53 protein-coding genes, 1 pseudogene, 2 riboswitches and 1 other annotated feature (2 of these 57 cut by a window edge) are annotated in these 57,671 nt (G+C 49.8%); of the genes and pseudogenes, 28 read left to right on the top strand and 26 right to left on the bottom strand.

Annotated features, from left to right (window positions below):
- Both CK797_RS06410 and CK797_RS06405 read left to right on the top strand, forming a co-directional pair.
- Positions 1 to 339, top strand: partial view of an alpha/beta hydrolase gene (locus CK797_RS06410; protein WP_318531295.1) — the 3' end only. 630 nt of this gene lie to the left of the window's left edge; only the last 339 of its 969 coding nucleotides appear in the window; its start codon lies beyond the left edge, outside the window; its stop codon occupies positions 337 to 339.
- Positions 340 to 352: 13 nt separating this feature from the next.
- The gene (locus CK797_RS06405) at positions 353 to 709 is read left to right on the top strand and encodes a DUF1304 domain-containing protein (RefSeq protein ID WP_104688933.1); all 357 of its coding nucleotides are present in this window, start codon (positions 353 to 355) and stop codon (positions 707 to 709) included.
- A 70-nt stretch (positions 710 to 779) separates the two neighbouring features.
- Here the strand turns inward: CK797_RS06405 and CK797_RS06400 are convergent, their stop codons facing one another.
- The 5 genes from CK797_RS06400 to CK797_RS06380 form a co-directional block, all read right to left on the bottom strand.
- Positions 780 to 2,765 carry a cation:proton antiporter gene (locus tag CK797_RS06400; RefSeq protein WP_104688932.1) on the bottom strand — a complete coding sequence of 662 codons (1,986 nt, stop codon included), beginning with the start codon at positions 2,763 to 2,765 and terminating at the stop codon, positions 780 to 782.
- Between the two features lie 127 nt (positions 2,766 to 2,892).
- The gene (locus CK797_RS06395; RefSeq protein WP_104688931.1) at positions 2,893 to 3,231 is read right to left on the bottom strand and encodes a DUF4870 domain-containing protein; all 339 of its coding nucleotides are present in this window, start codon (positions 3,229 to 3,231) and stop codon (positions 2,893 to 2,895) included.
- Between the two features lie 38 nt (positions 3,232 to 3,269).
- Positions 3,270 to 3,923 (bottom strand): energy-coupling factor transporter transmembrane component T family protein, encoded by a 654-nt coding sequence (locus tag CK797_RS06390; protein ID WP_104688930.1) that lies wholly within the window; start codon positions 3,921 to 3,923, stop codon positions 3,270 to 3,272.
- Positions 3,920 to 5,323 carry an ATP-binding cassette domain-containing protein gene (locus CK797_RS06385; protein ID WP_104688929.1) on the bottom strand — a complete coding sequence of 468 codons (1,404 nt, stop codon included), beginning with the start codon at positions 5,321 to 5,323 and terminating at the stop codon, positions 3,920 to 3,922. Before CK797_RS06385 ends, CK797_RS06390 begins: the two co-directional genes overlap by 4 nt.
- 3 nt (positions 5,324 to 5,326) lie before the next feature.
- Positions 5,327 to 5,884: an ECF transporter S component gene (locus CK797_RS06380; protein ID WP_104688928.1), complete on the bottom strand. Its 558-nt coding sequence runs from the start codon at positions 5,882 to 5,884 to the stop codon at positions 5,327 to 5,329.
- Between the two features lie 98 nt (positions 5,885 to 5,982).
- Positions 5,983 to 6,072, bottom strand: a riboswitch (TPP riboswitch).
- A gap of 117 nt (positions 6,073 to 6,189) precedes the next feature.
- On the opposite strand from CK797_RS06380, the gene CK797_RS06375 reads away from it, so the two are divergent.
- Both CK797_RS06375 and CK797_RS06370 read left to right on the top strand, forming a co-directional pair.
- Positions 6,190 to 6,975, top strand: a complete 786-nt coding sequence (locus tag CK797_RS06375; protein WP_104688927.1) for a sulfite exporter TauE/SafE family protein — start codon at positions 6,190 to 6,192, stop codon at positions 6,973 to 6,975.
- A gap of 10 nt (positions 6,976 to 6,985) precedes the next feature.
- Positions 6,986 to 7,486, top strand: coding sequence for a TetR/AcrR family transcriptional regulator (locus CK797_RS06370; protein ID WP_104688926.1), 501 nt, complete (start codon positions 6,986 to 6,988; stop codon positions 7,484 to 7,486).
- Between the two features lie 48 nt (positions 7,487 to 7,534).
- Here CK797_RS06370 and CK797_RS06365 read toward each other — a convergent pair whose 3' ends face one another.
- The gene (locus tag CK797_RS06365; RefSeq protein WP_104688925.1) at positions 7,535 to 8,497 is read right to left on the bottom strand and encodes a nucleoside hydrolase; all 963 of its coding nucleotides are present in this window, start codon (positions 8,495 to 8,497) and stop codon (positions 7,535 to 7,537) included.
- Between the two features lie 177 nt (positions 8,498 to 8,674).
- Here CK797_RS06365 and CK797_RS06360 point away from each other — a divergent pair, with 177 nt between their 5' ends.
- From CK797_RS06360 to CK797_RS06340, 5 genes and pseudogenes are all read left to right on the top strand, one after another.
- Entirely contained in the window at positions 8,675 to 9,673 is a 999-nt protein-coding gene (locus tag CK797_RS06360) for an NAD(P)/FAD-dependent oxidoreductase (protein ID WP_104688924.1), read from the top strand.
- 346 nt (positions 9,674 to 10,019) lie between these two features.
- Positions 10,020 to 11,774, top strand: a complete 1,755-nt coding sequence (ilvD, locus tag CK797_RS06355; RefSeq protein WP_104688923.1) for a dihydroxy-acid dehydratase — start codon at positions 10,020 to 10,022, stop codon at positions 11,772 to 11,774.
- A gap of 19 nt (positions 11,775 to 11,793) precedes the next feature.
- Complete coding sequence (locus CK797_RS06350) at positions 11,794 to 12,126, top strand: metal-sulfur cluster assembly factor (protein ID WP_104688922.1); 333 nt, start codon at positions 11,794 to 11,796, stop codon at positions 12,124 to 12,126.
- 13 nt (positions 12,127 to 12,139) lie between these two features.
- The gene (locus CK797_RS06345) at positions 12,140 to 13,126 is read left to right on the top strand and encodes a bile acid:sodium symporter family protein (RefSeq protein WP_104688921.1); all 987 of its coding nucleotides are present in this window, start codon (positions 12,140 to 12,142) and stop codon (positions 13,124 to 13,126) included.
- A gap of 239 nt (positions 13,127 to 13,365) precedes the next feature.
- Positions 13,366 to 13,542 (top strand): annotated as a pseudogene (locus CK797_RS06340) (L,D-transpeptidase family protein); the annotation flags it as partial.
- Here the strand turns inward: CK797_RS06340 and CK797_RS06335 are convergent.
- Together CK797_RS06335 and CK797_RS06330 are read right to left on the bottom strand one after the other, a co-directional pair.
- Positions 13,529 to 13,738, bottom strand: a complete 210-nt coding sequence (locus CK797_RS06335; protein WP_104688920.1) for a hypothetical protein — start codon at positions 13,736 to 13,738, stop codon at positions 13,529 to 13,531. The pseudogene CK797_RS06340 and the gene CK797_RS06335 sit on opposite strands and share 14 nt — an antisense overlap.
- Before the next feature lie 12 nt (positions 13,739 to 13,750).
- Complete coding sequence (locus CK797_RS06330; protein WP_104688919.1) at positions 13,751 to 14,317, bottom strand: hypothetical protein; 567 nt, start codon at positions 14,315 to 14,317, stop codon at positions 13,751 to 13,753.
- A 69-nt stretch (positions 14,318 to 14,386) separates the two neighbouring features.
- Between CK797_RS06330 and CK797_RS06325 the strand changes: the two genes are divergently transcribed.
- On the top strand, positions 14,387 to 15,616 hold the full coding sequence (locus CK797_RS06325) for a D-alanyl-D-alanine carboxypeptidase family protein (RefSeq protein WP_104688918.1): 1,230 nt from the start codon (positions 14,387 to 14,389) through the stop codon (positions 15,614 to 15,616).
- A 135-nt stretch (positions 15,617 to 15,751) separates the two neighbouring features.
- Here the strand turns inward: CK797_RS06325 and CK797_RS06320 are convergent, their stop codons facing one another.
- The 3 genes from CK797_RS06320 to CK797_RS06310 all read right to left on the bottom strand — a co-directional run bounded on the left by CK797_RS06320 (position 15,752) and on the right by CK797_RS06310 (position 18,963).
- A complete protein-coding gene (locus CK797_RS06320) occupies positions 15,752 to 16,273 on the bottom strand; it encodes a GNAT family N-acetyltransferase (RefSeq protein WP_104688917.1) in 522 nt (173 codons plus the stop codon).
- A gap of 167 nt (positions 16,274 to 16,440) precedes the next feature.
- A complete protein-coding gene (locus CK797_RS06315; RefSeq protein WP_104688916.1) occupies positions 16,441 to 18,573 on the bottom strand; it encodes an LTA synthase family protein in 2,133 nt (710 codons plus the stop codon).
- Positions 18,574 to 18,693: 120 nt separating this feature from the next.
- Positions 18,694 to 18,963: a hypothetical protein gene (locus CK797_RS06310; protein WP_104688915.1), complete on the bottom strand. Its 270-nt coding sequence runs from the start codon at positions 18,961 to 18,963 to the stop codon at positions 18,694 to 18,696.
- Positions 18,964 to 19,135: 172 nt separating this feature from the next.
- On the opposite strand from CK797_RS06310, the gene CK797_RS06305 reads away from it, so the two are divergent.
- The 3 genes from CK797_RS06305 to CK797_RS06295 all read left to right on the top strand — a co-directional run bounded on the left by CK797_RS06305 (position 19,136) and on the right by CK797_RS06295 (position 22,476).
- The gene (locus tag CK797_RS06305) at positions 19,136 to 19,789 is read left to right on the top strand and encodes a histidine phosphatase family protein (protein ID WP_104688914.1); all 654 of its coding nucleotides are present in this window, start codon (positions 19,136 to 19,138) and stop codon (positions 19,787 to 19,789) included.
- 132 nt (positions 19,790 to 19,921) lie between these two features.
- Positions 19,922 to 21,340 carry a basic amino acid/polyamine antiporter gene (locus CK797_RS06300; protein ID WP_104688913.1) on the top strand — a complete coding sequence of 473 codons (1,419 nt, stop codon included), beginning with the start codon at positions 19,922 to 19,924 and terminating at the stop codon, positions 21,338 to 21,340.
- A gap of 14 nt (positions 21,341 to 21,354) precedes the next feature.
- Positions 21,355 to 22,476, top strand: a complete 1,122-nt coding sequence (locus tag CK797_RS06295; protein WP_104688912.1) for an aminotransferase — start codon at positions 21,355 to 21,357, stop codon at positions 22,474 to 22,476.
- 42 nt (positions 22,477 to 22,518) lie between these two features.
- Here CK797_RS06295 and nhaC read toward each other — a convergent pair whose 3' ends face one another.
- A complete protein-coding gene (gene nhaC, locus CK797_RS06290) occupies positions 22,519 to 23,901 on the bottom strand; it encodes a Na+/H+ antiporter NhaC (RefSeq protein ID WP_104688911.1) in 1,383 nt (460 codons plus the stop codon).
- A gap of 385 nt (positions 23,902 to 24,286) precedes the next feature.
- Positions 24,287 to 25,597 carry a nucleobase:cation symporter-2 family protein gene (locus CK797_RS06285; RefSeq protein WP_104688941.1) on the bottom strand — a complete coding sequence of 437 codons (1,311 nt, stop codon included), beginning with the start codon at positions 25,595 to 25,597 and terminating at the stop codon, positions 24,287 to 24,289.
- Positions 25,598 to 25,695: 98 nt separating this feature from the next.
- Positions 25,696 to 25,793, bottom strand: a riboswitch (purine riboswitch).
- Positions 25,794 to 25,984: 191 nt separating this feature from the next.
- On the opposite strand from CK797_RS06285, the gene CK797_RS06280 reads away from it, so the two are divergent.
- Both CK797_RS06280 and CK797_RS06275 read left to right on the top strand, forming a co-directional pair.
- Positions 25,985 to 27,418, top strand: coding sequence for a C69 family dipeptidase (locus CK797_RS06280; protein WP_104688910.1), 1,434 nt, complete (start codon positions 25,985 to 25,987; stop codon positions 27,416 to 27,418).
- Positions 27,419 to 27,548: 130 nt separating this feature from the next.
- Complete coding sequence (locus CK797_RS06275; RefSeq protein ID WP_104688909.1) at positions 27,549 to 28,574, top strand: cation diffusion facilitator family transporter; 1,026 nt, start codon at positions 27,549 to 27,551, stop codon at positions 28,572 to 28,574.
- 62 nt (positions 28,575 to 28,636) lie between these two features.
- Here the strand turns inward: CK797_RS06275 and CK797_RS06270 are convergent, their stop codons facing one another.
- A complete protein-coding gene (locus tag CK797_RS06270) occupies positions 28,637 to 29,554 on the bottom strand; it encodes a magnesium transporter CorA family protein (protein ID WP_104688908.1) in 918 nt (305 codons plus the stop codon).
- A gap of 158 nt (positions 29,555 to 29,712) precedes the next feature.
- On the opposite strand from CK797_RS06270, the gene CK797_RS06265 reads away from it, so the two are divergent.
- From CK797_RS06265 to ppsA, 5 genes are all read left to right on the top strand, one after another.
- Positions 29,713 to 30,690, top strand: coding sequence for a linear amide C-N hydrolase (locus tag CK797_RS06265; protein WP_104688907.1), 978 nt, complete (start codon positions 29,713 to 29,715; stop codon positions 30,688 to 30,690).
- A complete protein-coding gene (locus CK797_RS06260) occupies positions 30,691 to 31,605 on the top strand; it encodes an RluA family pseudouridine synthase (protein ID WP_104688906.1) in 915 nt (304 codons plus the stop codon).
- Between the two features lie 33 nt (positions 31,606 to 31,638).
- Complete coding sequence (locus CK797_RS06255) at positions 31,639 to 32,394, top strand: TerC family protein (RefSeq protein WP_104688905.1); 756 nt, start codon at positions 31,639 to 31,641, stop codon at positions 32,392 to 32,394.
- A gap of 3 nt (positions 32,395 to 32,397) precedes the next feature.
- On the top strand, positions 32,398 to 32,715 hold the full coding sequence (gene trxA, locus CK797_RS06250) for a thioredoxin (RefSeq protein WP_104688904.1): 318 nt from the start codon (positions 32,398 to 32,400) through the stop codon (positions 32,713 to 32,715).
- A gap of 180 nt (positions 32,716 to 32,895) precedes the next feature.
- Positions 32,896 to 35,298, top strand: a complete 2,403-nt coding sequence (gene ppsA, locus CK797_RS06245) for a phosphoenolpyruvate synthase (RefSeq protein WP_104688903.1) — start codon at positions 32,896 to 32,898, stop codon at positions 35,296 to 35,298.
- 232 nt (positions 35,299 to 35,530) lie between these two features.
- On the opposite strand, the gene CK797_RS06240 is transcribed toward ppsA, so the two are convergent.
- Positions 35,531 to 35,767: a hypothetical protein gene (locus CK797_RS06240; protein ID WP_104688902.1), complete on the bottom strand. Its 237-nt coding sequence runs from the start codon at positions 35,765 to 35,767 to the stop codon at positions 35,531 to 35,533.
- A 90-nt stretch (positions 35,768 to 35,857) separates the two neighbouring features.
- Here CK797_RS06240 and CK797_RS06235 point away from each other — a divergent pair, with 90 nt between their 5' ends.
- Positions 35,858 to 36,127 carry a hypothetical protein gene (locus CK797_RS06235; RefSeq protein WP_104688901.1) on the top strand — a complete coding sequence of 90 codons (270 nt, stop codon included), beginning with the start codon at positions 35,858 to 35,860 and terminating at the stop codon, positions 36,125 to 36,127.
- Positions 36,128 to 36,188: 61 nt separating this feature from the next.
- On the opposite strand, the gene CK797_RS06230 is transcribed toward CK797_RS06235, so the two are convergent.
- The 4 genes from CK797_RS06230 to CK797_RS06215 form a co-directional block, all read right to left on the bottom strand.
- Positions 36,189 to 36,953 carry an ABC transporter ATP-binding protein gene (locus CK797_RS06230; RefSeq protein ID WP_104688900.1) on the bottom strand — a complete coding sequence of 255 codons (765 nt, stop codon included), beginning with the start codon at positions 36,951 to 36,953 and terminating at the stop codon, positions 36,189 to 36,191.
- Positions 36,946 to 37,842, bottom strand: a complete 897-nt coding sequence (locus tag CK797_RS06225; protein ID WP_104688899.1) for an ABC transporter permease — start codon at positions 37,840 to 37,842, stop codon at positions 36,946 to 36,948. The genes CK797_RS06230 and CK797_RS06225 overlap by 8 nt, the downstream gene beginning before the upstream one ends.
- Positions 37,839 to 38,828 (bottom strand): tryptophan ABC transporter substrate-binding protein, encoded by a 990-nt coding sequence (trpX, locus tag CK797_RS06220; protein WP_104688898.1) that lies wholly within the window; start codon positions 38,826 to 38,828, stop codon positions 37,839 to 37,841. The genes CK797_RS06225 and trpX overlap by 4 nt, the downstream gene beginning before the upstream one ends.
- 311 nt (positions 38,829 to 39,139) lie before the next feature.
- Positions 39,140 to 39,943 carry a C40 family peptidase gene (locus CK797_RS06215; RefSeq protein WP_412458025.1) on the bottom strand — a complete coding sequence of 268 codons (804 nt, stop codon included), beginning with the start codon at positions 39,941 to 39,943 and terminating at the stop codon, positions 39,140 to 39,142.
- Here CK797_RS06215 and CK797_RS09255 point away from each other — a divergent pair, their 5' ends adjacent.
- The 4 genes from CK797_RS09255 (at position 39,944) to CK797_RS06200 (ending at position 43,406) form a co-directional block, all read left to right on the top strand.
- Positions 39,944 to 40,129, top strand: a complete 186-nt coding sequence (locus CK797_RS09255) for a hypothetical protein (RefSeq protein ID WP_412458024.1) — start codon at positions 39,944 to 39,946, stop codon at positions 40,127 to 40,129. It begins immediately after the preceding gene.
- Between the two features lie 239 nt (positions 40,130 to 40,368).
- Positions 40,369 to 41,913 carry an ABC-F family ATP-binding cassette domain-containing protein gene (locus CK797_RS06210; RefSeq protein WP_104688896.1) on the top strand — a complete coding sequence of 515 codons (1,545 nt, stop codon included), beginning with the start codon at positions 40,369 to 40,371 and terminating at the stop codon, positions 41,911 to 41,913.
- A 12-nt stretch (positions 41,914 to 41,925) separates the two neighbouring features.
- Entirely contained in the window at positions 41,926 to 42,705 is a 780-nt protein-coding gene (locus tag CK797_RS06205; RefSeq protein WP_104688895.1) for a putative ABC transporter permease, read from the top strand.
- A gap of 104 nt (positions 42,706 to 42,809) precedes the next feature.
- The gene (locus tag CK797_RS06200; protein WP_412458023.1) at positions 42,810 to 43,406 is read left to right on the top strand and encodes a glucosaminidase domain-containing protein; all 597 of its coding nucleotides are present in this window, start codon (positions 42,810 to 42,812) and stop codon (positions 43,404 to 43,406) included.
- A 60-nt stretch (positions 43,407 to 43,466) separates the two neighbouring features.
- Here CK797_RS06200 and CK797_RS06195 read toward each other — a convergent pair whose 3' ends face one another.
- Complete coding sequence (locus CK797_RS06195) at positions 43,467 to 45,017, bottom strand: YfcC family protein (protein WP_104688893.1); 1,551 nt, start codon at positions 45,015 to 45,017, stop codon at positions 43,467 to 43,469.
- A 181-nt stretch (positions 45,018 to 45,198) separates the two neighbouring features.
- On the opposite strand from CK797_RS06195, the gene CK797_RS06190 reads away from it, so the two are divergent.
- Both CK797_RS06190 and CK797_RS06185 read left to right on the top strand, forming a co-directional pair.
- Positions 45,199 to 46,494: a sensor histidine kinase gene (locus CK797_RS06190; RefSeq protein ID WP_104688892.1), complete on the top strand. Its 1,296-nt coding sequence runs from the start codon at positions 45,199 to 45,201 to the stop codon at positions 46,492 to 46,494.
- On the top strand, positions 46,491 to 47,336 hold the full coding sequence (locus CK797_RS06185; protein WP_104688891.1) for a response regulator: 846 nt from the start codon (positions 46,491 to 46,493) through the stop codon (positions 47,334 to 47,336). The genes CK797_RS06190 and CK797_RS06185 overlap by 4 nt, the downstream gene beginning before the upstream one ends.
- A gap of 70 nt (positions 47,337 to 47,406) precedes the next feature.
- On the opposite strand, the gene brnQ is transcribed toward CK797_RS06185, so the two are convergent.
- Positions 47,407 to 48,786, bottom strand: coding sequence for a branched-chain amino acid transport system II carrier protein (brnQ, locus tag CK797_RS06180; protein ID WP_104688890.1), 1,380 nt, complete (start codon positions 48,784 to 48,786; stop codon positions 47,407 to 47,409).
- 80 nt (positions 48,787 to 48,866) lie between these two features.
- Positions 48,867 to 49,108: a binding site (T-box leader), on the bottom strand.
- A gap of 72 nt (positions 49,109 to 49,180) precedes the next feature.
- Positions 49,181 to 50,437 carry a DUF2325 domain-containing protein gene (locus CK797_RS06175; RefSeq protein ID WP_104688889.1) on the bottom strand — a complete coding sequence of 419 codons (1,257 nt, stop codon included), beginning with the start codon at positions 50,435 to 50,437 and terminating at the stop codon, positions 49,181 to 49,183.
- A gap of 153 nt (positions 50,438 to 50,590) precedes the next feature.
- Here CK797_RS06175 and CK797_RS06170 point away from each other — a divergent pair, with 153 nt between their 5' ends.
- The gene (locus CK797_RS06170; RefSeq protein WP_104688888.1) at positions 50,591 to 51,673 is read left to right on the top strand and encodes a DHHA1 domain-containing protein; all 1,083 of its coding nucleotides are present in this window, start codon (positions 50,591 to 50,593) and stop codon (positions 51,671 to 51,673) included.
- Between the two features lie 209 nt (positions 51,674 to 51,882).
- Here the strand turns inward: CK797_RS06170 and CK797_RS06165 are convergent, their stop codons facing one another.
- From CK797_RS06165 to CK797_RS06150, 4 genes are all read right to left on the bottom strand, one after another.
- Complete coding sequence (locus tag CK797_RS06165; RefSeq protein WP_104688887.1) at positions 51,883 to 52,524, bottom strand: HAD family hydrolase; 642 nt, start codon at positions 52,522 to 52,524, stop codon at positions 51,883 to 51,885.
- A gap of 82 nt (positions 52,525 to 52,606) precedes the next feature.
- Positions 52,607 to 55,276: an HAD-IC family P-type ATPase gene (locus CK797_RS06160; protein ID WP_104688886.1), complete on the bottom strand. Its 2,670-nt coding sequence runs from the start codon at positions 55,274 to 55,276 to the stop codon at positions 52,607 to 52,609.
- Positions 55,277 to 55,528: 252 nt separating this feature from the next.
- Positions 55,529 to 56,440: a proline-specific peptidase family protein gene (locus tag CK797_RS06155; RefSeq protein ID WP_104688885.1), complete on the bottom strand. Its 912-nt coding sequence runs from the start codon at positions 56,438 to 56,440 to the stop codon at positions 55,529 to 55,531.
- A gap of 64 nt (positions 56,441 to 56,504) precedes the next feature.
- A protein-coding gene (locus CK797_RS06150; protein WP_104688884.1) for a Xaa-Pro dipeptidyl-peptidase crosses the window boundary here: on the bottom strand, positions 56,505 to 57,671 show its 3' portion. Its footprint extends 1,242 nt past the window's final position; only the last 1,167 of its 2,409 coding nucleotides appear in the window; its start codon lies off the right edge, out of view; its stop codon occupies positions 56,505 to 56,507.

Genomic DNA, 57,671 nt, shown 5'->3' with positions numbered 1-57,671 from the left:
TTGAACCATGAGGCAGGCAAGCTATACCATATTCCTACTGTCCTGCGTTATCCGCTGATTGCCATTCTGAGCGGGGTTAATCGTATTCAAAACGGCTTCTTCACTGGCGAAGCCGATTCACTAAAGATGCTGCACAACAATACCCGACCGATGTTATTTATCCACGGTAGCGAGGACACCTTCGTCCCAACGAAGATGGTCTACAAGAACTACGCCGCTACCCGAGGGCCCAAGCAGTTGTGGGTTGTACCAGGTGCCAAGCATGCGGATTCCTATGCTCATTGTCCACAGACCTACACGCACCATATTCAGGAATTTCTAGCGAAGTACGTGAAATAGGGGGGATTAAAGGATGATAACAATGATTTTAGTCCTGATAGTGGCGATCGAGCACCTGGGAATAATGTTCCTAGAGATGTTTGGTACACCAACCCAGCAGGCTCAGGCTTTCGACATGCCGCTGGAGTATGTTAAACAACGCCCGGCCCGTGTTGCCCTGGCAAACCAGGGAATCTATAACGGGATGCTGGGCGTCCTGCTGATCATCAGCTTCTGGCTTTTCCACGGGCCAGTCCTAGTTACTATTATCCGTCTATTACTAGGCTTTATCATCGTTGTGGCCCTGTACGGCGGACTGACGGCGACTCGGAAGATCTGGCTGGTTCAGCTGTTACCGGCCGTCATTGCCTTGTTGGTAACTTTGATATAAGGAATGTGGATACTGAGAAAAAATATTCTTCTCAGTATCCACATTTTTTGTCCTTAGAGCCGTGACTTGCTTAATCCAAGGATTGGGCATAGACAAGCTCGTCGGTCGAGATCTGCTCGTTGAGGGCGTTTGCTAACTCTTGTGAAAGCTGTCCGCTGGCTAAGCGTTCTTGGACGAAGCTGTGTTCCCACTGAAAGGCCTCAATGAAGAGTCCAGTAATAAGATCGGCATCGAGATCTTGTCCTTGGCTAAAGAGCTGAACTTGCTGGAGGTAAACCCGGCGAACCAGGGCAACTTCATTGGCGTTTTCGGTATTTTCAACGGACTGCAGGTAAGCTTCAACCTTTTTGGTGACAACTTTTAGGACCTTTAGGATTGCCTGACGCTGCTGCTTAACCGCCAAGAGGGGTTGCTGAGGGTCTACAGGTAGTTGGGGATTAGCAGCGAGGTGATGGTGGAGGTGCTTTCGGCGTAAGTGATGCCACTTGATTCGGTGCCACAGAAACTGGAAGTATTCCAGAAAACCGTGCTGATTATTCCGCAGGATCGAGTGACTGACGAATTGTGCGTAGAAATTAGCCTCGCGATCAGTGATAGCGTCTTCTCCATTTAAGCGATCCAGGGTTTGCATCTCAACCTTGTGTGCCCGGTTCATCAATTGATTATAGTATTGCTGATTGAACTGGTGGTACTGATTCATCTGAGTACTGAGCTGGTCGATTACGACTGCTTGTTCTCGGGAAGGCTTAGTCTGGGTGCGCAACTGATTGAGGGCATATTGAACGGTAGCAATAAGTTGTTGGCGGAATTCAGCCGGGGTGTAATTTTGCGTCTTAGCTGGCAGGAGCATTGGAAAACCGATTGCCCCGACTAAGAGACTAATCAGAATTACGATTGCTGCAATCAGGATCATCGAGTTCCGAAAGGCAAAGGCATGGTGATTAATCATCACTGGTAGTGAGAAGGCCAGCGACAGGGTGATCGTTCCGTGGATGCCGCCGATAGCCATTAAGACACTGTCACGGTTGAGACGGTCAGTCGTCGAGTCGATCTTGACCAGTCGAAAGCGGACCCAGCAGTAGCGTAGGAAGGTCATAATCAGGTAGAGAACTAGGGAGATAACGAACAACCGGCCCAGGTTAGCCAGGCTGGTACGTTTGAGGACCTGGGGCAGGAGGACACCGAGCAGAACGAAGACTAGCCCGTTTAAGGCGTCGCTGATAATCGTCCAGGTGGTGGTAGTGGCAATCTGAACCTTAGTGGAGGTCAGACGGAGCCGGTCGTAGAGAATACTATGAACGACTCCAGCCGCTACAACAGCCAGGATACCGGAAAAGTGGAGTTCTTCAGCTAACCAATAGATGACGATCGGCGTCATGACGTTAATTGGGATAACGATTGAGCTAATATCGACGTGGGACCGCATCAGATCAATCCGTAGTTTAATCAGGAGGCTACCAAGAATCCCCCCAAAGATGATTCCCCCAAAGAAGACGTAGATGAAGATCCATAGGCCGTGGCCAATCGAAAAGTCGCCAGATTGGTAGGCAGCCAGGGCGAGATCAAGGAGGACAATCCCGGAAGCATCATTGAAGAGCGACTCGTATTCCAGGGCGCCATTAACGTTTTCGGGGACCGACATACTCGCGGTGATCGACTTAACCGCTACTGCATCTGTTGGCGTGATGATTGCAGCAATCATGAAGGCCAGGGCAAAGGGAAAGGTCTGTGGCAGTGCTAGGTGCAAGACGGTACCAGCGATAATGACCGTTACCAGGGCCAGGACGACCGTGATTGATAGAATTGATCGAAAGTTGCGTGATAGGTAATGGAATGATTGGTTCTGCCCGTCGTTGAACATCAATGGTGCAATGATCACCATCATGAAGAGTTCGGGATGCATAGTGAAGTTGGTCGTCGGGGTGGGCAGGCTGGCCAGCAGGATCCCAGCAGTGATCTGATAAATCGAGAGCGGGACCTTCGGATAGATCAAATAAATGATGTTAGCCACGACGACTGTGGTCAGTAACAAAATAACCCCCAATAGTAAGTCCAATTGAAACACCACCTATAAAAAATGTTGGGGTATGGTTAATAGATCGGGCCGTTTTAGTATCGGTATTTTGACAACAAAAAATCGGGGTCAGAGTGCGTGTCTCCGGCCTCGATTTGATACGTACCTATTATTCCCGGCCCAGCAGCATTTTGACCGCCATTGCGATGTTGTAGATGAACAGTAGTAAGGCGATCAGCAGGGCGAAAGTCAAGAGAATCCCAAATAAAGCTCCGGCGTGGAGGGTTGCCTGGTAGAGAGAAGCGATGCTCAGCGTGAGAATTGCAAAAATAACGTAGATCAAGGGAAAAATCTGTGACCAGAAGGCCTTCCGGGCATTTTTACTGATAGTTGGGTCATCGCTGGCTCGGGCGACGATCCAAACGATTAATGGGAAGATCACCGGGAGAAATAGGATACTGAGGTAAGAAAGGGCGTTGACGATTCGCGTTGTGATATTACTCTGCATATTAGCCATCCTTTTTTCTTTTAATTATGCCTGATAAATCAAGGGAGTGCAATGATAAGCACCTGAAGGATGACCACCAGACCGGTGAATGTGAGCCAGTCGCGACTAGTCAGTGGAATACGATGAGCGCTGGTTCGGCCTTGGCCTTCAACGAAGCCGTGGCTCTCCATGGCCTGAGCTAACTGGTCAGCCCACTGACTGGCGGCTAAGATTGCTTTGAAGTACAGGCGTGGTGACCACCAGTGGAGAGTGACACCACGCATTTGGCCAGCGATCCGGATAATCCTGACTTCCTGGCGAATTCGTGGCAGAAGGTTGAGGGCGGCTAGGATTCCGTAGGCAAACTTACTCGGCAGGTGGCAGTTTTGTTCGAGGGAACGGACCAACTGCAGGGCGCTGGTGGTGCAGGAGATGGTTGCGCCGGTCATGACATAGACATAGAGTCGGGTTACCAGGACCCAGGCAAAGTGGATGTTGCGGTTGGGACTGAAGAAGGCAATGGTGACAAAGACCGCTACGGCTGGCACCAGGGTGATGACGACTAGCCAAGACAGCCGGCGCCAGCTGATATGGTGGTAGAGCAAGTTAGCCAGCGCCAGAGCAATGATCACTAAATTGCTATAGAGGTGGCTGGTGAAGGTTACCTCTATAGCAACGATGAGGACGAAGAACAGTTTCAAACTGGGATTCATGCTTTCACCCCCAAGTATGATAGCCGACCATCCGCTAGGTGGAGGTGGTAGTCGATTAGTTGGTTGAGTCCGGTCAGCTGGTGACTGATGATTAGAATGGTTTGGGGGAGAGCCCGCTGACAACGTCTGATTAAATCGAAGACGGTAGCCAGTGAGTTCTGGTCAAGCCCGGCGAAGGGTTCGTCAAGCAGGAGGACGGGATGTCCGATCATCAGCATGACCAATAGCTGGAGCTTCTTGCGCTGACCGCCACTAAGTGAGTAGACAACCCGGTCTTCCATCCCTGCTAGGTTAAAATTGCGGAGAACGGCTGTCAGGCGGTCATTAGTGAGTAAGGGTTGGCGGCGGTGTTTGGCGCTGAGAGTTAACTCTTCTCCCACCGTGACATTGAGAAACTGTTCATTAGTCTGTTGGAAGACGAGACCGACTTTCTGGTGATATTTCCCGGGTGATATTTTCTGGATGTCCGTTTCGTGATATTTAATTGTGCCCTGGTAAGGGATCAAACGGGTTAAAGTCCGAAAGAGAGTTGATTTGCCGACCCCATTAGCCCCAGTCAACAGGGTAATCTTATTTTGCACAATTGTCAGATCTGGAGCGGTGATCAGCTTGCGCTGGCCGCAACTGATGCTGACATGACTGAGGTGAATAATTGCGGGGGCCGTTGCTGCTGGTTGAGCTACTCGGATTGGTGTATGTGTCATCTTGTCTGCTTGCGCAATCAATACCCTTCCCTCAGCTGAGGTGAGAGCAGCGAGCTGCTGGTTTTCAAATCGGAAAATCTTAGGATTTAAGGCTGCATAACCGTGGCAGTCATGATCGGTAATAATGATGGTCCGGCCTGACTGGGCAGTCTGCCATTGCTGGAGTTGGTTAATTAGGAAACGACGATTGTCTTCGTCAATGGCAGCAAAGGGTTCGTCGAGTAGGAGAATATCCGGCGCCATTGCTACAACCACTGCCAGGGCCACCCGTTGTTGTTGACCGCCGGAGAGGGTAGAAATTGGTTGGTCGAGCAGGTTTCCAACCCGACCGAATTCACTAGCTGCCTGTAGTCTTATTGGTATCTGCTGGGGGGTCACCTGACAGTTTTCGAGGGTAAATTCGAGTTCGTGCCGGGGGGTATCCATAGCAAACTGCATGGCGGGGTCTTGGAAGAGCATTCCAATTCTGGTCGGATGATGATTAATCTGGGGCCGGATGATCTGCCCGGAGGTTACTTGTCCCCCGTATTTTGGCAGCAGACCGGCAATCAAGCGAAGAAGAGTGGATTTCCCACACCCGGATGGACCGGTGACCAGGATCGCATCACCTCTATTGATATTTATACTGAGGTTGCAGATGACGGGGTGTCGACGTTCAAATTGGAAGCTGAGCTGTTCAATCTTGATGGCTGTCATGGCTTACCTCCGAACGATATGTGCCCGAGTGAGCATGTTGATGATTAGCTTATTCAATACCCCAGCGAAGAGAAAAATTGAGATGAAACGGACGATAATCATAACCAGGAGCATTTGCCCGGCAAACTGGCTGTAGCCGTTACGGAACCAGTCCCAGGCAAAGGTGACGATGGTCGTTGAGATGGTGACTAGGATGATGGTTAACCAGTTATAGATCCGGTAACCGGTCAGGGTGAAGCCTAACTCGGTTCCGACACCCTGGACAGCACCAGAAATCAGGTTAGCTGCTCCCCACTGGTCACCGAGAAACATCTCAACAGTGGCACCGAGAAACTCACCGAGAAATGAAGCACCGGGCAGACGAAACATGAAGCCAGCGAGTGGTCCGGCCATGCACCAGACCCCCATAGTGATATCATTAGCCAGTGGACCGTAGCCAATCGGGGTCAATAGAAGAGTCAGGCCGTTATAGACGAATGCCGCCGCAAAATAGATAACACCGAAAATGATCCCAAGCAAAGCGAGCAGGATGATGTCGCGCAAGTGAAAACCTTTCTTCATAAGTAAAACTCCTTAGAAATAGATTGGATTAAGGCGGTCTTAAGGCAAATAAAAAAGCCACAATGAAGCTCATCGTGGGATACAGACTGTGTTAGCAATTGAAATTTACCGAATCTTCCTCCGCTGGTATTAGCCAGGTCAGGTTCAATGGGTATTATCTCAGCCAAATGGCACCCCAGACATCGTATTAATCTTATTGTTTATGATACATAAATTGCTCCGGAAGTTCAAATCAACAAAGGACGTGCAGAAAATTGGCGGAACGCGTACAATGGAAGCTGACTAAAAATAAAGGTTGAGGAAAAATGTCTGAATTAGTTTCAATTATCTTATTGATTATCATTGGGATCCTGGCCGGGATCACCAGTGCTGCTGCGGGTCTAGCCTCGTTGGTCTCGTATCCGTCGCTACTGGCGATGGGGCTGTCCCCAGTGATGGCCAACGTCACCAGCTGCTTTTCAACCGTCGCCAGCGGGTACAGCTCGGTAGTCGCCTCCGCCAAGGAACTTCGCAACAACCGCAGACAGATGTGGCTGATGATCCCGGTCGTCCTGACCGGAGCGATCATCGGTGCCCTTTTGCTCTTCGCCCTGCCCAGCAAGTGGTTCCAGGAACTGGTCCCGATCTGCATCGGTATTGCCGGGGTTATTCTGATTATGCCCCACCATCCTCGCCAGGCCCATGCAGAATTAGTGCAGAATAGTCGGATGTTTGGCCGGTCCCGCCTGCACCGCTTCCTGGCCTGGGTTGGGATCTTCATCGTTGGCATTTACTCTGGCTACTTCAATGCTGGGGCCGGGGTCATGATGCTGACCCTGCTGACGGTGGTCAACCGTCAACAATCCTTTGCCGTCAATAACGCCTTGAAGAATGTTGCCATGACGGCCACTAATACGATGGCAGCCATTATTTTCGCCATTGAGGCGGTTATCTACTGGCAATATGTCTTGCCCCTGTTCGTCGGTAATATCCTTGGTGGGATCCTCGGGCCGATCATCGTTCGACGCCTCCCCGGTCGATTGATGCAGATTATTGTGGGAAGTGGAGCCTTGATTCTGGCCGTATCCCTGGTCATTCGCAACATGATGTGAGGTGAGAACCATGCCAAGCCGCACCTTTCAGAACCTGAAGCACGAAAAGAAGCAGCGGGTCACCGATGCGCTGTTGACCGAGTTCAGCCAGCATAGCCTGCCGGACGCCGAGGTAGCCCGAATCATCAAGCAGGCGGATATTTCGCGCGGCGCCTTTTATAAGTACTTCACGGACCTGACCGACGCCTATCTTTACCTGTACGCGGCAGTGATGAATGAGATCCACGCACCAATTACCACTGGGGATCTGACCGCTCAGGACTATTATCAGATGGTGGCCGATTTTGTTGACCGGGTCCATCATAGTTCCTACTACGACTTTATTCGGCGCCATTTTCTAACCAATGAGGGAATCTTACCAGTACGGCGGACCGTTGAGCCGCGAGGAGATACCGAATGGGCCGTGATGGCCCTTTGTCATACCACCATCAATGAATGTCTCCAGGATCCCGCTGGCCAGGCAATGGCCTTAACTAGGTTGAAGAAGATTTTGGAAAGACTGCTGAACTAAAAAAACTGCCGAACCACTTAGATTCGGCAGCTTTTAGTTTAAGTAAGATTAGTGTTCTTTGAACAGGTTCGTTAAGTGGTCCATGAAGACCTTCAGGTAACGTTCCTTGTCGACGTTGATGGCAACCTTAACGTTAGGATTTGGATCATTCAGCTTGGAGTTGTCACCAATGATCCGAGCGTAGTAAGGACCTTCTTCGTAGACACACTTAACGAAGAGGCTCAGTGTGGTAACGAAGGATGGGTCAATCCCAACACCAACAGCTAGTGGGTCATGGATGGCACAACCATTCTTGTCGATGTCCAGGTTGTAGTAGGCGTCGATGTAGAAGTCGGTGATATCAGCGTAGGCCTTACCAGCCTTGGTGCCAAGGTCACGCCATTGTTGCGTTTCCTTCTTGGTCAGCAGGGTCCGCAGGGTAACGTCAAGGCCGACCATCGTCAGTGGCAGGTCAGACGTCAAGACTTCGTTAGCAGCCTTCGGGTCCTGGTTGATGTTGGCTTCTGCAACCGGGGTAACGTTTCCTTCAACCGTCAATGCCCCACCCATGAAGGTAACATTGCCAATCAGGTGGGCAATCTCTGGATCCTTCTTAAGAGCAGCGGCCAGGTTGGTCATTGGACCAGTTGGGATAATGATTAAGTCCTTGCCGTACTTGTGTGCGGCGTCGATGTAGAAGTCTACACCGGATTCTTCTTCGATGCTCCGACTTGGGGCAGGCAGTTGGACTTCACCGATACCGTTGTTTCCGTGGATGTCCTTGGAAACCTGCATAACGTCGAAGTGATCCGTTGTGCATGAGTGTGGTAAGCCCTTGAATACTGGAATATCAGTGTGACCGAGCAGTTCCAAGAGCTTCAAGCTGTTTTCAGCACAAACGTCGAGCAGGTTATTACCGTAGGAACTGACAATCCCGATTAAGTCAACATCTGGATCTGCTAGAGCGTAAGCGATCGCTAAAGCGTCGTCAACACCGGTATCCAGATCAAGAATCATTTTTCTTTTAGCCATATTAGTCCCTCCAAGATTAACTAAAAAATTACTATCTACGTTTTCTATAATAAATTAATTTTTTAGTAAACACAATAGGTAAAACGTTAAAGATGGTAGCGCTTCATTAAAAATTTAATTAAGTAAGAAAATGTTATAATGATTAAACAAAAAATAAGAAAGTGAGGTCCATATTAAATGACGGAGGATAGTTATGATGTAACCATTGTTGGTGGAGGCCCAGCGGGGATGTTTGCTGCGTTTTATTGCGGCCTGCATGAGCTTCGGGCCCAGTTAATTGAGAGCCTGCCACAATTAGGCGGCCAGGTTGCTGCTTTGTATCCGGAAAAACGGATCTGGGACGTTGCCGGGTTGCCAGGAGTTACTGGTCAGGAGTTGATTGATCACCTGAAGGACCAATTGGCAATTGCCCCGGTTGATCAGTTCCTTGGTGAGACCGTTGACGACGTGGTTAAAGAAGCCGACGGGACCTTCACCATTACATCAGCTCACCGGACTTCCCGCTCTAAGGCGGTCATCATTGCCCTAGGCAATGGGGCATTTACGCCGCGCAAGTTGGCTCTCGATGGTGCCGACCAACTGGAGGGGAACCGGCTGCACTACTTTGTTGGTCATAAGGATGCTTTTACTGGTCAGCGTGTGGCGGTACTAGGGGGTGGCGACTCGGCTATCGATATTGCCCTGATGCTGGAGCCGGTGGCCAAGGACGTCTACTTGATCCACCGGCGTAACGAATTTCGGGGACTGGAACACACCGTCAGCAAGTTAAAGGCGTCCCCCGTTCACTTGCTTACTCCCTACCTGCCCAAGAAGCTGACAACGGCAGAAGATGCGGTGACGATCGGCTTAAAGAAGATGCGTAGTGACGATGAGGAACAACTGACGGTCGACTCAATCGTGGTTAACTACGGCTTTACTTCCAATAACGCGGCTCTGACGAAGTGGTCGTTGAACTTGGCCAGTGAGCGTCATCTCCTGGCGGTTGATTCAACCATGCAGACCAGTATTCCCGGAGTCTATGCTATCGGTGACGGGGTAACCTATCCAGGGAAGACAGCATTGATTGCCGCGGCTTTTGGGGAAGCGCCGACAGCGGTGACTGCCCTAGCCAAGCAGCTCTACCCGAAGAAACGACTGGCGGTCCATTCCTCATCAATGCATATTAAACGAAAGTAACAACAGTGATAATCTTGGTTAAACGAGGTTAAAACTTTATATTTTAAAAACATGTAGGATGAGATTGACTTTCTAGACGTTTCTGTTATTCTATCGTTAATTTAATTTTCTAATTAAGTTTTAACTGTATAAAGGGGCAAGAGGATGAGTCATCAATCATTACAACAAGTATTAATTATTAGCGTCATTATCATTCAATGATCTGGGCGCTAATTGATGCTGCCCAGGTATTATATCTGGGCGGTGATGATGACCATACTTGAAAACGGTCAACAGCTGCCAAAGCTGTTGGCCGTTTTTCTTTTGCTTCTGTTGTTGGTGAGGGTTTAGTTATGAGGTGAGATAGATGGGAACACTTAATTTTTCTTTTGATGCTGATAAACTGCAGAAACGCAGCGACGAGATTACCAAGGGCGTTAACCGGGCACCGGGCCGCAGCCTCCTGTATGCCACGGGGCGTATCAGACGACCCGAAGACATGGACAAACCATTCATTGCTATCTGCAACTCTTACATTGAGATTGTTACTGGGCATGTCCACCTGCGTGAGCTGGCGGATATTGCCAAGGAGGAGATTCGTAAGGCGGGTGGGGTGCCATTTGAATTCAACACGATCGGAGTTGATGACGGAATCGCAATGGGGCACATTGGAATGCGTTACTCGCTTCCTAGCCGTGAGCTAATTGCCGATGCCGCTGAAACAGTCATTAACGCCCACTGGTTTGATGGGGTGCTATTCATGCCTAACTGTGACAAGATCACCCCGGGGATGCTGATGGCGGCCGCTCGTACCAATGTTCCAGCGGTCTTTGTTTCAGGTGGTCCGATGAAGGCAGGGCTAGACCCCAACGGAAAAGCGATCACCCTTTCTAATATGTTTGAGGCGGTAGGGGCCTTCAAGGACGGCAAGATCTCCAAGGAAGATTTCCTAGAGATGGAGCAAAACGCGTGTCCGACTTGTGGATCGTGTGCCGGAATGTTTACAGCTAATTCCATGAACTGCTTGATGGAAGCTTTGGGGATGGCATTGCCGTTTAATGGAACCGCCTTGGCTGTCTCAGCACAACGCCGCGAACTAGTCCGTCAGGCGGCCCGTCAAGTAGTTAAGCTTGTTAAGCGGGGGTTGAAGCCACGAGAAATCATGACTAAGGACGCCTTTGACGATATTTATGCCACTGATATGGCAATGGGGGGATCTACCAACACCGTTTTGCACGGTCTAGCCATTGCCCACGAGGCCGGGATCGAATATACCGAGCAAGATATCAATCAAATTGCGGAACGGACGCCGCACATTGCCAAAATTGCGCCGTCTTCCCACTGGACAATGGAGGATGTCCACAACGCTGGAGGGATGCCGGCCATTATGAATGAACTGATTGAGATGGGGAATGGGGTCTTCCATCCTGATCGGCCGAGTGTCACTGGTAAGACGATCCGGGAGAACGTTGCTGGCTGTTATTCGCAAAATAAGGAAGTAATCCGTCCAGTTGCCAAGGCGTATTCATCGGTAGGCGGTTTGGCGGTGTTGTACGGTAATATTGCCAAAAAAGGCGCAGTTATTAAGTCCGCAGGGGTTGACCCCGCTATCAAGGAGTTTGTCGGTAAAGCGGTCTGCTTTGACTCTCATGATGCCGCCGTTGAAGGAATCGATGATGGAACCGTTAAGAAAGGCGATGTTGTTGTCATTCGTTATGAGGGACCAAAAGGCGGACCGGGGATGCCCGAGATGCTGAATCCAACATCCGATATCATTGGTCGGGGACTAGACAAGGACGTGGCCTTGATCACGGACGGCCGCTTTTCCGGTGCTACTCACGGTATCTGTATTGGGCATGTTTCCCCGGAAGCTGCCTCGGGTGGTGAAATTGCCCTCATCAAAGACGGGGACCGTATCCATATTGATTTAATCAAGCGGACAATTAATCTGCTGGTATCTGATGAGGAACTTGAGCACCGTCGTCGGAAGCTGCCGCCATTCAAGCCTAAGGTTAAACAGGGGTATTTAGCTCGTTACCAGGCCCTGGTAACTTCAGCAGATACCGGTGGCGTGATGGTCGGTTATGATCAGCTGCTCAAGGTGGCTAATGAATTGAAGTAGGTGAAACGGAGGGAGAATAATGGATGGAGTACAACGGGGTGATTTGGTTGCTGACCAAGTTATTCGGGCCTTACGGGGAGTCGTTGATCCAGAACTCGGGATTGACCTGGTTAACCTGGGCTTGATTTACGGGGTCAATATGACGGCTGATGGAACGGTAACAGTAACGATGACCCTGACTACAATGGGCTGTCCAATTACGAATGTATTACAGCAGATGATTAATACGGCGATACGGAAGGTAGCTGGTGTTCGGGAGGTACAAATTGATGTTGTCTGGGAGCCAACCTGGACGCCAGCACGGATGAGTAGGACTGCTAGGATAGCTCTTGGCTACCACGTTGAAAAATAGAGGAGGAAGAAAAATGAATAAGGTTGTTGTATTTGGAAGGTGGTTAAGCAAGTGGTTTACGCTTTTTGTGGTATTGTGGGCAGTATTTAACTACCTTGTGCCCAGTTTTTCAGCACCGGTTGTTGCCAATACAAAGTACTTGTTGGGCATTATCCTGTTTGGAATGGGGCTGACCTTAACCGGCCACGACTTCAGACGTATTGTTCAAAAGCCGGTTCCGGTTTTATTGGGGACGGTAGCACACTACCTGATCATGCCAAGCCTGGCCTGGTTATTGTGCCTAGTATTTCAGTTAAAAGGAGCTACGGCAGCTGGAGTAATACTGGTGGGAGCCTGCCCTAGCGGAACCTCATCGAGTGTCATGGCCTACCTTGCCGGTGGGGACGTGGCCCTGGATGTTTCAATCGAGGCTCTGTCGACCCTGTTGGCTCCGGTAATGCTGCCGACGATTCTTTACCTGTTTGCCGGACAATATGTTAAGGTGCCAACTCAGAACCTATTTATGAGTACACTTGAGATCGTGGTTCTCCCAATTGTCTTCGGGGTGGTAGTCCATACCCTCTTTGGTAAACGGCTGGCGCCAGTTTTGGACTTTTTACCGATCGTTTCCCAATTCGCTATCCTAGCCATCATCGGGGCGGTAGTGTCTGCTAACCATGCTAACTTATTTACTGCCGCCACCGCCATCGTGATCCCCGTTGTAATGCTTCATAATCTATTGGGTTACACGTTGGGCTACCTCTTTTCCCGGTTACTCCGGCTTTATCAGCCACAGCAGAAAGCCCTGACGTTTGAGGTAGGAATGCAAGATTCAAGTTTAGGGGCCACCCTGGCGCTGACCTACTTCTCACCAGCTGCTGCGATTGCATCGACCCTCTTTAGCATTTGGCATAACATCTCGGGTTCCGTTCTGTCATCTTGGTGGAAGAACCATACCAAGGAGAGCTTAGCAGAGAGAATCCAAGACTATCAGCGGATGAAGGACAGGGTTGTGGAATAGTTTGACGATGTCTGCCTAATCAATTAAGAAGAAAAGCGACGCCGTATCCATAATGGGTACAGCGTCGCTTTATTTTTGGCGGAGTACGTGATCGAAAATATCGAGGACGAGTTTGAAGAAGAGACACAGGTGGTACACGATTAGAGCGAATGATACTTACTTGACTTTTCAATGATTGAATAATTACTTTTCTATAATATAATAGTGTTGTTTTTGCTTAATGCAAATTTAATTTGACAGGAGAGTATCTCTTCCACAGTGTACCGACCAAGGCAGATGGTTCATACAACCAGAAGGAAGCAGCTAAGCTAGGTAAAATGCAGGGTTCTCATGGTTGCATTCGACTATCAGTTCCTGACGCTCGTTGGATGGAACTGAATTTACCGGTTGGCACTAAGGTTATTATTGTTGGTTAAGCAGTGGAATTACCACTTTTAAGCTGATTAAGATAGCGTTGATCAAGATGAATATAACGAAGCTCGCCAACCAAGTGAGTTTCACGATGGGAATGACCATTGCGAGCAGGTTGTAGAGAATGATTAGGACGATCAGAGCACCGTCGCTCACGATCAAGTGACGGAAAAATGTCCGGGTTAAGTACCGACTGAACATGATGAACCTCCTTTAACGAATGATGATCTTGGAGCCCTTTGGCAGGGACTGAAGCCACTGTGCATCCGGCCACGATAACTGGATTGTGTTGGGGAAGGCAAAGTCTGTCTTCAGCCAGTTTTTAGCGACTTTATCCTGGTCAACCGCCGCAGGAGCAACAATATAACATTGGTGACTCAATGCAGACCAGCTGCGTCCCGTCAAGGTGTGACCAGTGTTAACATGGTCGATTTGCTGGCCATGGTGCCCACGGGTTCTGAGGATTTGCTGACGAATGTTAGTTCGGGCATGCATTATGTAAATTACTCGGTGGCCGTTGAGCACGTAAAGTCGTTTTAGGCCTGGCACCATAATAAGTCGGAGCCGGTCCTGTTTACGTAGGTTTGGATATTGCCGATGTTCAGACGGCTTGTTGACGTTTGGGTGCCGCAGCCGGTTAATATTGAGAATCTGGCTTGAACGGCTGGCACTGACGATGAAGCGGCTACTGTCGACGTAGGTATGGACGTTGAGGATGAGGACAACGATGGCGAACAGGGCTGCGGTGAGTAGGATAAACTGTTTTTGTTTGCTATTCATTTGATCAATTCCTTACGTTGTTAATCTCTTTTCTATCTTATCGTATCATTAACCATTTTGGAGGAAAATATGAAAAAGATTTTGGCACTCTTGTTAATGATCCCCTTGCTTCTCGGGATTATTACGCCACCCGTACATGCCAAGCCACTGATTGACGCGTCGGCTGCGGTAATGGTGGATGCTTCCACCGGACAGGTGATTTACGAACAGAATGCCCACAAGAAGCTGCCGATTGCATCAATAAGCAAGCTTCTGACGGCAGTAGTGATTATGGACGAGGTTCATAGCAAGCAGATCACTGGTGATACCAAGGTCAAGGTTGACAGCGGGATAGCGGCAATCTCGAACGATCCTCAGTATTCAGTGATCGGTCTGCAGGAGGGAAACGCGTACACAGTTCGGGAACTTTTGAATGCCTCCCTGGTCAAGTCCGCCGATGGGGCGGCACTGGCTTTGGCTGCGGCGGCTGGTGACAGCCTAGATGAGTTCAACATGAAGCTTCAACAGAAGGCCCAGGAAATCGGCCTAAAGGACTATACTATTGTCAATCCGGTGGGGCTGACCAACGGGGATCTGAAGACATTATCGATCAAGCAATATTCAGATCAGGCCGAGAATGCGATGACTGCCACGGACGTTGCTATCCTGGCGCGCTACCTGGTGAATCATTATCCACAGCTGCTGCAGGTTACCGCCCAAAAGCAGGCCAGCTTTATGATTACCAAGGGGAAGGCAAAGACTGAAAAGAACCTGAACGAGATGCTGCCAGGCAGTAAGTATACCGTACCGGGGGTGACGATCGATGGCCTGAAGACGGGAACCTCGGATACGGCGGGGGCCTGTTTCGTCAGCACCGGGAACTATCGCGGACACCGGATTATTACTGTCGTTCTCCACGCTAATGGCAAGAATAAGGATAACCGTTTTATCCAGACCCAGCGTCTATATCGGATGCTGAAACAAGACGGGCATCTTCAGACCATCACCTTGCCAAAAGACATTCGTCAGCAGGCGGTGGCCAACGGGCAGACTAGACAAGCAACGATTAGCCCACAGGCGGTCACGGTCTGGAATACCGGTGGACAGCTTCATAAGTACACGCTGGCGGTCAAGATGAAGGAAAAGTATCTCAATAAGACGGGACAACTGGAGGCGCCACTTCATCGTAACGAAACGGTGGGCGAACTTGATCTCTCAAGTAGCCAGCTCAAGACATTGGACGGCGGCCCGCTGACATATAAGCTGCTGAGTACCGATAATGTTGTGCGGGGCAACTTTTGGCAGCGTTTATGGCACTAGTAGTGGCATGGTGAATATTATTAAATAAGTGGCTATGGCAAGATTAACCTGCCGTAGCCACTTATTTTACTTTCAAATCTTATTAAAGATAACGTATGACACAGTCAAGTGTCGTCTAGTACCAGTATACTATTATTAATTAAACGTCCGTCCGTTAAACCAGGCAAACATGTTATCGACCTTAGTGTGGTCAATTTGCTGGCAAGTTGTCAGCAGCTGGTAGGTGACTGCCGGCGTCTTGGTAAGTCGATCAGTCATGGAAAAGCCGTTCCTACGGTAGAAATGGAGCCGTCGTAAGCGCTGGTGGTTGTTGGCCGCCGCCGTGTCCGGCTGCTCGATGTCCAGGATCAGGGTGTCTGGAGCATAGCACCGTTTGAGTTGGTTGAGGATCCGGCTCCCGTAGCCTTGGGAGCGAACCTGATCGTTGACAGCCAGGTAGAGGACGTAATGGATTCCATGGTGATGGATGATGTAAGAGAGCCCGATAAGCTGGTTCTGGTCGTAGAAGATTAGAAAGTCGGCCCGTCGGAAGAGCTGCTTGAAGAGCAATCGTCTCCAAGACTCCTGCTCATACTTGGGGAAGGCCCGATAATAAAGTGCCTTGACCTGACGATATTCAGGCAGGCTTGAGATTAACGATTTAATGGTTAAAGACAAGCATATCCCTCCTATACATTTGCCATTATTCTATCAAATTAGACGGTGGTTACTGGGCACTGTTCACAAAGTTTAAGAGATTATTAATTTTCCGTAGTGAATATTTCCCAGGAAATAAAAAGGGCCCCGCCGGCACACATAGGTGGCGGTGGGACCAAAATGGCATGTTACTTATTGTTGGCATCTGGGTTAGTGATCTTGATCCGGTTAGAATCAGTTGAGGAGTGGTTTTGCTCCGGTGCGTCGGTGCTGAAGTAGTTCTCAGTTGACTGGTTATGGTTCTCGGAGTAAAGACTAGTCGACTTGTTCCCTTTCTTCCGTTCGATTTGTTCGGCCTGCTTTAACCCGTTTGAATAATTGTAATCAGCCGGGTTGACGGCTTTGAAGCCCTTCGGATGGTAGAAACGGAGCAGGTTTTTCTCATTCAGCGAGTCTGATAGACTTAGCTCGGTGTTAACCAGCTTATGATCCTTCTTAATTCGCTCCTGCTGTTTCTTGGTCAGCTTGGCTTCCTTGCCAGTCCGGTTATCATAGACGGTGCCCCCGATTACCGTATAGTGCGGGGTGACAAAGTCTTGATTCCGGAAGGCGACGACCTGGCTATGCTGCTTAGAGAAGAGGTCAGTTCCAAACTGGATGTAGCGTTTGGAAGAGATCCCCAGCAGGTGGAGCAAGGTCGGCAGGACGTCGATCTCTCCACCATAGGTATGGTCAATATGACCGTGACCACCGGAATTAGGGATGACAAACATCATTGGAACCCGCTGGAGCTGAGCGTTATCGAAATCTGTCCAGTTATCGGCGGTCTTACCGAGGACACTGGCCAGAGAAGTGTTCTCACTGTTGGAAATTCCGTAGTGGTCCCCATAGATCATAATAATGGAATGGTCGTAGAGACCGCTCTTTTTGAGATAGTCGAAGAACTCCTGAACCGACTGGTCAAGGTAGTGGGCGGTTATGAAGTAGTTATCGACGTTGGCATCGCCCGTATTGGTGGTCTGGAAGTTTGGATCCTTATCCTCATCGTCTAGGTCGTATGGGAAATGGTTGGTAACCGTGATGTACTTGGCGTAGAACGGCTGTTGAAGGGCCTGCAGGTACTTGATTGAGTCTTTGAAGAGCAACTTGTCCTTCAGCCCGTAGCCGGTTGCCTTGTCACCAGATGTGTCGTAGTAACTGGCGTCAAAGAAGTACTGGTAGCCTAGGTTCTTGTAGACGTTGTTCCGGTTCCAGAAGCTGGCGACGTTACCGTGGAAAACCGCGCTGGTGTAGCCCGCCCGCTGGTTAAGGATTGCCGGGGCCCCCTGGAAGGTATTATCACTACCCAGAGTGGCAAACAGCGATCCCTGGGGCAAGCCAAAGGTTGAGGTTTCCAGCATGTTTTCCGCATCGCTGGTCTTTCCCTGGCCGACCTGGTGAAAGAAATTATCAAAAGCATAGGTATCATTACTATGATAGAGCGAGTTCAGGAAGGGAGTAACCTCCTGATCGTTGATCTTTTTATCGATGATGAATTGCTGGAAGCTCTCCAGGTGAATGATAATTACGTTGCGGCCCTTGGCAATTCCAAACATCTGCGGGTTAGCCTTAGCGTAGTGTTTGTCTGTGAACTTTTTAACCTTCTCCAGCTCAGACTTGGTGGCACTTTGCCGCATATCATTGATGTGCTGGGACTTGACTAGGTCATAACCAGTAAATGCATCGATCCCTAGGTACTTGACAATGTAGTTGCGGTCAAAGGTTCGACCTAGCAGCTGGGGACGGCTCATCTCACCGCAGGCCAGGTTGACCCCGAAGAGGACCAATGACATTGAGGTGAAGGCAAAGGCCAACCGGCTGCCGACCGCTCGTGGGTCAAAGTGGATCTTACGCAGCAGCATTAGGACTAAGATGATCACGATGTCAAGCCAGTAGAAGATGTCATGGAAGTTGGTCAGGGCCAGCGAACTCCCACTGAGTCCCTGATTGACCTTAGAATAACCGGTCATCGTAGCAATAGTCATGAAGTCCGTAAATTCTCGGTAGTAGATCACATTGAGGTAGAGCAAGAGGGTGTTGGCGATGTCCAACCCCATGATTACCGGGTAGAAGAAACGGGCTCGTTTAAAGTAGAATGCTAAACTATAAATTAATGCAGTGGTTGCCAGGGGATTAAAAATCAGAATTAAAAACTGGAAAATTCCCTCGGCCCCAAGGCTAAAGTCAGTAAAGTAAGCAAACAGGGTTTTGAACCAAAAAAGGACGACTAGGAGGATGAAAAAGCCAATCCTAGTGTCCACAAATTTGCTTAATTTTTTCATTAGGAATGTTCCTCGCAATCAAAATGTTTGTTTAACTTGCTAGAATAAATTTAGCAAATCAAAAGTATTTTATCACAGATTAGCGCGAAACATGATTTTTGCTTCAATCATTGTCAAAACTTAATTCTTTGCGGAAGCTGTGGCCGGGTCCGGACCGGTCAGCCAGTCGTAGTTGAATAGCCGCTTGAGATGACGATTGACTGGAATCCAGATCCCCGCATTGAGAATATCCCTTAAAGATGCCAGCCAATTCTTATCTTGGAGGTACTTTTGGGTAAGAGGAATTCGCAGCTTCTGGCCATCTTCAGTGATGACCTTAACTGACCTGCCATTGACGGCGACAATTCGGGCGGCAACGATGTCGGTGTTGCTTGTATCTTTCAATGTCATGTTAATTCCTTCCTTCTATGCTTTCAGTTTAGGTGATGGTTATGAAAGAATTACGGCCAAAATATTAAAAGATCCCTAAATACGATTAAGAAATAATTAAGATGGCATTCCTACAATCGGTTCGATGGAAGCGGTACAATAAAGAAAAGCAGTAATTAGGAGGATGATTAAGATGACAAAACTCAATCTGTACCTGGTCCGTCACGGACAAACCTACTTTAACGTCTATAATAAGCTGCAGGGCTGGAGCAACTCCCCACTGACCGAAAAGGGCAAGCAGAACGCTCACGATGCCGGGGAACGGCTGAAGAACATTCATTTCGCTGCTGCCTTTTGTAGCGACACGACCCGGGCAATGGAAACTATTCAGACGATCCTGGACCTCAACCAAGCCAACTCGGTCGAGCATCCAGTAACCTCACCGTACTTCCGGGAAGAGTTTTACGGGTCTTATGAAGGTACCAACATGGATATTGCCTGGTACAACGCTGGGGCGCCACATGGCTTCAAGAACTTCCGTGACATCGTCACCAAGTACTCAATTGGCCAGGCAAAGGATTGGCTGAAGGACGCTGACCCGTTTCACGATGCCGAGAACAATACCGAGTACTGGGCGCGGATGGACAAGGGAATTGACCTGGTTCGCCATGCCGGCCTGCCTGACGACGCTAACGTCCTCTGGGTTAGTCACGGTAATACCCTGTTGAGTCTGGTAGAACGCTTCGGAGGCGGCAAGTACGACGTTACCGTTCGCCCTAAAAATGGGAGCCTAACGACCGCTACTTTAACAGATGACGATTTTAAAATCGTTGAATATGATAAATAATCCAAAGCATAACTGATGGCTGACTTAAAAGTCATCAGTTTTTTGTCATTCAATTGATAACGTTTTCACAAATTGATATAATAAACGCATAATTTTAAGGTTTTCTAAAATTGATCGTGAGGTGGGGAGAACATGGATGAGAAAAGGGGAATTAACACTAGTGAATTGACACTGTTGATCATCGGTTCCACGATTGGTTCAGGGGCGTTCGGGATCACCAGTGATCTGGCGACCGCCGCGGCCCCGGGCCCGGCAATTATCGCCTGGATCATTGTGGGGATTGGGGTATTGACCCTGGTCCTATCGTTGAATAACTTGTCGCAGAAACGCCCCGACCTTGACTCGGGAATCTTCAGTTATGCGGCCGCAGCGTTTGGACCTTTAGGGGAGTTTATCTCTGGTTGGGCTTACTGGTTGTCGGCTTGGCTGGGTAACATTGCCTTTGCTACCATCACGATGAGTGCCCTGGGGACCTTCTTCCCTAGCCTCTTTAAGAATGGTCAAAACCTGTTTTCAATCATTGTTGCCATTATTTTGACCTGGGTGCTGACCTTTCTGGTTAATCAAGGGATCGAGTCGGCGGCCTTCATCAATGCGATTGGGACCGTCTGCAAAATTATCCCGCTGGTAGTCTTTGTTATCTGTGTGATCCTAGGCTTTAAAGCACGAATCTTTACGGCCGACTTCTGGGGCAATGTGGCTCAGAATGCCCACGGCGACCAGGCCGGTTCTGTCTTCGATCAGGTTAAGGGTTCCATCATTGTTATGATGTGGCTCTTCGTCGGAGTTGAGGGGGCTTCCGTTTTGACGAGCCGGGCGCGGACCCGGTCTGATGCCGAAAAGGCCTCAATTCTGGGGCTGGTCAGTCTGCTGACGATCTACATCGTAGTTTCTGTTCTGCCTTACGGGGTCATGAGTCGGGCCCAATTGGCCGCTGGTGGTCAGCCAGCCTTGGGGACCATCATGCAGCACCTAGTTGGTAGCTGGGGAGCGGCCTTGATCAGTGTTGGGCTGATTATCTCCGTGCTGGTTTCCTGGCTTTCCTGGACGATGCTGCCGGCCGAGTCACTAATGTTGATGGCCGACGATCAGACACTGCCAACCTCATGGGGGAAGGTTAACGCCAAGAAGGCGCCAACCCGTGCCCTGCTTATCACTGGTGTTCTCCAGTCACTGTTCCTGTTCTCTCTGCTGTTCACGTCCTATGCTTATAACTTTGCCTACACCTTGTGTACAGCGGCCATTCTAATCTGTTATCTGATTGTGGGAATATACCAGATGATGTACAGTTGGCAGCACCAGGATTGGGGCCAATTCACCATCGGTTTGGTCGCTACCCTGTTTGAGTTGATGGCGATGGCTTTGTCTGGCTGGAAGCAGGTTATGGTGGTTTCTGTCGGCTTTCTTCCCGGCTTCATCTTCTACCTGCAGGCTTGCAAGGAATTTGGCCACCAGGTTACCAGCAAGGAAAAGTGGATGATGGGGCTGATTGGCATCTTTGCTGTGGCCTCGTTGGTTCTGGTTATCAACGGCACGATTTCAATTAACTAGGAGGTTTGATTTTCATGGTTAAAATTGCACCATTTGGCGTGGAATCCTGGCTCAACAAGTGGGAAAAGAGTGCTACCTACGACATCTCGCAGAGTACAATTGCCTCCTTGAGCATGCACGACCTGCTCAACTTAGACGGCAATAATGGTCAAGAATTTTATGCGATGCTGGACAAGCAGAAGATGAACTATGGCTGGATTGAAGGGTCGCCGGAGTTTAAGCAGGAGGTGGCCAAACTCTATCAGCATATTGATCCCGAGAACATTCTGCAGACGAATGGGGCTACTGGGGCCAATCTCCTGGCCCTCTACGCTCTGATCAACCGTGGTGACCACGTGATTGCCGAGTATCCGTCTTACCAACAGCTTTATGATATTCCAAAATCGCTGGGTGCGGACGTCGATTACTGGCACATCCACGAGGAGGATGACTGGTATCCGGACCTCGACGAGCTCAAGGATCTGATTCGCCCCGACACCAAGATGATCTGCCTGAACAACGCCAATAACCCGACTGGAACCATCTTAGACCGGGACTTTCTGGAACAAGTGGTTGAGATCGCCAAGTCGGTTGGCGCCTACGTGCTGGTGGACGAGGTTTATCTGCCACTGGATCGTCCGGAAGACTTTGCCCCGATTGTTGACCTTTATGATAAGGGAATCTCAACTAACTCCTTGTCGAAGACTTACTCTGTTCCTGGGGTTCGGATTGGTTGGACGGCGACCAATGCCGAGTTAGCGGATGTCTTCCGTAAGTTCCGGGACTACACTATGATCTGTGGTGGGGTCTTCAATGATCAGCTGGCGACCTATGTTCTTCACCACCGCGACCAGGTTCTGGCCCGCAACCGGAAGCTGGTTCTTGGAAACCTAGCTATCTACAAGGACTGGATTGATCACGAGGACCGGGCCAGTGTTGTGATGCCACGGGCCGTCTCAACCTCATTTCCAAAGCTGGATGTACCGGTGGACATTCATACCTTCTGTGAGAACCTCCTGAAAGATGAGGGGGTCCTGCTGGTTCCTGGGGATGCTTTTGATACGCCAGGTCATGCCCGGTTGGGCTACTGTGCCCCTGAGGCCACACTGCGAGAGGGACTGAAACGGCTGTCTAAGTATATGCACCAGTATGATTAGTAAAGAAAAAGGATCGCATTGTGCGATCCTTTTTCTTTGTGGTTAATCCTGTTTTGTCGACTGTTTGGCCCACTTCAGACCGATTCCGGTAAACCCGCTGAGAATTGAGAAGACCGGTGAGAAAAGGCTGAAGAAGACGAACGGCAGGAAGTGAAGCACTGGCACACCTAAAGTAGCGGCAGCAAAGGAACCGGCCACTCCCCACGGGATCAGGTAGTTAATGACACTGCCCCCGTCTTCGAGGACCCGACTAAGGGCCAATGGGGCAAGTCCCATTCGCTGGAAGGCGGGTTTAAAGGCCTTCCCGGGCAGGATAACGGAGAGGTATTGCTCCCCGACAAAGAGGTTGATTCCGATCCCAGACAGAATAGTTGTTGTGACCAGTGGCCCCGGCTTACGCAGGTGCTTAACCAGTGGGGCCATGGCGGATTGGACAACGTGGAACCGCATTAGGATCCCCCCAAGGGAGAGAGTAACGATGATTAGGGAGACGGTTCCCATCATGTTGGTGATTCCGCCCCGGGAAAGCAGGGCGTTAACAGCAGGATCGCTGGTGTGGGCGACGAAGCCCTCGGTAATCAGGTTTGTCAGGGACTTCAGCGATTCAGTTGGCTTCTGGACGAAGATCATTCCGACAGTCACCAGGATGTTGATAAAGAGGGTTGGAATGGCGGGAATGTGTCGCCAAGCGCAGACAAACATCAGGACGATTGGCAAGAGTGCCCACCAACTGACTGTAAAATGATTTTGTAGGACCATAATAGTGTGATTGATCTTGGCAATGCTCATCTGACCGTTGCTGTTGCCCAAAATCCAGAAAAGGATGAAGGAGACAATAAACGACGGAATGGTAGACCACATCATGTTCTTGATATGGGCAAAAAGGTCACTGCCAGCAATCGCTGATGCTAAGTTGGTGGAGTCCGACAGTGGGGACATCTTGTCACCGAAAACAGCCCCAGAGATGATGGCCCCGGCGACTAGGGCAGGATTAGCGTTTATTGCCATTCCCATTCCGAAGAGGGCGATTCCAATCGTTGAGATAGTGGTAAAACCACTCCCAATCGACAGCCCAACCAAGGAGCAGACGATAAAGGTCGACGGGACAAAGAAACGAATACTAATCAAGTTGAAACCGACAACCATGATGGACGGGATGATCCCAGCCTGGATCCAAACAGCAATTAGGGCTCCGATTAGGATAAAAATGAAGATTGGGATGATCGCAGTACCAATTCCATCTTGAATTCCCTTGTGGATGTCATCCCAGGAAGCACCGCGTAGCTTGGCCCAGAAGACCAGCAGGGCAATTGTGAATAAAACTGGGATCTGTGGAGAGAGACCAAAGTGGATGACCGCCGTTCCCAGAATAATTAACATAACGATTAAGATGGTGATGGACTCACCAAAACTAACTTTTTTCATGAATAAATTCTCCTTCGTTAAAGATACCTAGTGGCTAAAACTATGTATCTCTACAATATCGAACGATTCCACCGCAATCTCGCATAACAAACTCCTTTCCAACAAAAAATCGTCCCGTTGACGTTATTATCAACGGGACGATTTTAAACCGCGGTACCACCCAGCTTACACATTGTGTGCACTCATATCAGGTGGTAACGGCACTGACTATGGCCGGACAATTAATATTTTCGCGATAATTCGGTCATTCCTGCCTGACCGGTTCGCACATCACCACCGGCTCTCTGACACCCAACAGGACACCTACTGAAACGATAATTGTTGAAATTATCATATCGTGTCGAAATGAGAAAGTCAATCATAAAATTAAAATGAAATGAGAGACTTACTTAGCCGCTTGGGCCCAACGGTGGTTGAAGAGCAGGTTCAGCAAGACGGCGGACACACTGGTAACTACGATTCCATTGTCGAGAATGATCTGAAATTCAGTCGGCAGGTGCTGAAAGATGTGGGGGTACATGGTGACCCCAAGGCCCAGGCCAATCGAGACGGATGCCGTCAGCAGGTTGGCATTGTTGGTGAAATCAACCTTATGCAGGATCTGAACCCCTTGGACGCCGACCATGCCAAACATCACGATCATTGCACCACCTAGGACAGGAGATGGGATGATCGTAGCCAGGGCACCAACCTTCGGCAAGAGGCCAAGCAGAAGGAGAAGGAAGGCAGCGTAGTAGACAGGCCGACGGGTTTTGACACCGGACATCTTCAGGACACCGACGTTCTCAGAAAAGGTTGAGTAGGGGAAGGTGTTGAAGAGCCCGCCCAAAACGGCGGCAATGCCCTCTGCCCGGTAGCCGCGCTCAAGGTCCTTGCTGGTAAGCTGGCGGCCTGTGATATCGCTGAGGGCAAAGAAGACCCCGGTCGACTCGATCATGGTGGTCAAGGAAACCATCATCATGGTGATCATGGCGCTGAGGTTGAAGCGGGGTACCCCGAAGAAGAAAAGCTGCGGGGTGTGGAACCAAGCAGCCTCGCTGACTGGTTTCAGGGAGATAAAGCCCATCGTCCCAGCGAACAATGAGGCGATCAAAATCCCCAGCAGGATGGCGATCGACTTAATGAAGCCGCGGCCAAAGGCATTAAAGAGCAAGATAATCGCAATGGTCAGAAAACCGATCAGCAGGTTGGCCGGGTCACCAAAGGAGTGGGCCGTGGCTGAACCGCCCCCGAGATCTTGGAAGCCGACTGGAACCAGGGTGAAACCGATGATGGTAATCAGAGATCCGGTAACCACTGGTGGAAAGAAGCGTTTGAGCTTAGCAAAGAAGCCGGCAATTAGGAAGACAAAAATCCCGGCTGCGATGATTGCCCCATACATATAAGTAATCCCAAGTTTGCTACCGATAGATTCCAGTGGGGTTACTGCCTGGACGGCACAGCCGAGGACAACAGGCAGGCCGATCCCGGTTACTGGCGTCCGTTTTAATTGGAGGAGGGTAGCAACCCCGCACATGAAGATATCGATGGAGACCAGGTAAGTCATCTGCAGGGTAGAGAAGTGCAGGTACTGACCAATTAAAAGCGGCACGAGAACGTCTCCTGAGTACATCGCTAGCAGGTGCTGGAAGCCGAGAACAAAGTTTTGCCACTGTTTGGTAAATCCGATGCGGCGAGTATGGGTTGTGATCATCATTGGTTGTTTCACAAATAGTTCCTCCTATATGGTAGTGATGGCCAATTCGATCAACAGTCAAATAAAAAAGCTCCCTTTGCCAAGTAAAAGCAAAAAGAGCTGATGTTCAATTCGCTTATAGTCCAAAGTTTACGGCTTTGGGTAGGAACTACCGTCCATATTACGGCATTATATAGGCTATTGATTTCGTTGGAAGTGTCGTTATCCTAACATGGAATGGTGGAGGATGCAAGGGTAAAGTTCGCTTTTAACTATTAAAACCGACTATGTTATAATAAATTGTTCAGCTTACTTCTCCTGGTAGATTAGTCCTAGATGAGACAAAAGTGGTATTATATTAAAAAGTAATTAGTCTGCCAATTAAACAGAGAGGATGCGAAACGCATTATGAAGAAAAAAATGAGTAGTTGTACGGCGATGTTAGTTGGAAAGAACGCCACAATTGATGGCTCCACGATTATCGCCCGGGACGAAGACGCTGAAGACGGGGTCAACCCGAAGACCTTCAAGGTATTTCCGGCCAAGGATTACACAGGTGAGCATTACGTTTCCAAGTACAACGGTCTAACCGTTGATATGGCTGGACAGGGATGCCGATTCACGGCGACACCGAATGGGGTTCCCGACGAGGGCCGTTGGGATGAACAGGGGATCAACGAACACAACGTGGCCATGAGCTCTACTGAAACCGAAATGACCAACGCCCGCGTGCTTGGCCATGACCCGCTGGTTAAGAACGGGGTCAATGAGGACTCAATGCTTTACCTGGTACTGCCGTTCATCAAGAGTGCTCGAGAAGGGGTACAACAGCTTGGCCACCTGATTGAGAAGTACGGGACGGGTGAAACGAACGGAATTGCCTTCAGCGACCACGATGAGGTTTGGTACCTGGAGACCGCTGGTGGTCACCAGTGGGTTGCCCAGCGAATTCCAGACGACGCCTATGCAATTGCGCCAAACATTATGTGCATCGAAGAGATTGACTTTGACGATCCCGACAATTACATGTATGCAAGTGGCATCCGCGAGTTTGTGGATAAGTACCACCTTAATCCGAACCCGGAAACTTTCAACTTCCGCAACATCTTCGGGACCCAGGATGAGGCCGATGCTTACTACAACACGCCACGTTCCTGGTACGGGCAAAAGCTCTTCACACCATCTTTGGAACAGGACCCCACCAGCCAAAATATCCCGTTCATCCAACATGCTGAGAAGAAGATCGCGGTTGAGGATGTAGAACAGTTTCTGTCATCACACTACAATGGTACCCCGTATGATCCAATGGGGACCTTTGCATCCGGTACCCCGGAGGAACAGCGAAAGTTCCGTTCGATTGCCCTGGACCGGAACCAAAGCTCCTGTATCCTGCAGATCCGTAATGACGTGCCGGCTGAGTACGCCGCTATCCAGTGGATCAACTTCGGGTTTTACTGCTATAGCCCATATGTACCGTTCTTCACCAACATTAACGATACGCCAGCCAACTACCAAGTGGCCACGAACGATGCCGACCCGGCCAAGAGTGCCTATTGGCTGCACAAGCTCCTTGAGGTGATCGTAGAACCACGTTATCATGAATTCATCAACGAGGTGAATGACTTCCGTGATGGCTGCCAGAGTTACGGGGTTAGCCGCGTCGATGCCATAACTGAGGCGGCCGCGGGCAAGCAAGACGCTGAGCTGACCGACTACCTGACAGCGGCCAACCAAGAGTCCGCGGCCCACGTGACCGCGGCAACCCATCAGCTGATGAGCAGTCTGATTCACCAAGCTTTGTTGAACTCTAAATTCCAGTTTGAACGGGGCAACAACCTTTAGTATAAATATGACTTAACCAAGATAAGCCCGGCTATACGGCTTCTCCTGAGATATTTCAGGAAGACCCGTTCAGCCGGGCTTCTTTAGTGTTAGAATAAATGGCGGACTTTTCGTTTGGGGAGTAGTGAGTTTGAGTAAGTTTAAGAAACACGTCACACGAGAAATGAAGCAATGGGAGCAGAATCAGGCCAATGAGCTGACCAAAATCCGTGCCGCCCAGCGACACCTGATTTACAATGTGGTGGCTTACCTTGCCATCTCGATCTTAGAGTATTGGCTAGCTGCCATTAGTCGGTCTCAGACGCTGCGGGCCGACGCTTTCAATAATCTGTCGGGAATCATCTCGACCGTTCTGCTGATGATGGGACTCCACATTGCCCAGGACATCAATGATGATGATATTGCGGGAGCCAAGCTTCCAGATAGCAAGTACCAGAAAGTACTGGGCGGTGATCAGCGGATTCAGTTTGTTCGCTGGCGCTACGAAACAGTTTTTTCCCTGGTCACAGCGGTAGTGATGGTGTCGATTTCCCTCAGCGTTATCGGTGAGGGGATCAAGGGCCTTCTCACCCCGGCTAAACGGGTGGTTCCTGAACCAGTGGCTATCATTGGGGCAGGGATTGCCTCGGTGATCATGTTGGTTGTCTGGTACATGAATCGCCGCACCGGTCACCAGCTGTCTAATGCCGCCCTGCTGGCTTCAGCCCAAGATAGCCTGAGTGATGCCTTTACCAGTATTGGAACAATGGTGGCTATTGCGGGAGCCCTGCTCTTCCATCTGACCTGGCTTGATGGAGCTACCAGTATTGTGGTTGGCTTCTTCATCCTTTATTCTGGACTGAAGATCTTCTTTGAGACCAGCTTGAACTTGGCGGACTACTTTGATCCCAAGGCGGAGCAGCAGTACTATGAGGCAATTCGCGAGGTCAAGAAGGTTCACCAGATTGTAGAGCTCAAGGCCCACTATAACGGTAACGTCGTCTCGCTGGACGCAACCCTGGTCGTTAATGGCAAGATGACCGTTTTAGAGAGTTACCAGTTATCGGAGAAGATTGAGCGAATGCTCCGTAAACAGTTTGGGATTATCGACGTTGACATCTCCTTCATGCCAGATCCGCACTCGTTCTCGGACAAAGACGTCAGTGGTCATTTTTGAAAATAATTTGGGTCCCAACGGCCGTTTATATGACTGTTGGGACCCATTTATTATTATGTTTGCTACTTCCACCAGTGACGGGTAATCATGAAGATTGCTGAGGCCACCATTAAGACTAGGGTGATGGCGATCGTGAAGACCCATGAGTATTGACCGTCAGCAAGAGGAAGCTTGACGTTTTCACCATAGAAACCAGAAACGATGGTCGGTACCGAGAGGACGATTGAGTAAATGGTCAGGTATTTCATCGTCTGGTTTAGGTCACTATCAATCACTTTACTGTAGGCATTTGATACCCGCTCGGAGACATCTGATGTCATCTGGGCCATTTCCAGCCCCTGCTGCGCTTCGACAATGACGTCGTCCAGGTCGTTGTTTTGCCGGGTCGACATCTTGCCAGCATAGCGGCGCTTAAACTCTTCCAATAAGGAGACGTTTCCCTTAAGTGAGGTCAGAATATATACCAGGCCGGTTTCAATCTCCATGAATTCACTGATCGCCTTGCGCCCCGTCCGGCGCTGCAGATTACGCTGGATTTGCTGGCGCTGTCGATCGACCCGCCGAAGGGGACCAAAGTAGTTGGTACACAGGCGATAGAGAATGGGAAAGACCAGGTTAAGCTTATCGGTGATTGGAGCACGCCGTTTCAGGATCCGCAACTGGTTAGCGATAATTCCATTAACAAAGTTGGTCTTGGCATTGGTGAAGGTGATGATATTGTTCGCTGTCAGCATGATGCCGATCGGGGCGGTTTGCGGGGCGGTGACGGCGTGGGTCGGTACGTAGACGTCGAAGATCAGCAGGGTCACACCAGCATCTGGATCGACTTCTACCCGCGCCTTTTCGTAGGGGTCAATTGCGTAGTCGAGCAGTTCCTTTGTAACCTCGTACTTCTTGATTAGGTCTTCTCGTTCCCGGGGGAGGGGTTCAAAGACACTGATCCATTTGCTGCGGTCATTAATTTCTTCGGTACTCAACAACGCACTTCACCTTCTCATTCTGTAATCTTGTAACTACTATTCAACTCTTTTTGACCGGAAAAGTAAAGCCACCCTGTTAGGCGCGATTAAAATGCTGGTGTATTCCCCGGGAAATAATTTAGAATAGAGAAAAGATTAAGGAAGGGAAATGATGTGCAATGTGTACCAGCATCTACCAGGTGACTGGCGACCATACCCACTTATTGGCACGAACGATGGACTGGCCAACCCTTGCCGTTTCACCACTCTTTGTCCCTCGGCACTTCCGGTGGGCGACTGCCTTTGACCACCGGGTGTACGAGAACCGGTATGCGATGGTTGGTGGGGGCAGTCTGTCTGCCAGCCGGATTGATGTCTCTGATGGAGTCAATGAGTATGGGTTGATGGCTCAGAAATTGACCTTTGATAACGGGGTCCATTACCAGGATGCACGCCGGGCTGATAAGGTCCAGCTGGCCGCTTATGAGTTCATCTTTTGGGCCCTGGGGAACTTCCGGTCGATCCAGGACCTGGCTGACCACCTGGATGACGTTGAGCTGATGAGTGAATTGAATAGTGATACCAAGTACGGCAAACCGGAACTTCACTTCGTCCTGGCTGACCGTACCGGCCGGGTTGTGGTGATTGAGCCGAGTCAGACGCCGTTGAAGGTGATTGAGAATCCTCTGGGGGTGGTGACTAATAGCCCTGATTTTGCCCGTCAGCTGGCTCAGATGGAACGTTATGTGGACTTTACTGCCGACTTTCGTGCAGGTCGAGTACCACTGAATACACCCCGGGTGACGACTGGCCGCCTTTCGGGAAAGGCCAATCCACCTGGCTACTATTCGCCGAGTGCTCGTTTTATCCGAGCCGCCTACCTGAAGGAACGTTCCGATGTGCCCGCCGATGAAGCCGCTGGGCTGGTCAGCGAGTGGCACTTGCTGGACAGCGTAACCGTGCCACAGAATCGCCGCCACCAGCGGACCTACTCCGTTTACCGGGCCGTGACGGTGGCTGAGAGTCGCAGCTACTACTTTCAATCCTATCACCGGGGCGATATTACCAAGCTTCAGCTGACCGATGACATGCTTGAGTGGACTAAGCCCAAGGTCTACCACGTACCCGACCGGCTGACCGTCCGGGAGGTGAAGTAGATGACTGCTGCAGTTCGCTGGCACCTTACCGAGGTTCTGTCTCTTGATCAGCCGAGTCGGCCGCTACGTGAACTCCTCCACCAGCAGTGGCTATTGCCGGATCGTTTGATTCACTATCTGCGTCGCCGTCAGCATGTCTTGGTCAATGGACGTTATCAGCCGGTCAATAAACTGGTCCACGCTGGTGATCGGATTGATCTTCTTTTTAATGGCGATGAGGTTCGAACACCAGCCGCCAACGACTATCAGCCAACTGTTAATCCCCAATTGACAATTCTGTTTGAGAACCGTGATCTCCTGGTGGTCAACAAGCCGCGGGGGCAGAAGAGTCACCCTAATGTAGCGGGAGAAACCGGTACGGTGATGAATGACGTGGCTGGCTACCTGGCAGGGAGTAACGACGGGGCCTACATGGTCCACCGTCTTGATCTTCAAACTAGTGGGGCATTGATTGTTGCCAAGAATCCAATCGTTGTCCCGATTCTTAACCGTCTAATCGCCGCTGGCCAGATCCATCGGGAATATTTGGCGGTAGTTGAGGGCCGGCTGACGGGATCAGGCAGCTGGGATTGGCCGATCGGCCGTGATCCCGTAGATCCCCGGTGGCGGGCGGTCAATGGCCTGTGCGCCCAGCCAACGTTGACTTATTACCAGAGCCTGGCCGCCACCAGCCAGCGTTCCCTTGTCCGCTTGCGTCTGGCGACGGGTCGGACCCACCAGCTGCGGGTTCACCTGGCCCACAGTGGACACCCGATCGTCGGTGACCCGATCTACAACCGTAATTCCCCTGAGCAGATGCTCCTTCACGGGGACCGCCAGAGGTTGGTAATCCCATTTACCATGCAAAAACGTGAAATAGTGGCGCCATTACCCACCTATTTCCAGAAATATCTGGTAAAATACAAGTTGAGTTAGGTAGATAAAAATTTAATCAAAGGGGGACACTAATTGTCACTTTTAGAAAAGTTATATGGACCGTTCTTTGATCCACATAACTGGGCAATGGTTATTACATCCGGCCAGGACTGGCTGATCATTCTTTCATTGGTAATGATCGAATGTCTGCTCTCAGTTGACAATGCAGTTGTACTGGCTGCCCAAACACGAGTACTACCGACACTGAAGGAACAGGAAGAATCATTATTCTACGGCATCTGGGGTTCGTACCTCTTTCGCTTCTTGATCATTGGGATTGGAACCTACTTGATCAATTTTTGGGAGATTAAGGTGATTGGGGCCGCTTACCTGATCTACCTGGTCTACCGTTTCTTCCACAACAAGTTCTTTGGCAAGCGACCACTGCGCAAGGTCCGCAATCGGGCCAGCAGCCTGACTGGGCGGAAGCGTTTCTGGTCGGTTGTCGCTCAAATTGAATTTATGGATATCATTTTCTCTGTCGATTCCGTGTTGGCTTCCCTTGCTATTTCGCCCAATCCAGTGATTGTGCTGATTGGTGGCTTGATCGGGATTGCCTGTATGCGGGGAATTGCGGAGATTATCATGCGCTTGATGCGTAAGATTCCAGAATTGGAACCGATGGCTTACGTGTTGATCTTTATCATCGCCATCAAGCTGTTCCTAACGATTCCGGCAATCGATGTTGAAATTCCGGCTGATATCTTTGGAATGTTCATGCTTTTTATCTTCGTTTTGACGATCGTCATTCACTTCGTCCGGCGTAAGACAAAGCAAAAGGAGGAATAAACTATGGCAATCGAGGCAACGGCGGTAGATTTTGCCCAACAGGTTGCTGGTCCGCTGACGGTCGTCGACTTCTGGGCTCCTTGGTGCGGCCCTTGCAAGATGATGGAGCCGATCATGACGAAACTCGAACAACGTTATGATGATCAGATTAAATTTGTCCGTTTCAACGTGGACGGTAACCAGGACATCGCTCAGCGTTACCACGTCATGAGCGTACCAAGTCTGGTTCTCTTCCGTAACGGCCAGGCCAAGGAAAAGGTGACCGGGGTTTACCCGGTAGATAAGCTGGCCCACTACTTTGAACGTAAAATCGCTGAATAATTAACCGTGCCGATCAGGATCATGCTTTCCTGGTCGGCCTTTTTATAACGACAATTAATTAAATGTGTTATAAGAAGCAACGAATTATTAATAGTATCGCCGTATTTGGGCTGAACATGGGGTAAAATATAAGTGTAGTTGGAAACGCTTGCAAGGATTATCTAGAGGAGGTAGCTTATTATGAGTAATCGCGAAACTGCTAACGTTCTCTGGTTTGATGAGCTCCACCGTCAGGATGTCAACCTGGTGGGTGGGAAGTCCTCATCACTGGGGGAGATGACCTCGTCCATGGATGTACCGGTACCCTATGGCTTTGCGACCACAGCCCACGCCTACCGTTACTTCATGGAATCCACGGGGGTGAACGATCAGGTCAATGCTCTGTTAGAACAAATTACGGATTATGAGGACGCTGATGAGCTTCACACTGCCTGTGCTAAGATTCGGGACCTGATTACCGGGGTCCAGATGCCCGATGACCTGGCCAACGACATCAAGCAGGCCTACCTGGACCTGGCCAAGCGGATGGGGCAGGATAATCCTTTCGTGGCGATCCGATCGTCAGCCACGGCCGAAGACCTGCCCAATGCCTCCTTTGCTGGCCAGCAGGAGTCTTACCTGAACATTCACGGTGTTGATGACGTGGTTAGCTGTGTCCAGCAGTGTTATGCTTCGCTTTTCACTGATCGGGCAACCTATTACCGACACAAGCAGCATTTTCCATATGATAAAGTAGCCCTGTCAGCGGCTGTTCAGATGATGGTCTTTTCTAAGGCTTCCGGAATCATGTTCTCTGTCGACGTGACCAATGGGGATGATAGCAAGATTGTGATCGACGCTATTTACGGCCTAGGCGAGTATATCGTCTTGGGGAAGGTGACTCCGGATCACTTTGTCGTTGACAAGGAGTCGATGAAGATTGTCACACGCAATATCACGACCAAGCCGATCGAACTGGTCCGGCTGCCGGATGGCGGGACCAGGGAGCAAGAAGTTCCCGCTGATCTGGCGGACAAACCGGTTCTAACCGATGAGCAGGTTTTGGAGCTGGCCGGCTATGTTAAGCAGATTGAGCAGCACTATGGTTGCTACATGGACATGGAGTTTGCCCTAGATGCTAACACCAATAAGCTTTGGCTCGTTCAGGCCCGGCCCGAGACAGTCTGGTCACAGCGCAATAAGGAGAAACATGCACAAACGACGGGGGATGATAACGTGGTTGCAGAGAGTGACGCGAAGGTTGCTGTTCGAGGATTACCAGCCAGTCCCGGAGTGGCCAGCGGGGTAGTTCATGTGATTGCTAGCCCAAAGGACATTGACGAGTTTAAGGCTGGTGAGGTTCTGGTTACTTTGATGACTTCACCAGACTGGGTGCCAGCAATGAAGAAGGCCGCCGGAATCATTACTAATAACGGGGGGATGACCTGCCATGCAGCGATCGTTTCCCGGGAAATGCAGATTCCATGTATTGTGGGCACCAAGAGTCGGGGCAAGGCTGCAACTGACGTCTTCAAGAATGGCGACGTGGTAACGGTTGATGCTAAGAATGGGGTGGTCTACCAAGGTAGAGTGGATGCTCTTCTCAAGAAGCCGACTGTGACCAGTTCAGCTGGTGACCAGGTTGTTGCGGCAGAGACCTTTGCTCCAACTGCCACCGGGGTCATGATGAACCTTGGTGACCCGGATCTGGCGGAGAAGTACGCCAGTCTCCCCGCCGATGGAATTGGCCTGATGCGAGAAGAGTTCCTCTGGACTACCTACATTCATGAACACCCGCTTTCCCTGATTGAGCAGGGGCACCCTGAGAAAGTTGTCACCATGCTGGCTGACGGGGTAAGCAAGGTTGCCCGGGCGATGGCACCGCGGCCGGTAATTCTTCGGCTATCAGATTTTAAGTCGGGTGAGTACCGGAAACTCAAGGGTGGTGAAAAATACGAGCCGCATGAACCTGCCGACTTGCTTGGCTGGCGGGGGGCTTCCCGTTACTATGATCCAAAGTATATTGATGCCTTTAAGTTGGAACTGGCCGCTGTCAAGAAGGTGCGGGAAGAGTTCGGATTGAAGAACCTCAACGTCATGATCCCGTTTGTCCGGACGGTTGACGAGGCTCAAAAGGTCACGGCAATCATTCGAGACCAAGGTCTGGTGCGGAGCGCTGACTTTAAGGTTTACATGATGGCTGAGATCCCGTCTAACATCATCCTTGCTGACCAGTTCAACGAGTTTGTTGATGGATATTCGATCGGCTCCAACGATCTGGCAATGCTGATCCTCGGTTGTGACCGGAACAACGACACGGTGGCCAGCCTCTTTGACGAGCGGAACTTGGCTGTTAAGCGGGCTATTCGCCACTTAATCAAGGTGGCTCACCGTGATGGCCGGACCGTTTCGATCTGTGGTCAGGCGCCATCCGAATACCCAGAATTCACCAACTTCCTGATCCAGAGTGGGATCGACTATGTTTCGGTTAACCCTGACATGGTCAAAGCGACAAAACGGAACGTGGCCCATTTTGAACAGCGGATTATGTTGGACAAGGCAACTGGCCGTGGTTTACAGGACCCAACGGATTACGAGTGGTAAGAGAAGGGGAGCTTTTCAGCGCCCTGAACGACTAATTAAGGCCGCGCTGATGCTGTAAAGCATTTCTCCAAATTTTTGATATAACGTTTGAAAGGCAAGCAGCGTGACAGAAGTTATTTATATGATCTTGCTTTCATGCTTTTGCAAGTACGAATGGCCCTCAGCTCGGCTTTACCGGGCATGAAGGCCATTTGTTTACTATGTTGCTTGATAAAGGCCCAGCTTTTTATCGTCATTCGGTCTGGCCATTTGCCAGCAGGTAGTGGCGGATGTTACGCAGGCACTTATTGAATTCGACCCACTCATTAAAGGTCAGATCGACGTCTTGGACCTGATAGCGGTCAGGCGGGGTCACAACCGCCATGACCTTGCCGGATCGAGATAGCCGTAGCTGAGTACCAGCAGTGGTCAGGTCGTAGTCGCGGCCGTGCAGCCAGGAGATTAGTTCATCATAGGTATTTGTTTTCATCGCGTATCACCTCGTCCTTCATCATACCGCGAAACTTAACGTTTGTCCGGTAGCGGACTACAATGAAAACAGGAAGGGAGCGGTGAAGTAATGACAAGCAAGGATTTATTTGAGATTATGAAGAAAAACCAAGTGAAGGTTGATCCGCAAAAGACGGGGGAGACGACCGATCTTTTTGAGATTGACCAGCACAAGTTCGGCTACTTAGATCAGTATGGCAATGTCTACCTCAACGAGTATGGCGAGGAGAAGTCACGGCCGCTTAGTCTGGGGCAGGACTTCTTCAGTCGATGGATCCACCGGGCAGCGGAGGGATTCCGGACGAACCTTCGCCGTCTCGACAAGTGGCAAGCTGCCTAAGTACAAGCCAAAACTCATGAAATAAAAATGGACGCTAGCGTGATGCTGGCGTTCATTTTTATTAGCCTTCAAAATATTGATAAAGCTTGTCGGTCGTTAAAGACTGTTTGGCTTCCCCCTTGAAGTCAGCCTTGATCTGACCATCCTTCAAAACGATTAGCCGGTTTCCATAGGTAAGGGCGTCTTCAAGGTGATGGGTGATCATCAGAGCCGTCAGGTGGTCCTTGGTGATCCGCTCATTAGTGGCGTGAAGGAGGCTTAGGCTGGTATGGGGGTCTAGGGCTGCGGTGTGTTCATCCAGCAACAGTATATCAGGGCGTTTCAGGGTCGCCATCAGGAAACTGAGCGCCTGACGCTGTCCACCGGAGAGTGCTCCAGTCGCTGTGGTCATCCGGTTTTCCAGACCATTATTCATGGTTGCTGCCAGTTCGGTGAAGCGGGCCATATTCTGTTTAAGCTTACGGGGAAATAGGTGACGGTGTTCACCACGCTTGGTGGCTAGCAGCATATTTTCGGCGACAGTCATCCGAGGGGCGGTTCCCAGCTTGGGATCCTGAAAGACGCGGGCGAGAAAGGCGGTCCGGTCCTCCTCACTGGTTCGAGTGATGTCTTGGCCGTTATGGAAAATTTGGCCATTATCGGCGCGCAGGTTCCCGCCGATGACGTTGAAAAGGGTCGACTTCCCAGCACCGTTCGTGCCGACAATCGTGATGAAGTCACCTGCGTTGATTGCTAGGTTGATCCCCTTTAGGATCATTGTTTGGTTGGTAGTACCTTTGTTGACCAGGGTCTGCACGTTTTTAAGTTCCAAAATTGTCTTATTCATGTGGCCGCACTTCCTTCAAAATTGGCTTCTTGATATTAAGCTGTTGCTCAAACTGCGGAATCATCATGCAAATAGCCAGAACAACGGACGAGATCAGGTTGAGGTCGTTAGCGGAGAAGCCGAGCTGGAGAACAGCCAGCAGAATGATCCGGTAGATGATACTCCCCAGTGTCACGGCAACCAGCCGTTGGTTGAGGGTTAACTCACCAAAGGCTACTTCACCGATAATGATTGAGGCCAGGGCAATGACGATGGTTCCAATTCCCATGTTAATGTCGGCGTAACCATTGTTTTGAGCGATCAAGGCGCCACAGAGACCGACCATTCCATTGGAGATCATCAGGCCGACGATCACCATCTTGTCGGTATGGATTCCCAGGGACTTAGCCATCGTCGGGTTGTCGCCGGTAGCAATGAAGGCCTGTCCGTAGTCAGTAGCCAAGAAGAGAACCATCAGAATGGTAACGACCACAATGACCAAGAAACCGAGGGTGACACTGTCAAAGTATTGGGGCAGGTTGCGGAGGGCGCCGTTGAAAAGGGTCGGCTGGCCCAGCAGAGAAATGTTGGACTTGCCCATAATTCGCAGGTTAACGGAGTAGATGGCGGTCATTGTCAAAATACCGGCTAGCAGGCTTGGAATCTTACCCTTGGTGTAGAGAAGACCGGTAATCAGGCCCGCCACCATCCCAGCCAACACGGCTAACAGGGTAGCTAGGAAGGGATCAATCCCATTGGTGATTGCGGTTACCGCGGTAGCGGCCCCGAGCGGGAAGGTTCCTTCAACGGTCATGTCACAGAAATCGAGGATACGAAAGGTCAAGTAGAGGCCTAGTCCTAGGAGTGCCCAGAGGAGCCCCTGACCGATTGCGGAAACGATGAGATTCATTTGTAGATCACTCCTTCAGTTTTAGCTTCGTGTTCAAAGTGCTTAGGGATGGTTAGACCAAGCTTGCGGGCCTGCTTAAGGTTGAGAATCGGCTCCCCGTGCCGTACGAATTCAATTGGCATGTTGGCTGGCTTCTTCCCCTTCAGGATAGCGACGGTCATCTTGGCACCGCGAACCCCCAAATCATACTGGTTGACACTGTAGGTAGCCACCCCACCCTGCTTGACCATTGTGCCAGCTGCCGGGAATACCGGCTTGTTAGCTGCGTTAGCGTTTTTGACCAGCGTCTGCATTGCCCCAGCGATCGTGTTATCGGTTGGGACAATGACGGCATCAACCTGGCTGAGCATCTGTTCGGAAACCTGGTTGAGGTCGTTGCTATTCGCGATGGAGTAAGCCTTGAGATCGATTCCCATCCGTTTGCTTTCTCGGAGAATCTGGTGGTAGCCAGCAACTGCTGAGGAATCACTGGAGGTGTAGATTACCCCGAGCGTCTTCAAGTGGGGCATGAACTCCTTGATTAAGCGGAGCTGCTCATTGATCGGTGCTTGGTCGGAAACTCCGGTGATGTTACCTCCGGGGTGCTGGTTATTTTTGACCAATCCGGCTCCCTTAGGATCGGTTACCGCGCCAAGAACGATCGGTGTCTGACTGGTGGAGTTGGCGACTGCCTGGGCAGCTGGGGTGGTGATACCAAAGATCACGCTGGCGTGGTCGTCTACCAGCTTGGCAGCCATCGTCTTGAGGTTACTTTGGTCACCATTAGCGTTTTGGTATTCGATCTTGATATTCTTACCGTTGTGGTAGCCCTCCCGTGCCAGCTCATCGACGTATCCTTTGTAGATTTGATCGAGAGCTGGGTGGTGCATCAGGGTCAGTACCCCGATCTTAGGGATCCGTTGGCGGCTGAGCTGGTTGTTCTCAGTGAAGAAGGCGACTCCGAGGAAGGCGACAATAATTGCAATAAGGGTATACATTCTTTTCATCTTAAACTTTCACACCTTTCCAAAACAAAAAGCGAGTGTCCACATTAGGACCCTCGCTTTGGTAAGCCAAATAAAAAGTCCGCATGTGGATCCATGCGGACTGAATGCCATTTCAACTTCAGCCGGCACAGATGCAATCTGCTCTCAGGTTGCATCGATGCCGAAACAACCCGATTTACCGGCTTTGCCAACGAGTATTAACGCTGTGAAGTTGAATTTGGTTCATTGTACCTGCTCCTTGTCTTTTATTGCAATAAGTATACCCAAGGACGACGGAGCCTGTCAATGATTTTATTAAATTTTTTCTAATCCTACTGATTCATGCTGATGTAGTAGTTTGGTCGGTAGTATTGGATATTGCCTTCTTGGACGTTTTGACCAGGGGTTGGGGCCTGAATGTAGTTTCCATTACCCTCAGCGATGGCCACGTGGTAAGGTGCACTCTCTGTTCCCCAGAAGTAGAGGTCCCCGCTTTGGGCGTTTTCGACATCATACTTGTGAGTGCCCAAGTTAGTCTGTTGGTAGGTTGTCCGGTAGTTTGGTCCAAGATTGTAGGAGTATTGAACCAGACCGGAGCAGTCAAAGCCGCTTGGCGTGTTTCCACCCCAAACGTACGGCACACCAACCATCGACTTAGCAGTAGCTACGGCGCTGGAAGTGTTGCTGCTGGTTTGGGTAGGTGTCGTTGTTTGGCTTGAATAGGCTGTCTGGCTTGGTTGAGCCTGGGTACTGTTGTTGTAGCTAGCGGCTGTTACCTCAACTGTTCCGTATGAGATGGAGTAGTTGCTCATTGACTGGAGGGCTGCGGCTGAATTAGTTGCGTAGTCGGTCTGACTAGCAACGGCGCTGGTGGCCGCTTGACTGGTACTCAAAACCGTGTCGGTGTTAGCCAAACTGGCGGCTGAGTTTGCTGTGCTAGTACTGGTTAGGGTCACCGTGTTACCGGTAAGGGTGTTAGCACTATTTGAAGCTGCAGAGCTGGCTGCCACGTTAGCTGCGGTGTTTGTCACCGTACTATTGGCGTTCGCGGCTGTGGTCATTGTGTCATTAGCATTAACTGGCGCTGAACTGGCTGCCTGGCTGGCGGCACTGACAGCGGAGTCGGGGATGATCAATTGCTGGCCGACTTGAATGTAGTTTGGATCGGTCAGCTGGTTGCGCTGGGCAATAGTGTCGACCGTAGAGTTATACTGTTGGGCAAAGTTCCAGACGGTGTCTCCAGATTGAACCTGAACCTGGGTGTCAGCGTTGGCGCCAGTGGCAATGGCCAGGGCTCCAGCGGCCCCCAGGGTAGCGATTAATGACTTGGATACAATTGCTTTTTTAATAATAAGTCACTCCTAAAAATGATTAGATGATTTTTAATTTACTACAATCTTTACTATATGGGGTGAATGTGAAATTAGTATGAAGAGATTCCAAAAGAATGACGATAAAAATTGTCAGCAAATTGTAATAAAAGGTTTGAATTGCCGGGGTGGTGCGGCTTGTGATACTATGGAACACAGTTTATTTATTTTATTATGATGAGGTGAAAATAATGGCAGTGTTAGATGTTGAGGGCCTGACGATGAGCTATGCCGACAAGAAGCTCTACGAGGACGCCAGCTTTCAATTGGAAAAACACGAACATATGGGGATTGTTGGTCAAAACGGTGCCGGCAAGAGTACCTTGATCAAGATCCTGATCGGCAAGGTCCTGCCGGTAGATGGAAGCGTCAAGTGGCAGAAGGGGGTTAAGATTGGCTACCTAGACCAGTATGTTGATATTCCGGCGGGGATGACGCTGATCCAGTTCCTTCACACGGCGTTTCAAGAGCTTTATCGCCTGAATGACCAAATGAACGAGTACTACGCTGCATATGCGGACAAGATGGATGACAGCCTGTTGACAAAGGCTGGTCGAATCCAGGAGAAGCTTGACGCTAATAACTTTTACGAGATTGAGACCCGAATCGAACGGGTGATGAGTGGGCTGGGTCTGACCGATATTGGGAAGGACCACGTTGTTTCCGAGATGAGTGGGGGCCAGCGTTCGAAGATCATCCTGGCCAAAATGTTGCTGGAGAATCCCGATGTGATCCTGCTTGATGAACCGACCAACTACCTGGACACCGCCCACATTGAATGGCTAACCGACTACCTCAATGACTTCGATGGTGCGGCCATGATTATCTCACACGATTATGACTTCCTGGAGAAAGTTACCAACACGATTTGTGACGTCTCGTTTGGGAAGATCACCAAGTACCGCGGTAGTTTCCAGCAGGCGATGCGGCAGAAGGAAGAGCGTAAGGAAGCCCAAGAGCGCGAGTATGAGAAGCAACAGGTTGTGATTGAGAAGGCCGAACGCTTCATCCGCAAAAACAAAGCAGGATCTAAATCGACGATGGCTAAGTCACGTGAGAAGATGTTGGCACGGATGACGAAGATTGATCCGCCAACTGACAACCTGAAGGCGACTTTCCACTTCCCATATGAGAACACTGGCTCAGCCAACGCACTACGGGTTGAAAATCTGTCTGTCGGTTATGGGCGGCCGTTGCTTGCCCCAGTAACTTTCTCAATGACGATGGGGGAAAAGCTCCTCTTTACCGGATTCAACGGGGTCGGAAAGTCAACCCTTATCAAGTCGATTTTGAAAAAAATTCCTGCCTTATCCGGGACAGCGACATTCTCTCCATCAGCTAAGGTCAACTATTTTGACCAGGACCTAGTCTGGGACGACCCGTCGCTAACCCCGTTGCAGACCATTCAGAACATGTTTCCAACCATGCAGCCACGGACAATCCGGACGAAGCTGGCCCGGGCGGGGATCAACGCCGCCAACACGATGAAGCCGCTTCATCTGCTTTCCGGTGGTGAACAGACCAAGGTTAAGCTGGCGATCCTTGAGCTGACACCATGCAACTTCTTGATCATGGACGAACCCACCAACCACCTTGATGACGAGACCAAGGATGGATTGAAGAAGGCCCTCCAGGAGTTTCCTGGGAACCTGATCCTGGTCAGCCATGAGGAGAGCTTCTACACTGGCTGGCTGGATAAGATTCTCAATGTCGAAAAGCTGAGCCTAAAGTCATAACGGGAGGAAAATATGCCTTTTACTGTTTCTGAAATCATTGTCCTGTTCTTTACCTACTCGGTCGTTGGCTGGTTGTGGGAAACCTGCTACTGTTCTATCAAAGATCACCACTTCGCCTACCGGGGCTTCTTGTTTGGCCCCTACTGCCCGGTCTACGGGTTTGCGGTAACCACCATCCTGATTGCCACCTATGATGTGCAACACAACCTGATTCTGTTATTTCTAGTTGGGATTATCGTGGCCACAATCTTCGAATACGTGGCCAGTCTTTTTCTGGAAAAGGTGTTTCACATGAAACTCTGGGACTACTCCCATCTCTGGGGGAATCTTCAGGGACGGGTGGCCCCGCAGATCTCATTTTTCTGGGGAATTGGCGTGGTACTCCTGGTCCGCTTTATTCAACCATTGATTCAGCGGGTGATCAACTGGGAGGAGGCCCATACCCACGGGATGCTGGCCTTGCTGGTCGTCTTGGTGATGGGAACTGATACTATCCTGACAATCTTTAGCGTCCGTCATTTCCACACGACTACCCAACAATGGGAACGACGAGCCGTGGAATACCAAGAGCGGCTTAAGCAGCGTCTGGACAAGGCTCTGCCAGGTGAGCGGCCGGCTCTGGCGCAGCGGTTGGCAAATTGGCATGCCGACATCTTGCAGCATCATCCTGAGTTCCACCTTCACCACTTGAACTGGAATGAGCGGCGGCTGGTCAAGAGCTTCCCAAAGCTAAAAGTACTGGATGCTAAGCACTTTAACGAATTAAAGCAGGAACTACTGAAGAAAGAATAGTTCAGGTTTAAAAAGTGAAACTTTCGTGAATTCAATCCGAAAGTTTCGCTTTTTCGTTAAGGGATTATTATAATTGGGGAGGTTAATTGAGCAAAGGAGGGAACGTGATGAAGAAACGCCTATTAATAATCATCGGGACACTGCTCGGCATTGTTTTGATTGTTGCTCTGGTATTGGGAGCCGTTGAGTTTAACGATAAGCCGACCCCGCACCACCGGGAGACCCACTCATCTAAGATCACTGTGGACCAGTTTATCAAACAGGTAGCCCCGGCGGCCCAGCGGGAGCAGAAAAAATATCACATTCCAGCCAGCATTACTATCGCCCAGGCCGGAACCGAGTCAAACTGGGGCCGGAGCAAGCTGGCCTATAAATACAATAATCTCTTTGGTATTAAGGCGAACACTAAGCATGACCGGGTGCAGATGTACACAACCGAGAATGTCAACGGTAAAAACAAGCAGGTCAAGCAGTACTTTCAGGTCTACGACAGCTGGGATGATTCGATCAGGTCTCATACTTACTTGATCGTGCGGGGAACAGCTGACAATCATGACCGTTTCCGCGGGGTTCAAAAGGCTAAAAACTATCAACAGGCAGCTTATGAGCTCCAGAAGAATGGTTACGCAACTGACCCGAACTACGCCAATGAACTAATCTACGCTATTCAGAAGTTCCACCTCGATAAGTATGATAAATAATATGTTAAAAGGGGACGATCAATTGAGTTGACCGTCCCCTTTTTAATTGGTGAGGGAAAATTATTGGTTGAGTAAGACCTCGGTTACTAAAATTCCACCACCGAAGAGAAGCACGAAGACGACGACTGGCCAGACGAAACGGAACCAGTGCGAGTACTTCATGTCGAGCATTTGCAGGGTGGCCATAACCAGCCCGGTTGGTGCTAAGAATAGCATTGCATATTGGCCAAATTGGTAGGCGGTAACAACGATGTAGCGTGGAATATGAACAGTATCAGCTAATGGGGCCATGATTGGCATAGCAAGTACTGCTAATCCGGATGATGATGGTACCATGAAACCAAGAACGAAGAAGATCAGCATCATCATAATGATGAAGACCGCTCCGGACATATGCCGAACCATTTCAGATGATTGATATAGGATGGTATCGGAGATGTAGCCATCATTTAAGATATTATTGATTCCCCGAGCCAAACCAATGATCAGTGAAACGCCGACCAGGCTTGCTGCTCCATTTGAGAAGGCTTCGGTTGTCTGGTATTCCCCCAAACCGCTCTTATGGCCAAAACAGGTCAGAAACATGATGATAATGGCAATAAGTAAAAACGATGAGGCCATCTCTGGGAAGCCCCAACCCTTGGCCATTACTCCCCAGATCATGAGAACAAAGGAGGCTGCAAAAAGGACTAAGATGAGTTTCTTCTTCATCGTGAAGGTAAGGTCCTTTTCCTCAGTCGTATCCATAGACCACATTGCATCAAATTTGGCTTTGTCGTCGTAAGTATATGAGAATGCGGGATTTTTCTGCACATTCCGGGCATACCAGTGCAGGTATATGAGCAGACAGATAACGGCAATCGTGAAGCCAATGATCCGCCCCGGCATCCCCTGGGTAAATTGTGTTCCGGCAGCATTAGAGGCGATAACCACTTGGAATGGATTGATAATTGAGAAGGTTGTCCCAATTGAAGATGCCAGGAAGATAGAGCCGACGACCACAATCGAATCATAGCCCATAGCAATGAATACTGGGGCCAGGATTGGATAGAAGGCGACGGCCTCCTCCTCGATTCCACACAGTGTTCCTCCGATAGCTAGCAATACGGCAACCATGAAGACTAGAATAAACTCCTTGCCCTTGGTGTTCTTTGTTAGAGACTCTAATCCGGATTCGAAAGCTCCACTGGCCTTAACAACCCCGATTAGACCACCAAGAACAAAGATGAATATCATGATGTCAACGGCTTGCATTGTTCCTTTGACCATGTTGGTAAAAATTGAATAGAACCCAGCAGGATGCTGCTTTAAGCGCTTATAGGTTCTAGGAATAGAAACCGGCTTGCTGATTGCCCCCGACTTAAACTGATCAATATCAATCTGAACATTTAATTTATTTAGCGTGGACTGGGTTGCCGGCATTGTTGTTTTTTTACCGCTTGGCTGCGTAACCGTCAATTCGTTGTGACCATAAGTCAATTTGGAATAGGAACCAGCGGGCACAAACCATGTTAAAAATACTGAAATCACCGTCAGAAAGAATAGGATTGTGAAGGCCCCGGGCATCTTCAATTTCCATTTCTTTTTTGGGTGTTCAATTGCTGTATCCATAATCGTTACTCCTTATTTAAATAATAATTGCTAATTGTGAACATAATTTTACAAGTTGTATAATAATGAATATAAATTGACAATTTCATATCCCAACTAAACCATGTGTCTAATGTTAGAAAGCGTTTTCTGCGATCGTCAGACTTCTTCAAACTTAATCACGAATAACTGAGGAGTTCACATGCTAAAGAACATAAGCTTCCTGCACTATCGTAAATATCAGCGGATTTTCATTACGGCAATTTGTGTGGCATTAGCTTCCCAGGTACAGTTTAATGTCTTTGTTCCGGGATTCATTGTTGCATTGTCAGCACTGCTATTACCAATTTTCCTGTACTTCAACCAGGATATTAATCCCCTGCAATTGGGCTGTGCGATTGCAATTGCTTCTCCAGCATTTCGGGGGTTAATACTATTATTGACGCATAATGCAACTCACGTGGTAGCCTATACAATTGCCGATATTCTCTATTTCTTGTTGTATACGCTAATTTATTATCTGTTGTACTGGCGGCTGGTTTATTACAACGACAGTGCATTCTTTCTTACAATTATCATCTGCGATTACACAGCTAACTTATTGGAGATAGGTTTCTTAACTAAGTTTAACGGCTATACAGTGCAAGTTTTATCAATCGTTTTCGTTGTTGCCCTGGTTCGGACCGTGATTGCCTCGCTCATTGCTTTCATTATTCACTATTTCCAGTTACTGATTGTTAATAATGAGGAACATGAACGACAGTATCATCACTTCATCTGGGTAGCATCCGCAGTCAAAAGCGAGGTCTACTTCATGTGTAAGACCATTGATGACATTGAGCAGGTTACGAAGAAAGCATATGTTTTAAACGAGCACCTAAAGAAGGAGGGATACAGCGAGGAACAGAAGATGGCCTACGAAATTGCCCAGCATGTTCACGAGATTAAACACTCTTACCAAAATGTTATCAAGGGAATGGGAGATTATTTCGATGATCAGGACAATGTTTCAATGAGGATGGACGACATTTTGAAGATTGTTTCTTCCTATACCCAAATGATTATTCGAAGCCGTCATCTCGACATCAACCTTGTTGTTCATAACACTGTTGACTGTGTCGTCCCAAAGCATTACTACTTAGTCACGATCATATCGAACCTAATTCTTAATGGAATTGATGCAATTGGTCACAAACGTAATGGTGAGATTCTTATCCAAGTCAGTCAGAAAGGTACCGATGTTCGACTAGCAGTTACAGATAATGGGTCAGGCATTTCCCGGGAAATACTTCCTGTTATCTTCGAACCCGGTTTTTCTACTAAGTTCAGCCAGTCTGGGGATATTTACCGAGGTATCGGACTTTCCAATGTCCAGATAATTGTCCAAGAACAGTTTGCCGGACATATTACAGTTGATTCGACTCCGCATATTGGTACGACATTTTTTGTAACGATGAATAAGGACCAGCTTATGAGCAGTAAGGAGGTAATGGCATGAAATTCTATCTTGTTGACGATGAACAGTCAATTCTATATGTTTTACAGAACATTATTGAGCAGAACTATGATGATGAAGTAGTCGGAATGAGTAGCGATCCTCAAAAGGCGATCAACGAGATTCAGCTTCGTGATGTTGATATCGTTCTGGTTGACCTTTTGATGCCTGAGATATCCGGCATTGAGCTGATTCAAACCGTCAAAGCCTTCAATCCCCAGATCCGCTTCATTGTTATTTCCAAGACTCAAGACAGCGATATGCGGGCCAAAGCATATCAGGCCGGTATTGAATTTTTCATCAGCAAACCTTTGAACATTATTGAGGCTAAGTCGGTGATCAAGAAGGTCGAACAAAATATTCAGATGTCCACACAACTATCTTCAATCTCGTCAGTGGTTAACAAGTTCAACGCTCAGCTGAACTCGGTACCCACCAAGCAGAATACGCCGACGGACCGGGCGGCAATGATACTTAAGGCGCTTGGAATGTCATCCGAGCGGGGCACTAACGATATTCTGCGAGTTATTAAGATCATGGAGAGCCATCAGCAGAACTATCGTAGTCTGGACATAATAGCTATTCTGGGGATTAGCAGTCATGAAAAGAAGATTATGGAGCAGCGGATGCGACGGGCGATAAAGGTGGGATTGATGAATTTAAGCAATCAGCTAATCGATAATCCATACGATGAACGGTTAAGTGCTCATGCTAACAACCTGTTTGGTTACGAGAATGTTCATGCCCAGATGTTATGCCAGCAGGGAAAACAACAAACAGGTGGCCGAGTTGTTATTCAAAAATTCATGGACGGCCTATTGGACGAAGAGTTTTTCTATGAATAAGAACACGCCTTAGTGTCTGGATTTCCGGGCACCAAGGCGTGTTTTGCTTACTGTATGACAATTTATGAACTTAATTAAGCTCAGTTTGAGGTGATGTGGAATGCTGATGACGGAACCAATGGAAGAGCAGACCGACAACCGCACCGATCAAAGCTGGTACTAACCAGGACAAGCCCATTGTAGCAAGTGGCAGGTGGGCCCGCCATGCGGCAACTGTCAGGCCAAGTTGGCTCTGGCTGACTACGGCTGGAAAGGCGACAACCATGTCACCGAGAGCTGGAACCACCGTAAATAGGACGACAAAGAGGTAGACCACACCGTCGCGATGGAAGAGTGGCGAACTGACGGACAAGAGGATCAGGACCATTGACAGGGGGTAGAGGAACATCAGCATTGGGGTGGACCAAGCGATGATTTGGTCGAGGCCGAAGTTGGCGGTCAAGAATGAGGCCAGGCAGCTGAGAGCTAACCAGGTGTGGTAACTAACCTTGGGGAAGTGCTTATGAAAGTCCTGTGCAAAGGCGGCTACCAGACCTACTGCGGTCGTCAGGCAGGTTACTGTTAATAGGAAGGCTAGGACTACTTGCCCGAAGGCACCGGCGTATGCATTAACCAATTGGTTGAAGGCAACCCCGCCATCTGCAGAGACTTTAAAGCGACCGAGAGACATAGCCCCGAGGACGATCAGAAGAACGTAGATAACGGCAATGGCACTAACGGCGAGAACCCCAGATTTGGCAACGACGCGAGAAACATCGCTGGCCCGACGCTGTCCCATGGAGCGAACAGCAGTGACAACGGTGACCCCGAAGGCCAGACCAGCCAGGGCGTCCATCGTGTTGTAACCTTCGAGGAAACCGTTGGCAAGGGCATGATGGGCATAGGCGGTAGTTGCCGGTGCGCTGGCGGGGTTACCAAGCGGATTAGCAAAGGCAACCACGAAGACCAGGAAGAGCAGGGCTAAGAAGACAGGATTTAAGACTTTACCAACGTTAGCCAGGATGTTGTTTTCCTTGTAGGAGAAGGCAAAGGCCGCTAAGAAGAACAGAGCTGAGAAGATAAACAGGGCGACAGAAGTATATTGCTTCGGCAAGAATGGTTCGACACCGACCGTGAAGGAAACGGTCGCAGTCCGTGGCGTCCCGAAGAGGGGACCGATGGTGGCGTGGATCAGCACCATGAACACCAGGGCAAATCCGGCCCCTAGCGGTCGACCGACATCATAGACGCCCTCTGCACGAGTAACGGCGACGGCGAGAACGGATAGCAGTGGGAGCAGCACCCCGGTGATCAGGAAACCGACCGCAGCCGTTCCCCAGTCAGCACCAGCGAGCTGGCCTAGGTGCAGGGGGAAAATCAGGTTTCCGGCTCCGAAGAAGAGGCCAAACAATAGTGAGGCAACAACGAGATACTGTTTCCACGTTAATTTTCGTGATGTAAGATCTTGCATAAGAATCTTCCTCCTAAGAATAGAATTAGAAATAATTGCCCTAATCACAATAAAAAAGTCCCTTAGCCAAATTGCTTTGGCTAAGGGACGCTTTAGCGTGGTACCACCCTATTTTCGTACTGCCATCACTAGCAGTACCTTCCACGTACGGCCAAACTGGCGATACGCTGACACGATAATGGGTGTAACCACCGGAACTTACTGGATTTAAGAACCGGACTCGAAAGTGATTTTCACCGGGCAGGGATGACTGTCCCCTCACACCAAAACGGGACTCGCTGGAGCTTCCTGCCAGGTTACTCTTCTTTCTCATTGCGATCGAATAATTAAATTGTTGTTTATTATTTTAAGTATTTTCTTAGAAAAGTCAACAGCAAGTTTAAATTTTTTTAATTTAATTGAGCTTTTCACTGGAAACCGCATAGGCCGGATCACCATTGAGGGCCCTGGCCACTGCCCGTTCGACCACCGTGTTGGAGGTAACGTTGGCGATGGCGAGGGGCTTCTCATAGCGCTTGGCGTGGTGGTTAGCCAGCTGACTAATCCGGTGATGGATGGCGTCGATGCAGACAATTACAAAGTCGGCGTCACGGATCTCCCGCTTGATTTTACTGCTGGAGACCTTTTCTTCAGCTGAGGCATCAAGGCCGTGGAAGACCCCATGGTGCTTTGCGATCACAGGCTTGAGGCCTTGCACCTTGTCGCGGACGCCGGTGATGACCAGGACGGTTCGCTGTTTGAGATCGTAGTCGAGCTTTTTCTCGTAGTCGTGTTTGGTATTGATGACCTTTTTGACTACTTTAGGTTTGACTGGCTGCCGAGTGGTGTCGTAGTCCTGCTTCTCGTGGATCCAGCGAATACTGCCGGCACTAGCGTCCTTGAGACCGTTACCGTGGTCAAAATAAGCAAAGTCGATCACCATGCCTGCCTTCAGGTTGCGGCCTGGATACTTAAACGGGTCAACGACGATGGTATTAGCCGGGGCTTGGTCAAGGATGGAGTCGCCCTTCATCGTGTTGGCAATCTGGAGAACGTCGGAGCCGGGTACTGGCCGCAACTCGGCGTACGCGATCACTTTGATTCTAGTTGGCTTGTAGTCATCAAGGTGGTCACTGGTAACCCGCCGGATGCTTGGTAATCTGCGGACAAGCTGATGGGGATCGAGTTCGACGATATCACCGTCTTCCACTGGGAAGTGGAGCTGGTGCAGGATAGTCTCGGGGTAGTAGTGGTGGTTGATCTCAGCACCACTTAGCTTACGGTGAACCAGGTACCGGTTATCTGCGGCCAGACGTTCTGTTGCGCTGATTTCTTGGGGGGCTTCCGGCTTTGTAGCTGTCGGAATTTTTACCGGTGCGGCCTTAGTTGGGGTCGGTTTCTCCGTCTGGTCGGATGGACCGGTCAGCAGAGAATGAAGGGTTCGTCGGGCAGCCGGAGAAAGTGGGTGCTCGTTACGTTGGTGGGTCTGGTAGCGGTGATGGTGAGGCTTCTCATCGTGATCATAGTTGGGCTTAGCGCTATGGCCATTGTAGTGGTTGAGGATGTTGACCACTGCGGTAAGGCTACGCAGAGTTTGGTGGAGGCTGTGCGGGTCACTGCCAGTATTTTCGAGCAAGTCAATCAGTTCTTGCCGATAATCGTAAATTTCCATAATTTGTCGGTTCCTTTCAATACTATAACTATTTCAATGATAACAAGATGTTTAATGATTGTCAGTTCAAAGGACCGTGCCGAGCAGTGATTTAGCAGGGAAATCCTGTATAATGGTCCTAAGAGAAACTTTTAAGAGGACGAGGCGAGTAGAATGGCAAAACGAACAATAAAATTATTCTCCCATAACGACCTAGATGGCTTCGGGGCACCGTTATTATTGAAGGCGGTCCAGCCAGTAATGTTTGACGACACCGAGTTTGATATGACCAACTGCGGGGCCGGCCGGATTGATGATGAATTTACCCGCTGGATGCGGACTGCGGAAGCCAGTCGGTTTACCGACGTCTACATCATGGATATGACCCCAGACAGTGACTACACCTTCCAGCAGCTCAATGCCAACTTTGCCAATCACTGGTTGGTGTTTGACCACCATGAGAGCGAGGAGGACCTGCGTAGCAAATACGCCGCTAACAGTATTACCGCAGCCAACCCGAGTGTCAACCCGAGCGCAACCAGCCTGGTCTGGGACTGGCTTCAGCAACAACCGCACTTTGCGGATTTGCCAAATCAGCGCCGTACTGACCTAGCCTACCTGGTTGAACTGATTCGGGCTTATGATACCTGGGATTGGCAGAATGACCCAGATATGAGTGCGACAGAACGGACGGCGGCCGACAACCTTGACCAACTCTTCTGGTTCTATCCACTTCAGGACTCGGCCTCTTTTGTTGAGGGAGTCTTGAAGGCTGGTTGGCCCAAGTATCAAGAAGAGAATCGTCTTTTGATTCATACATTAAATGAGCGACGGGCCAAGTATCTGAAGAGCCATCTCAAGGACATGATCACGACAACGATCGCCGGACACCAGTTCGGAGTGGTCTATGCTGACGACTATAAGTCTGAGATTGCCCATGAACTTCTGGAACAGCATCCAGACGTGGATGCTGCCTTAGTGGTGAGCCCGGTCAGCATCTCCTTGCGCAGTAATGGCAAGCTGGATGTTGCCAAGTTTGCAGAGAAGTACTTCAACGGGGGTGGTCACGCCGACGCAGCGGGGGGACGGTTGAAGGTTAACCCGATCCAGGTTGGAGAACAGGCTGTGATCGACGACCTGACCCAGACCGTCAAGAACCAGCAGGAAGAGCAGCAGACCACGGAGAGTACCCTGGCCGACAACCTTGATCCCGCAGTAGCAGCAAAAATGGCGGCCCTGTTTAAAAAGAAGGACTAGGGGATAAGCGAGTCAACACTCTGTCAGATGTTATTGCCTAGATAGAACAGCGCAGCAAATAAATGACCTCCAGTACCTGGTAAAGCCGGACTGGGGGTCATTTATAATTTAGATAAGGAGTAGTTAGCTTTAAGTAGGCCTATATAGTGACCTGGATACTCAGTGGCTAGCTAGAAAAATCAGTGTAAGAGGTTTTGTATGCCTCATCCCTAAATCTTCAGCAAGTCGGCTGGCGTGGTCAACGGAAAGTCGGCATCTTTGATGGAGTCCGGATTGGCAGAGCCGTAGAGAGCCCCAGCGAACTTGACTCCTGCCGCCTTAGCTGCCTTGAGATCGTTGATAGTGTCACCAATATAGACCGTCGTGGCCGGGTCAGCCCCCATTTTCTCAATTGCCGCCAGAATCGGCTCTGGATCTGGTTTGTGCTTCTTTGTGTCGTCGGAGGTGATCACCGTGTTGAAGAGCTTGGCAAAGGCAAACTGCTGCTTGAAGTGATCATATTCAGACTGGAGTTTGGATGTGGCTACCGCCAGGTTCTTACCCTGATCGGCCAGGGACTGGAGGGCTGTAGGAATACCGGGTAGGATCTTAACCCGGTCCTCGCGCTGATAGGAGAGGGCAAACCACTCTTTGACCATCGGGGCGATCTCTTCTTCCTTGACGCCGAAGATCCGCAGGGCGTCGACCCCGGTAATTCCAAAGAGACGGTGCATTGTTTCCTCTTCATCCTCGGGGGCCACCTGGTAGCCGTGATTGCGGAGGGTCTGGATCATTGCCGGCATGTACATATCGAGGGTATCGATCAGGGTACCATCGATATCAAAAATAAAGTTTTGCATTTTTTTAGTCATTGGGAAGACTTCCTTTCGTTGAATATTATTGATTAGGTTTTAATAAAAAAAGTGGTGGCTCAGCTGGGCCACCACTTTTTTATTACTTAACAGTGCGTTGCCGCTGGAAGCGGATCAGCTTGTCGAATTCCGTACACAGCATGATCAGAGCGGAGATGATGATCACTGCCAGCCATTCCAGTGGGCTGATGCCGGAAACATGGAAGGCGGCTTGCATGAACGGTGCGTATGTCAGGATCAGCTGGAAGATAATCAGCAGGGCGATTACTCCCCAGGCCTTGCCGCTGATCGTCTTGATCTGGCCCAACCCGTACTGGTCAGTCCGGATGCTGAAGAAGTAGAAGACCTTGCTGATAACGATCGTGTTGATCATCATTGTTGAGGCGTTGATAACGCTGGAGCCGGTGTTGATAAACCACGTGTAGCCGATCAGCGAGAAGATCGCAATCAAAGCGGAGACGTAGCCCATCTGAATTAAGTCGTGACGGTTCATCAGCCGCTGGGTAATTGGCCGTGGCTCCCGGTCCATAATCCCTTCTTCGGCTTTTTCAAAGACAAAGGCAAACTGGATCGTGATGGCGGCAATCAGGTTGATCCACAACAGCTGAGCAGGCATTAATGGGACCTCCTGACCAGTCAGAATGGAGAAGGCCACCACCAGTCCTTCAGAGAACGAGGTTGGTAACAAGAAGAGAATACTCTTTTTGATATTGTCGTAGATTCGTCGTCCTTCCTTGATGACAGCCGACATTGTGGCAAAGTTGTCATCACCGAGAATCATGTCAGCAGCGTCTTTAGCTACGTCGGTTCCCTTGATTCCCATCGCTACACCAATATCAGCACGTTTGAGGGCCGGAGCATCGTTAACCCCATCTCCAACCATTGCGGTTACCTGTTGCTTGTTTTGCAGGGCCTCAATGATCTCAAGTTTGTTCTGTGGTGTTGTTCGAGCGAAAACCTGAGTATTTAAGGCAACGCTGCCTCGTTGGTCTTCGCTTAAGGCATCCCATTCAGCCCCGGTGATTGCATGAATTGGTCCGTCGGTCAAACCAAGTTGCTTCCCAATGGCCCGGGCAGTTTGTGGATCATCCCCGGTGATCATCTTGACGGAGACACCAGCCCGGTTCATCTGCTTAAGGGCCGCAATAACTTCTTCACGCGGTGCATCCTGCAGGGCAGCCAAACCGAGCAGGTGGATTCCTTGGTAGAGGTGGTTGTGTTCGACCTCCATCAGGTTCTCGCCCTTCACCGGCTGGTAGCCGACAGCGATGACCCGCTTACCCTGCTTGGACCATTGGTCAACCCGTTGTTCCCACTTTTTAAGATCAAAATGCGGGTCTTCTTTAACAGCCATCTCAAAGAGTTTGTCTGGTGATCCCTTAACGAAGATCACCTGTTGGTTGGTCTGTGGATCTGCCGTCAGTTCTGCAATATAACGGTAGTCCGAGTCGAACGGCAAGAGATCAAGGGCTTTATATGGGGACTTAAAGTCTGCACCAAAGGCCTTGTGATAGAGGGTTAAGAAGGCTCCATCAGTTGGCTCCCCGTTGATGTGCCACCTGCCATCCTCGTGGCTTAGTATGGTGTCGTTCGCCTGGTAGCCGGCTTCAACGAAGAGCTTGAGCTGGTCTGTCAGTTCAGCCGGCTGGCCGTCACTTAGGATCTGACCGTTCGGTGCATATCCAGTTCCGGTTACCGTGTAGTGGTGGTCGCCAACCCAGAGCTCGATTGCTGTCATCTCGTTCTTGGTTAGCGTTCCGGTCTTGTCGGTAGCGATGACGTCAACAGAGCCCAGCGTTTCCACGGCTGGCATTGACTTAATAATTGTCTGATACTTTTTGGCCATTTTGCTGACCCCGAACGCCAGAATTACGGACGTCGTGGCAGGCAACCCTTCTGGAATCGAGCCTACTAGCATGGCTACGACAGCCAGAGCAAGGGCTGGCAGAGAGTATATCTTAAGGAAGAAGCCAACAATGAAGACGATCACGGAAGCGGTGATGGTGATGTAGGAAACCACCTTGCCGACGTGGTCAATTTCCAGGGTTAGCGGCGTCTTCTTCTGCTTAATATGAGCGACTTCTTGGGAGATCTTCCCAATTTCGGTTTCCTCGGCCGTGGCAACAACGACCCCAATTCCGCTTCCGCTGGTAACCTGGGTGGAGGCATAGGCCATATTGACCCGGTCGGCCAGTGGAACGTTGTCGTCAGTTAGGGCTTCATCAGTCTTGATGACCGAGTTAGTTTCTCCAGTCAGGGCAGATTCCTCAATTCGAAGGTTATCCGCGGAGACAATTCGTAAGTCGGCAGGTACGTTATCGCCGGCTTCCAGGAAGACAACGTCACCCACCACTAGGTTAGCAGCGTCAATGTCTTGTCGCTTGTTATCACGGTAGACCGTTGCCCGCGGCGCCATCATTTCCTTGATCTTAGCCAGGGCATTAGCGGCGCTGGTTTCCTGGAAGTAGCCAATCAGCGAGTTCAGGATCACCACGGCTGCGATAACGATCGCGTCGGTATAGTGACCGATCATGATAGTTAAGACCGTGGCGACTAGCAGAATGTAAATTACAATGTTATTAAATTGACGAAGGAAGATCTTCCACTTCGGCGTGGGTTTGACCTCCAGGACGTTAGGACCGTTTTTATGGAGACGGTCCTGAGCTTCCTGGGCACTCAACCCAACTGTGAATTTTGTCAGGCCATAGTGCTGCTTCAGTTCATCTTTTGTTAATTGGTAATTTTGTCTCATTTTTCACCCTTTTTCCAAAAAAATCCTTAGTAGTAATTGAGCCTTGGTTCCCGAATTTTATACCCCATCAGGAACCGTCATCAGTGAAGCCAGATTGTTTTTACTTCAATCAGTCCTTCTTATTTTTCGTAAGAATATCATACCATATTTCACATGCTGAGATACGAAGTTAAGGGATTTTTAATAAATGATTCACAAACTTTCTATAAATAAAGACAGCCCCTTTATTTATGAAAAGGAGCTGCCAAAATATTAATTATTAAAAGTGCCGTTTTCCACCTGTCGGATGAAGTCGGCAAGGTGCTTGTAGTAGACATCGGGGTTATCAACCATGTGATGGTGACCGCCACCTGGCGTGGTAACAAACTTAGCATTTGGAATCAGCTCAGCCATCTTCTTACCGGTTGGCATTGGCATTGATTCGTGGTCCCCATAGGTAATTAGAGTTGGCACTTTGATGTTCTTGAGTTGGTCGCGGAAGTGCCAATCTTTCAGCTTTCCAGTGATAACGAACTCGTTGTCACCCTGGAAGACATTGTAGACCGCGTTTCCACCGAGGTCCTTCAGGTGTTCAAGCTTGGATGGTTGCCGGCGATCAATGTAGTTCTCGTTCATCACCTGAACGTATTCCTGGTACTTGGGGTTGCTGTAATCATTATTGTTTTCACACTGCTTCATGAAGGACACGGCTTCTGGAGAAAGAGTTTTCTCACGCAGGGCGTTGATATGCTTGACGTAGTCGTCGATCTCATCGACCATCGAGGAGATAATAGCGCCCTTGAGGTGTTGACCGTACTTTACTGCGTATTCCTGGACCAGGAGGCCACCCCAACTCTGACCGATCAGGTAGAAGTTGTCCAGACCGAGTTTTTCCCGAACTTCATCAACTTCATCGAGGAAGTAGTCATAGGTGAGGTACTTCTTGGCAACTTCAGGGTTGGAGTAGTCGGGTTGGTCAGAGTAGAGGGAGCCCAGCTGATCGTACATTGTGACCTGAACGTTAAGACCCTGCTTGGCCAGCTGTTCAGCCGCATCCTCCCAATATTCGTGATTGCCACCGGGACCACCGTGCAGGGCGAGCAGGTGGATGTCTCCCTCCCCTTGGGTGTTAGTCCAGAGGTGGTAGCCGTTATCCAACGTTATAATCTTAGTTCCTTGTTTCAAGTCTGATACTCTCCTTAATAATTATTAATCAAATTATAAGATTATTCTAACGCATGAAACAGGACTAGTTCAAGCTATTGATACCGGGAACCGTTAAAATAGCGTTTTCAAGGCTAAGCTGATAATTGATGTCCTCATTACCACGGAGGGTGAATGCATAATCTGTTGCATAAATAATCAGGACGAGACGATGACCAGCTCGCAGGTGGTGAAAGATCGGTTGAAGGTCGAAACTGACATCAACCAGCTGATCTGGAGCTAGGGGATCAACTGTGGCTGGGTCGTGACGATTTTGCAGGTTAATGTGACCGCGGGCGATAATCCGGTAGCTGGTTGGCTTTTTCTGTAGACGGAATTCACGCAGGTCGTCATTCGCCCAGTGGTAGCCGAGCTGCAGGCCGCCCCGATTGATGATCACGGGAGACGTGGTTAGCCGTCGGTCTGTACCGAGGTCGACAAGTGCCGCACTGAGTAGACCGTGATCACTGGAACTAGCAACAGCAAGGCTGACCCGCGGCGTTCCCCGCAGTAGGAAGTCCTGGTCGGCCGGTTGGCTGGCGAAGTGATGACTAAAACGGCCCGGATCCTGCATTAAGGCCGCCTGCCACTTAGTCGGATCCTTGCACCATGCCCGGTAGGTGGCGTCGCTTTGGTGATCATTGAAGACGACCTCCTTGGCAATGTGGACATCGCCATCAATCAGACTGTGTTCGTCCAAATGGAGTGTCAACTTTTCACCGGCCGTCCAGTGGTCGTAGGCGGTCCAGGTCTCTGGTTGGGCATTATCTTGGACGAGAACTTTTGGAAGCACCCGGTCGGCTTGGTTATCGACGTCCCAGAGCTTATCGGCCAGCCAGAGATTTGCCATTTCGGAAAAGTCTAGTGACCGGAAGGCATTGATATAGATGTGCTGACCTTGGTGGAGAATTAGCTTACTGGTAACAGGCAAGGATTGGAGGGCATCATACAATGCCTTAACATTACTTGGCTTGACATTGGTATCGTTTAGGCCGTGGACCATCATTACAGCCGCCTTAATCCCCTGAATGTCCTTACGGTAATTACGCCGATCCCAGAAGGCGTTATAATTGCCGGTTTGCCGATCCATTGCCTGGGTCAGGCGGTGGATATACTTATCATAGACCGGCTTAATACGTGCAAAGTCAGCGGGGCGTTTAGTTCGGCTGAAGGTTTCGTCGGCTAGGGTATCGGCGTCTTCCCCCTGGAAGCC

The organism is Limosilactobacillus pontis (assembly GCF_002940945.1).
Classification (GTDB): Bacteria; Bacillota; Bacilli; order Lactobacillales; family Lactobacillaceae; genus Limosilactobacillus; species Limosilactobacillus pontis_A.
Note: the sequence above shows the minus strand (reverse complement) of the source record. Positions and strands in the feature narration are given on the sequence as shown.

Coding starts and splice junctions, on each gene's coding strand:
- CK797_RS06370 (WP_104688926.1), top strand. CDS start 6,986: ATGCCAAGCCGCACCTTTCAGAACCTGAAGCACGAAAAGAAGCAGCGG.
- CK797_RS06230 (WP_104688900.1), bottom strand. CDS start 36,953: ATGAATAAGACAATTTTGGAACTTAAAAACGTGCAGACCCTGGTCAAC.
- CK797_RS06195 (WP_104688893.1), bottom strand. CDS start 45,017: ATGGATACAGCAATTGAACACCCAAAAAAGAAATGGAAATTGAAGATG.
- brnQ (WP_104688890.1), bottom strand. CDS start 48,786: ATGCAAGATCTTACATCACGAAAATTAACGTGGAAACAGTATCTCGTT.
- trpX (WP_104688898.1), bottom strand. CDS start 38,828: ATGAAAAGAATGTATACCCTTATTGCAATTATTGTCGCCTTCCTCGGA.
- ppsA (WP_104688903.1), top strand. CDS start 32,896: ATGAGTAATCGCGAAACTGCTAACGTTCTCTGGTTTGATGAGCTCCAC.
- CK797_RS06300 (WP_104688913.1), top strand. CDS start 19,922: ATGGATGAGAAAAGGGGAATTAACACTAGTGAATTGACACTGTTGATC.
- CK797_RS06325 (WP_104688918.1), top strand. CDS start 14,387: ATGAAAAAGATTTTGGCACTCTTGTTAATGATCCCCTTGCTTCTCGGG.
- ilvD (WP_104688923.1), top strand. CDS start 10,020: ATGGGAACACTTAATTTTTCTTTTGATGCTGATAAACTGCAGAAACGC.
- CK797_RS06165 (WP_104688887.1), bottom strand. CDS start 52,524: ATGACTAAAAAAATGCAAAACTTTATTTTTGATATCGATGGTACCCTG.
- CK797_RS06175 (WP_104688889.1), bottom strand. CDS start 50,437: ATGGAAATTTACGATTATCGGCAAGAACTGATTGACTTGCTCGAAAAT.
- CK797_RS06305 (WP_104688914.1), top strand. CDS start 19,136: ATGACAAAACTCAATCTGTACCTGGTCCGTCACGGACAAACCTACTTT.
- CK797_RS06335 (WP_104688920.1), bottom strand. CDS start 13,738: ATGTTCAGTCGGTACTTAACCCGGACATTTTTCCGTCACTTGATCGTG.
- CK797_RS06260 (WP_104688906.1), top strand. CDS start 30,691: ATGACTGCTGCAGTTCGCTGGCACCTTACCGAGGTTCTGTCTCTTGAT.
- CK797_RS06185 (WP_104688891.1), top strand. CDS start 46,491: ATGAAATTCTATCTTGTTGACGATGAACAGTCAATTCTATATGTTTTA.
- CK797_RS06350 (WP_104688922.1), top strand. CDS start 11,794: ATGGATGGAGTACAACGGGGTGATTTGGTTGCTGACCAAGTTATTCGG.
- CK797_RS06205 (WP_104688895.1), top strand. CDS start 41,926: ATGCCTTTTACTGTTTCTGAAATCATTGTCCTGTTCTTTACCTACTCG.
- CK797_RS06235 (WP_104688901.1), top strand. CDS start 35,858: ATGACAAGCAAGGATTTATTTGAGATTATGAAGAAAAACCAAGTGAAG.
- CK797_RS06160 (WP_104688886.1), bottom strand. CDS start 55,276: ATGAGACAAAATTACCAATTAACAAAAGATGAACTGAAGCAGCACTAT.
- CK797_RS06390 (WP_104688930.1), bottom strand. CDS start 3,923: ATGAATCCCAGTTTGAAACTGTTCTTCGTCCTCATCGTTGCTATAGAG.
- CK797_RS06315 (WP_104688916.1), bottom strand. CDS start 18,573: ATGAAAAAATTAAGCAAATTTGTGGACACTAGGATTGGCTTTTTCATC.
- CK797_RS06295 (WP_104688912.1), top strand. CDS start 21,355: ATGGTTAAAATTGCACCATTTGGCGTGGAATCCTGGCTCAACAAGTGG.
- CK797_RS06310 (WP_104688915.1), bottom strand. CDS start 18,963: ATGACATTGAAAGATACAAGCAACACCGACATCGTTGCCGCCCGAATT.
- CK797_RS06385 (WP_104688929.1), bottom strand. CDS start 5,323: ATGACAGCCATCAAGATTGAACAGCTCAGCTTCCAATTTGAACGTCGA.
- CK797_RS06360 (WP_104688924.1), top strand. CDS start 8,675: ATGACGGAGGATAGTTATGATGTAACCATTGTTGGTGGAGGCCCAGCG.
- CK797_RS06210 (WP_104688896.1), top strand. CDS start 40,369: ATGGCAGTGTTAGATGTTGAGGGCCTGACGATGAGCTATGCCGACAAG.
- CK797_RS06190 (WP_104688892.1), top strand. CDS start 45,199: ATGCTAAAGAACATAAGCTTCCTGCACTATCGTAAATATCAGCGGATT.
- CK797_RS06395 (WP_104688931.1), bottom strand. CDS start 3,231: ATGCAGAGTAATATCACAACGCGAATCGTCAACGCCCTTTCTTACCTC.
- CK797_RS06225 (WP_104688899.1), bottom strand. CDS start 37,842: ATGAATCTCATCGTTTCCGCAATCGGTCAGGGGCTCCTCTGGGCACTC.
- CK797_RS06240 (WP_104688902.1), bottom strand. CDS start 35,767: ATGAAAACAAATACCTATGATGAACTAATCTCCTGGCTGCACGGCCGC.
- CK797_RS06345 (WP_104688921.1), top strand. CDS start 12,140: ATGAATAAGGTTGTTGTATTTGGAAGGTGGTTAAGCAAGTGGTTTACG.
- CK797_RS06380 (WP_104688928.1), bottom strand. CDS start 5,884: ATGAAGAAAGGTTTTCACTTGCGCGACATCATCCTGCTCGCTTTGCTT.
- CK797_RS06405 (WP_104688933.1), top strand. CDS start 353: ATGATAACAATGATTTTAGTCCTGATAGTGGCGATCGAGCACCTGGGA.
- CK797_RS06170 (WP_104688888.1), top strand. CDS start 50,591: ATGGCAAAACGAACAATAAAATTATTCTCCCATAACGACCTAGATGGC.
- CK797_RS06265 (WP_104688907.1), top strand. CDS start 29,713: ATGTGTACCAGCATCTACCAGGTGACTGGCGACCATACCCACTTATTG.
- CK797_RS06375 (WP_104688927.1), top strand. CDS start 6,190: ATGTCTGAATTAGTTTCAATTATCTTATTGATTATCATTGGGATCCTG.
- CK797_RS06285 (WP_104688941.1), bottom strand. CDS start 25,597: ATGATGATCACAACCCATACTCGCCGCATCGGATTTACCAAACAGTGG.
- CK797_RS06365 (WP_104688925.1), bottom strand. CDS start 8,497: ATGGCTAAAAGAAAAATGATTCTTGATCTGGATACCGGTGTTGACGAC.
- nhaC (WP_104688911.1), bottom strand. CDS start 23,901: ATGAAAAAAGTTAGTTTTGGTGAGTCCATCACCATCTTAATCGTTATG.
- trxA (WP_104688904.1), top strand. CDS start 32,398: ATGGCAATCGAGGCAACGGCGGTAGATTTTGCCCAACAGGTTGCTGGT.
- CK797_RS06280 (WP_104688910.1), top strand. CDS start 25,985: ATGAAGAAAAAAATGAGTAGTTGTACGGCGATGTTAGTTGGAAAGAAC.
- CK797_RS06330 (WP_104688919.1), bottom strand. CDS start 14,317: ATGAATAGCAAACAAAAACAGTTTATCCTACTCACCGCAGCCCTGTTC.